Source organism: Lentzea fradiae (genome assembly GCF_900100955.1).
GTDB classification, from domain to species: Bacteria; Actinomycetota; Actinomycetes; order Mycobacteriales; family Pseudonocardiaceae; genus Lentzea; species Lentzea fradiae.
In genome coordinates this window covers 56,000-112,970 of sequence record NZ_FNCC01000003.1, presented here as the reverse complement: position 1 = coordinate 112,970, position 56,971 = coordinate 56,000, and the positions used below count along the sequence as shown (strand labels likewise).

The 56,971-nt window shown below is 71.8% G+C and carries 52 protein-coding genes (2 of these 52 cut by a window edge); 33 read left to right on the top strand and 19 right to left on the bottom strand.

What is annotated here, in order from left to right; all coding sequences use genetic code 11:
- Positions 1-483 carry the 5' portion of an SDR family oxidoreductase gene (locus BLT23_RS07805; protein ID WP_090047098.1) on the bottom strand. 396 nt of this gene lie to the left of the window's left edge, so only the first 483 of its 879 coding nucleotides appear in the window; the start codon lies at positions 481-483; its stop codon lies beyond the left edge, outside the window.
- A 90-nt stretch (positions 484-573) separates the two neighbouring features.
- Here BLT23_RS07805 and BLT23_RS07800 point away from each other — a divergent pair, with 90 nt between their 5' ends.
- From BLT23_RS07800 to BLT23_RS07790, 3 genes are read left to right on the top strand one after another with little or no spacing between them, the layout of a single operon-like run.
- Positions 574-1,362, top strand: a complete 789-nt coding sequence (locus BLT23_RS07800) for a PaaX family transcriptional regulator (protein WP_245743816.1) — start codon at positions 574-576, stop codon at positions 1,360-1,362.
- Positions 1,363-1,366: 4 nt separating this feature from the next.
- Positions 1,367-2,521 (top strand): glycosyltransferase, encoded by a 1,155-nt coding sequence (locus BLT23_RS07795; RefSeq protein ID WP_090047096.1) that lies wholly within the window; start codon positions 1,367-1,369, stop codon positions 2,519-2,521.
- A 24-nt stretch (positions 2,522-2,545) separates the two neighbouring features.
- Entirely contained in the window at positions 2,546-5,551 is a 3,006-nt protein-coding gene (locus BLT23_RS07790) for an MGH1-like glycoside hydrolase domain-containing protein (protein ID WP_090047095.1), read from the top strand.
- 22 nt (positions 5,552-5,573) lie between these two features.
- Here the strand turns inward: BLT23_RS07790 and BLT23_RS07785 are convergent, their stop codons facing one another.
- Positions 5,574-6,392, bottom strand: a complete 819-nt coding sequence (locus BLT23_RS07785; protein ID WP_090047094.1) for an endo alpha-1,4 polygalactosaminidase — start codon at positions 6,390-6,392, stop codon at positions 5,574-5,576.
- Positions 6,393-6,569: 177 nt separating this feature from the next.
- Here BLT23_RS07785 and BLT23_RS07780 point away from each other — a divergent pair, with 177 nt between their 5' ends.
- The 6 genes from BLT23_RS07780 to BLT23_RS07755 all read left to right on the top strand — a co-directional run bounded on the left by BLT23_RS07780 (position 6,570) and on the right by BLT23_RS07755 (position 12,586).
- Positions 6,570-7,832: an ABC transporter substrate-binding protein gene (locus BLT23_RS07780; RefSeq protein WP_090047092.1), complete on the top strand. Its 1,263-nt coding sequence runs from the start codon at positions 6,570-6,572 to the stop codon at positions 7,830-7,832.
- The gene (locus tag BLT23_RS07775; protein WP_090047091.1) at positions 7,829-8,728 is read left to right on the top strand and encodes a carbohydrate ABC transporter permease; all 900 of its coding nucleotides are present in this window, start codon (positions 7,829-7,831) and stop codon (positions 8,726-8,728) included. Before BLT23_RS07780 ends, BLT23_RS07775 begins: the two co-directional genes overlap by 4 nt.
- Positions 8,725-9,531: a carbohydrate ABC transporter permease gene (locus BLT23_RS07770; protein ID WP_090047089.1), complete on the top strand. Its 807-nt coding sequence runs from the start codon at positions 8,725-8,727 to the stop codon at positions 9,529-9,531. The genes BLT23_RS07775 and BLT23_RS07770 overlap by 4 nt, the downstream gene beginning before the upstream one ends.
- 17 nt (positions 9,532-9,548) lie before the next feature.
- A complete protein-coding gene (locus BLT23_RS07765) occupies positions 9,549-10,445 on the top strand; it encodes an SIS domain-containing protein (RefSeq protein ID WP_090047088.1) in 897 nt (298 codons plus the stop codon).
- Positions 10,446-10,470: 25 nt separating this feature from the next.
- The gene (gene melA, locus BLT23_RS07760; RefSeq protein ID WP_090047086.1) at positions 10,471-11,754 is read left to right on the top strand and encodes an alpha-glucosidase/alpha-galactosidase; all 1,284 of its coding nucleotides are present in this window, start codon (positions 10,471-10,473) and stop codon (positions 11,752-11,754) included.
- A gap of 73 nt (positions 11,755-11,827) precedes the next feature.
- Complete coding sequence (locus BLT23_RS07755; protein ID WP_090047085.1) at positions 11,828-12,586, top strand: DeoR/GlpR family DNA-binding transcription regulator; 759 nt, start codon at positions 11,828-11,830, stop codon at positions 12,584-12,586.
- 4 nt (positions 12,587-12,590) lie between these two features.
- Here BLT23_RS07755 and BLT23_RS07750 read toward each other — a convergent pair whose 3' ends face one another.
- The gene (locus BLT23_RS07750; RefSeq protein ID WP_090047083.1) at positions 12,591-13,427 is read right to left on the bottom strand and encodes a PhzF family phenazine biosynthesis protein; all 837 of its coding nucleotides are present in this window, start codon (positions 13,425-13,427) and stop codon (positions 12,591-12,593) included.
- A 154-nt stretch (positions 13,428-13,581) separates the two neighbouring features.
- On the opposite strand from BLT23_RS07750, the gene BLT23_RS07745 reads away from it, so the two are divergent.
- The 3 genes from BLT23_RS07745 (at position 13,582) to BLT23_RS07735 (ending at position 16,882) form a co-directional block, all read left to right on the top strand.
- A complete protein-coding gene (locus BLT23_RS07745) occupies positions 13,582-14,364 on the top strand; it encodes a three-helix bundle dimerization domain-containing protein (RefSeq protein ID WP_245743815.1) in 783 nt (260 codons plus the stop codon).
- Positions 14,365-14,416: 52 nt separating this feature from the next.
- Positions 14,417-15,685, top strand: a complete 1,269-nt coding sequence (locus BLT23_RS07740; protein WP_143035860.1) for a cytochrome d ubiquinol oxidase subunit II — start codon at positions 14,417-14,419, stop codon at positions 15,683-15,685.
- A gap of 105 nt (positions 15,686-15,790) precedes the next feature.
- A complete protein-coding gene (locus BLT23_RS07735; RefSeq protein ID WP_090047080.1) occupies positions 15,791-16,882 on the top strand; it encodes a lysyl oxidase family protein in 1,092 nt (363 codons plus the stop codon).
- 4 nt (positions 16,883-16,886) lie between these two features.
- On the opposite strand, the gene BLT23_RS07730 is transcribed toward BLT23_RS07735, so the two are convergent.
- The 3 genes from BLT23_RS07730 to BLT23_RS07720 form a co-directional block, all read right to left on the bottom strand.
- Positions 16,887-18,014: a BMP family lipoprotein gene (locus BLT23_RS07730; protein WP_176946669.1), complete on the bottom strand. Its 1,128-nt coding sequence runs from the start codon at positions 18,012-18,014 to the stop codon at positions 16,887-16,889.
- Between the two features lie 73 nt (positions 18,015-18,087).
- A complete protein-coding gene (locus BLT23_RS07725; protein ID WP_090047771.1) occupies positions 18,088-18,618 on the bottom strand; it encodes a GNAT family N-acetyltransferase in 531 nt (176 codons plus the stop codon).
- Positions 18,618-19,832, bottom strand: coding sequence for a hypothetical protein (locus BLT23_RS07720; RefSeq protein ID WP_090047077.1), 1,215 nt, complete (start codon positions 19,830-19,832; stop codon positions 18,618-18,620). Before BLT23_RS07720 ends, BLT23_RS07725 begins: the two co-directional genes overlap by 1 nt.
- A 140-nt stretch (positions 19,833-19,972) precedes the next feature.
- On the opposite strand from BLT23_RS07720, the gene BLT23_RS07715 reads away from it, so the two are divergent.
- From BLT23_RS07715 to BLT23_RS07705, 3 genes are all read left to right on the top strand, one after another.
- Positions 19,973-20,560, top strand: coding sequence for a MerR family transcriptional regulator (locus tag BLT23_RS07715; RefSeq protein ID WP_090047075.1), 588 nt, complete (start codon positions 19,973-19,975; stop codon positions 20,558-20,560).
- Positions 20,557-22,947 (top strand): VIT domain-containing protein, encoded by a 2,391-nt coding sequence (locus tag BLT23_RS07710; protein WP_090047074.1) that lies wholly within the window; start codon positions 20,557-20,559, stop codon positions 22,945-22,947. Before BLT23_RS07715 ends, BLT23_RS07710 begins: the two co-directional genes overlap by 4 nt.
- A 358-nt stretch (positions 22,948-23,305) precedes the next feature.
- Complete coding sequence (locus BLT23_RS07705) at positions 23,306-24,718, top strand: hypothetical protein (protein ID WP_143035859.1); 1,413 nt, start codon at positions 23,306-23,308, stop codon at positions 24,716-24,718.
- A 75-nt stretch (positions 24,719-24,793) separates the two neighbouring features.
- Here the strand turns inward: BLT23_RS07705 and BLT23_RS40590 are convergent, their stop codons facing one another.
- Entirely contained in the window at positions 24,794-24,952 is a 159-nt protein-coding gene (locus BLT23_RS40590; protein WP_176946646.1) for a hypothetical protein, read from the bottom strand.
- A gap of 190 nt (positions 24,953-25,142) precedes the next feature.
- Between BLT23_RS40590 and BLT23_RS07700 the strand changes: the two genes are divergently transcribed.
- Entirely contained in the window at positions 25,143-25,535 is a 393-nt protein-coding gene (locus BLT23_RS07700) for an STAS domain-containing protein (protein WP_176946645.1), read from the top strand.
- 44 nt (positions 25,536-25,579) lie between these two features.
- Here the strand turns inward: BLT23_RS07700 and BLT23_RS07695 are convergent, their stop codons facing one another.
- Complete coding sequence (locus tag BLT23_RS07695; protein WP_176946644.1) at positions 25,580-25,951, bottom strand: ATP-binding protein; 372 nt, start codon at positions 25,949-25,951, stop codon at positions 25,580-25,582.
- Between the two features lie 174 nt (positions 25,952-26,125).
- Between BLT23_RS07695 and BLT23_RS07690 the strand changes: the two genes are divergently transcribed.
- From BLT23_RS07690 to BLT23_RS07660, 7 genes are read left to right on the top strand one after another with little or no spacing between them, the layout of a single operon-like run.
- A complete protein-coding gene (locus BLT23_RS07690) occupies positions 26,126-26,977 on the top strand; it encodes an STAS domain-containing protein (protein ID WP_090047067.1) in 852 nt (283 codons plus the stop codon).
- Positions 26,977-27,381 carry an STAS domain-containing protein gene (locus tag BLT23_RS07685; RefSeq protein WP_090047066.1) on the top strand — a complete coding sequence of 135 codons (405 nt, stop codon included), beginning with the start codon at positions 26,977-26,979 and terminating at the stop codon, positions 27,379-27,381. Before BLT23_RS07690 ends, BLT23_RS07685 begins: the two co-directional genes overlap by 1 nt.
- Positions 27,381-27,794 (top strand): ATP-binding protein, encoded by a 414-nt coding sequence (locus BLT23_RS07680; protein WP_090047064.1) that lies wholly within the window; start codon positions 27,381-27,383, stop codon positions 27,792-27,794. The genes BLT23_RS07685 and BLT23_RS07680 overlap by 1 nt, the downstream gene beginning before the upstream one ends.
- Positions 27,791-28,819, top strand: coding sequence for an ATP-binding SpoIIE family protein phosphatase (locus BLT23_RS07675; RefSeq protein WP_090047063.1), 1,029 nt, complete (start codon positions 27,791-27,793; stop codon positions 28,817-28,819). Before BLT23_RS07680 ends, BLT23_RS07675 begins: the two co-directional genes overlap by 4 nt.
- Positions 28,816-30,546, top strand: a complete 1,731-nt coding sequence (locus tag BLT23_RS07670) for an ATP-binding response regulator (RefSeq protein ID WP_090047061.1) — start codon at positions 28,816-28,818, stop codon at positions 30,544-30,546. Before BLT23_RS07675 ends, BLT23_RS07670 begins: the two co-directional genes overlap by 4 nt.
- Positions 30,543-32,090 carry a SpoIIE family protein phosphatase gene (locus tag BLT23_RS07665; protein ID WP_090047060.1) on the top strand — a complete coding sequence of 516 codons (1,548 nt, stop codon included), beginning with the start codon at positions 30,543-30,545 and terminating at the stop codon, positions 32,088-32,090. Before BLT23_RS07670 ends, BLT23_RS07665 begins: the two co-directional genes overlap by 4 nt.
- On the top strand, positions 32,087-32,482 hold the full coding sequence (locus BLT23_RS07660; RefSeq protein WP_090047058.1) for an ATP-binding protein: 396 nt from the start codon (positions 32,087-32,089) through the stop codon (positions 32,480-32,482). Before BLT23_RS07665 ends, BLT23_RS07660 begins: the two co-directional genes overlap by 4 nt.
- Positions 32,483-32,628: 146 nt before the next feature.
- Here BLT23_RS07660 and BLT23_RS07655 read toward each other — a convergent pair whose 3' ends face one another.
- Positions 32,629-35,280: a SpoIIE family protein phosphatase gene (locus tag BLT23_RS07655; RefSeq protein WP_176946643.1), complete on the bottom strand. Its 2,652-nt coding sequence runs from the start codon at positions 35,278-35,280 to the stop codon at positions 32,629-32,631.
- A 159-nt stretch (positions 35,281-35,439) separates the two neighbouring features.
- Here BLT23_RS07655 and BLT23_RS07650 point away from each other — a divergent pair, with 159 nt between their 5' ends.
- The 5 genes from BLT23_RS07650 (at position 35,440) to BLT23_RS07630 (ending at position 40,337) form a co-directional block, all read left to right on the top strand.
- On the top strand, positions 35,440-36,657 hold the full coding sequence (locus BLT23_RS07650; RefSeq protein ID WP_090047055.1) for an NAD(P)/FAD-dependent oxidoreductase: 1,218 nt from the start codon (positions 35,440-35,442) through the stop codon (positions 36,655-36,657).
- Positions 36,658-36,734: 77 nt separating this feature from the next.
- A complete protein-coding gene (locus BLT23_RS07645) occupies positions 36,735-38,123 on the top strand; it encodes a fatty acid desaturase (RefSeq protein ID WP_090047054.1) in 1,389 nt (462 codons plus the stop codon).
- Between the two features lie 10 nt (positions 38,124-38,133).
- Entirely contained in the window at positions 38,134-38,748 is a 615-nt protein-coding gene (locus BLT23_RS07640; protein WP_090047052.1) for a TetR/AcrR family transcriptional regulator, read from the top strand.
- A 67-nt stretch (positions 38,749-38,815) separates the two neighbouring features.
- The gene (locus BLT23_RS07635) at positions 38,816-39,328 is read left to right on the top strand and encodes a hypothetical protein (protein WP_090047050.1); all 513 of its coding nucleotides are present in this window, start codon (positions 38,816-38,818) and stop codon (positions 39,326-39,328) included.
- Positions 39,318-40,337: a hypothetical protein gene (locus BLT23_RS07630; protein WP_090047049.1), complete on the top strand. Its 1,020-nt coding sequence runs from the start codon at positions 39,318-39,320 to the stop codon at positions 40,335-40,337. Before BLT23_RS07635 ends, BLT23_RS07630 begins: the two co-directional genes overlap by 11 nt.
- Before the next feature lie 246 nt (positions 40,338-40,583).
- Here the strand turns inward: BLT23_RS07630 and BLT23_RS07625 are convergent, their stop codons facing one another.
- Positions 40,584-41,198 carry a TetR/AcrR family transcriptional regulator gene (locus tag BLT23_RS07625; protein WP_245743814.1) on the bottom strand — a complete coding sequence of 205 codons (615 nt, stop codon included), beginning with the start codon at positions 41,196-41,198 and terminating at the stop codon, positions 40,584-40,586.
- 66 nt (positions 41,199-41,264) lie between these two features.
- Here BLT23_RS07625 and BLT23_RS07620 point away from each other — a divergent pair, with 66 nt between their 5' ends.
- From BLT23_RS07620 to BLT23_RS07610, 3 genes are all read left to right on the top strand, one after another.
- Positions 41,265-43,271 (top strand): 2Fe-2S iron-sulfur cluster-binding protein, encoded by a 2,007-nt coding sequence (locus BLT23_RS07620; protein ID WP_090047046.1) that lies wholly within the window; start codon positions 41,265-41,267, stop codon positions 43,269-43,271.
- 138 nt (positions 43,272-43,409) lie between these two features.
- Positions 43,410-44,861: a PP2C family protein-serine/threonine phosphatase gene (locus BLT23_RS07615; RefSeq protein ID WP_090047044.1), complete on the top strand. Its 1,452-nt coding sequence runs from the start codon at positions 43,410-43,412 to the stop codon at positions 44,859-44,861.
- Between the two features lie 5 nt (positions 44,862-44,866).
- Positions 44,867-45,886 (top strand): cobalamin B12-binding domain-containing protein, encoded by a 1,020-nt coding sequence (locus BLT23_RS07610; protein WP_342713648.1) that lies wholly within the window; start codon positions 44,867-44,869, stop codon positions 45,884-45,886.
- A 45-nt stretch (positions 45,887-45,931) separates the two neighbouring features.
- Here the strand turns inward: BLT23_RS07610 and BLT23_RS07605 are convergent, their stop codons facing one another.
- Positions 45,932-47,191, bottom strand: a complete 1,260-nt coding sequence (locus BLT23_RS07605) for an MFS transporter (RefSeq protein WP_090047041.1) — start codon at positions 47,189-47,191, stop codon at positions 45,932-45,934.
- Between the two features lie 94 nt (positions 47,192-47,285).
- On the opposite strand from BLT23_RS07605, the gene BLT23_RS07600 reads away from it, so the two are divergent.
- Positions 47,286-48,011 carry a GntR family transcriptional regulator gene (locus tag BLT23_RS07600; RefSeq protein WP_245743791.1) on the top strand — a complete coding sequence of 242 codons (726 nt, stop codon included), beginning with the start codon at positions 47,286-47,288 and terminating at the stop codon, positions 48,009-48,011.
- Positions 48,012-48,051: 40 nt separating this feature from the next.
- Here BLT23_RS07600 and BLT23_RS07595 read toward each other — a convergent pair whose 3' ends face one another.
- From BLT23_RS07595 to BLT23_RS07560, 8 genes are all read right to left on the bottom strand, one after another.
- Positions 48,052-48,459, bottom strand: coding sequence for an SRPBCC family protein (locus BLT23_RS07595; protein WP_090047038.1), 408 nt, complete (start codon positions 48,457-48,459; stop codon positions 48,052-48,054).
- 24 nt (positions 48,460-48,483) lie between these two features.
- On the bottom strand, positions 48,484-49,083 hold the full coding sequence (locus tag BLT23_RS07590) for a TetR/AcrR family transcriptional regulator (RefSeq protein ID WP_090047768.1): 600 nt from the start codon (positions 49,081-49,083) through the stop codon (positions 48,484-48,486).
- A gap of 57 nt (positions 49,084-49,140) precedes the next feature.
- Complete coding sequence (locus BLT23_RS07585) at positions 49,141-49,512, bottom strand: DoxX family protein (protein WP_090047037.1); 372 nt, start codon at positions 49,510-49,512, stop codon at positions 49,141-49,143.
- 520 nt (positions 49,513-50,032) lie between these two features.
- Positions 50,033-51,034, bottom strand: a complete 1,002-nt coding sequence (locus tag BLT23_RS07580; protein ID WP_090047035.1) for a LacI family DNA-binding transcriptional regulator — start codon at positions 51,032-51,034, stop codon at positions 50,033-50,035.
- Between the two features lie 28 nt (positions 51,035-51,062).
- Positions 51,063-52,385, bottom strand: coding sequence for a GH1 family beta-glucosidase (locus BLT23_RS07575; RefSeq protein WP_090047034.1), 1,323 nt, complete (start codon positions 52,383-52,385; stop codon positions 51,063-51,065).
- Positions 52,382-53,203, bottom strand: coding sequence for a carbohydrate ABC transporter permease (locus BLT23_RS07570; RefSeq protein WP_090047032.1), 822 nt, complete (start codon positions 53,201-53,203; stop codon positions 52,382-52,384). Before BLT23_RS07570 ends, BLT23_RS07575 begins: the two co-directional genes overlap by 4 nt.
- Positions 53,204-53,205: 2 nt before the next feature.
- Positions 53,206-54,180, bottom strand: a complete 975-nt coding sequence (locus tag BLT23_RS07565) for a carbohydrate ABC transporter permease (protein ID WP_245743789.1) — start codon at positions 54,178-54,180, stop codon at positions 53,206-53,208.
- Entirely contained in the window at positions 54,177-55,454 is a 1,278-nt protein-coding gene (locus BLT23_RS07560; protein WP_090047031.1) for an ABC transporter substrate-binding protein, read from the bottom strand. Before BLT23_RS07560 ends, BLT23_RS07565 begins: the two co-directional genes overlap by 4 nt.
- 301 nt (positions 55,455-55,755) lie before the next feature.
- On the opposite strand from BLT23_RS07560, the gene BLT23_RS07555 reads away from it, so the two are divergent.
- Positions 55,756-56,971, top strand: the 5' portion of a protein-coding gene (locus BLT23_RS07555) for a glycoside hydrolase family 9 protein (protein WP_090047029.1). 998 nt of this gene lie beyond the right edge of the window; 1,216 of the gene's 2,214 nt are visible here — the first part of the coding sequence; it begins with the start codon at positions 55,756-55,758; its stop codon lies off the right edge, out of view.

The window sequence follows — 56,971 nt, the reverse complement described above, 5'->3', positions numbered from 1 at the left end:
CCGCGCCATCGCGGCGATCCCCGCCTTGGCGGCGGCGTAGTTGGTCTGCCCGAAGTTGCCGCGCTGGCCCGCCGGTGACGCGATCAGCACGAGACTGCCGCCGGTGCCCTGCTCGCGCATCCGCACGGCGGCCGCGCGGGCGCACGTGAAGGTGCCGCGCAGGTGCACGTTGATCACGGCGTCGAAGTCGTCGTCGCTCATCTTCCACAGCACGCGGTCGCGCAGGATGCCCGCGTTGGTGACCAGCACGTCGAGCCGCCCGAACTTCTCGACGGCGGCGGCGACGAGCCGGTCCGCGGTCTCGGCCGGCCCGACGGGCGCGACCACCGCGGCACCGCCGATGCTCGCGGCGACCTCCTCGGCACTCTCGTCCACGTCGTTCACGACGACGTTGGCCCCGTTGCGCGCCAACGCTTCCGCGTACGCCCGGCCCAGTCCCCGGCCCGCGCCGGTGACGATCGCGACCTTGCCCGACAGCTCCATCCGGTGAGTCCTCTCGTCGGAAGTGCGGTCAAAAGTAGGGCATCTCTCTGACGCTCGTCTAGATGTTGCCCAACATGTATCATTTGGCCGGTGACGCCGCAGTCCCTGATGCTCAACTTCCTCGGCCTGTACGTGCTCGACCGGGACATCGCGGTCTACTCGGGCAGCCTGATCGACGTGTTCGGCCGGGTCGACGTCTCCGAGGAGGCCGTGCGCTCGACGCTGACCCGGATGACCTCGCGCGGGCTGCTCACCAAGCACCGCGCGGGCCGCCGCGTCTACTTCGGACTCACCCCGCGCTCGGAGGCCGTGCTGGAGGACGGCGGCCGCCGCATCTGGCAGCGCGGCGCCGTGAACAGGGACTGGGACGGCACGTGGACGCTCGTCGGCTTCTCGCTGCCGGAGGGCCGCAGGGGTGAGCGGCACGACCTGCGCTCGCGGTTGCAGTGGGCCGGGTTCGGGCCCGTGCAGAACGGCCTGTGGATCGCCCCCGGCACGCACGACGTCACCGAGGTGGTCGCCGACCTCGGCCTGACCGAGAACGTCACGGTCTTCACCGCCCAGCACGCCAAGCCCACCGAGGCGGCCGACCTCGCCACCCGCGCGTTCGACACGGCCGCCATCGCCGCCCGCTACCAGGCGTTCCTCGCGCGCTGGCGGGTGCCGGACGAGTCGCTGCCCGACGACCTGGCCCGCCAGCTGGTGCTGCACGGCGACTGGCTCGACCTCGTCCGCCAGGACCCGCACCTCCCGGCCGAGCTGCTCGCGGACGACTGGCCCGCCATCGAGGCCGAGCAGCTGTTCCAGACCCTCGCCACCCGCTACGTCGAGACGGCGGCCCCGCTCGCCCTCGCGGCCATCGAGTCGATCGAGGTCTGACGGCGTGCGCGTCGCCGTCGTCTCCGGTGGCGATCCCGGGCACGTCGTCCCGGCGATGGCGCTGTGCCTGCGGTTCGCGGCGGCGGGTGACACCCCGGTCCTGCTGACCGGCGAGCGCTGGCTGGCCGCCGCCGCAGGGGAGGGGGTCGAGGCGGCACGGGTGACCGGTCTCGCGCTGTCCGACCTCACGGGCTGCCCCGACCTCGGCCGCGCGTTGCACGACCAGGCGGCGGAGCTGGCGGTGGCGCTCGTGCCGCGCCTTCGCGCGCTGGCACCGGACCTGGTGGTGTGCGACGTGCTCGCGCTCGGCGCGGGCATGGCCGCCGAGCTGCTGGGCCTGCCGTGGGTGCAGCTCTCGCCGCACCCGCTCTACGAGCCGTCACGCCGGTTGCCCCCGATCGGCAGCGGCCTCGCGCCGGGCACCGGGGTGCGGGGACGGCTGCGGGACGCGGCACTGCGCGCGATGACCGCCCGGTCGATCCGGCGGGGTGAACGGCAGCGGGCCGAGGTGCGGCAACGGGTCGGGCTGCCCGCGCGCGGCCCGGGACCGGCCGCGCGGCTGATCGCGACGTTGCCCGCGCTGGAGGTGCCGCGACCGGACTGGCCGGCGAACGCACACGTGGTCGGGCCGCTGCTGTGGGAGGCCAGCGGGGAGACGCTGACGCCGCCGCCGGGGTCCGCGCCGCTGGTGATGATCGCTCCGTCGACCGCGTGGACGGGATCGACCGGGATGGCCGAGACGACGCTGGAGGCGGTGCGGGACCTCGGGGTGCGGGCCGTCGTGTCCACGTTCGCCCCGCTCGGCGGTCTGCCGGACTGGGCGCGGTCCGGTCCCGGCGCGCAGGACGAGCTGCTGCGCCAGTCGTCGGTGCTGGTCTGCGGCGGTGGCCACGGGATGCTGGCCAAGGCGTTGCGGGCGGCCGTGCCCGTCGTGGTCGTGCCGGGCGGCGGCGACCAGTGGGAGATGGCGAACCGGGTGGCGCGGCAGGGCAGCGGCGTGATCGTCCGGCCACCCACCGAGGCTGGTCTGCGCGCGGCCGTCACGCGCGTCCTGGACGATCCTCGGTTCGCCGATGCGGCGGCCGAGGCAGCCGCATCGGGGAATGATGTTCGTGATCCTGTGGAGGTATGTCGGACTGTGTGGAGTCTTGCGCGTTGAGAGCGCTCCCGCTTCGATGGGGTCATGCGCAGGTCAATGGCGATCCTCGTGGTGGCGGCGCTGGCGGTCTCGACCGCCTCGCCGGCGGTGGCGCACCGCGCCGCAGCGCAAGACCTCTATCCCGCGGTCGGCGCGGGAACCTCGTTCCTCGACCACACCGGCCTGCTGGGCGACGTCCCGGAACCGGCCTGGTACGAGGCGAACATCGCGTTCGTCGACCTGCCGGACCGCGAGATCCGCGACACCTACTACTACCGGTGGAAGTCTTACCGGGAAGCGCTCAAGTACACGGGCCCGAAGGACGGCTGGATCGTCTCCGAGTTCCTCGGCCCCGTCGGCTACTCGGCCCCCAACGGCGGCATCGTCGCCGCGGCGGGCCACCACGTCTACGAGGGACGGTGGCTGCGCGACCACCGCTACCTCGACGACTACGTGGACTACTGGCTGCGCGGCTCCGGCTCCGGCCCCAAGCCCGCCACCGACTTCCTGAACAAGAACACGACCGACTGGGCGCACCAGTACTCCTTCTGGGCCGCCGACGCCGTGGCCGCCCGCGCCGCCGTCGACGGGCGGTCGCGGTTCGCCACCGATCGCCTGCCGGAGCTGATCCGCCAGTGGCAGCGCTGGTCGCCGCAGTTCGACGCCGGTCTCGGGCTGTACTGGCAGACTCCGGTGTGGGACGCGATGGAGTACACCGTCAGCTCCTACCAGAGCCCCGACCCGTACCACGGCGGCGACGGCTTCCGCTCCACGCTCAACGCCTACCAGTACGGCGACGCCCGTGCGATCGCCCAGTTGCTCCGGGCGCGTGGTGACGCGGCGGGCGCCCGTCAGTACGACCAGGCCGCGGACGCACTGCGGACCGCGCAGGAACGCTGGCTGTGGGACTCGAACGCGCAGTTCTACAAGCACGTCATGCGGGACGGCAACCCCGGACGCACGAAGCTCGCCGACCGCGAGGCGATCGGGTTCGTACCCTGGTACTTCCACATGGCACCCGCCTCGAACAGCGCGGCGTGGGCTCAGCTGACCGACCCGCAGGGCTTCGCCGCCCGGTTCGGCCCGACCACCGCCGAGCGCCGCAGCCCGTGGTTCATGCGCGACGCGCTGAACGGGTGCTGCCGCTGGAACGGCCCGAGCTGGCCGTACGCCACCAGCCAGACGCTCACCGCGCTGGCGAACCTGCTGATCGACTACCCGGCCCAGCCGTACGTCTCGCGCGCCGACTACCTGTCGGTGCTGCGCGGCTATGCGCTGACGCAACGCAAGAACGGCGCGCCGTATGTCGCCGAGGCCCATCACCCCGACGAGGACCGGTGGATCTACGACGGCCGCGGCCACAGCGAGGACTACAACCACTCGACGTTCAACGACAACGTGCTCTCCGGTCTGCTCGGTATCCGTCCGCAGCTCGGCAACGAGGTTCAGATCGCACCGCTGGCTCCGTCCACTTGGGACTACTTCGCGGCGGAGAACGTGCCGTACCACGGCCACAACCTCACCGTGCTGTGGGACCGCACCGGTTCCCACTACGGCAAGGGCGCCGGTCTGCGCGTCTGGGTGGACGGCCAGCTGCGGCACGTCCAGTCCGGACTGTCCGCTGTGCGCCTGCCGATCCCGCAACGCGGCGACGGGGAGCTGCCCGAGCTCGTCGACGACTTCGCGAACGTCAGCCAGACCGGTTACCCGACGGCCCGCGCGTCCTACAGCTACAGCGCCGACCCGCCCACCAAGGCCATCGACGGCCAGGACTTCCACCTCGACGTGCCCGGCACCCGCTGGACCACGTGGACCAGCCCGAACTCCGAGGACTGGCTGGAAGTGGACCTGGGTGCGCCCGCGCCCGTCTCGGACCTCCGCGTCACGTTCTACGACGACGGCGGGGGAGTGCGCGTGCCCGCCACCTACGACCTGCGGTACCGGACTCCGGACGGCCAGTGGCGCGACCTCCCCGGCCAGCGGCGGAGTCCGGCAACTCCTGTGGCGCGTGCGGTGAACCGCATCCTCGTGGAACCCGCCGTGACGACCGACCGGGTGCGCATCCTGCCGCGCCGTGCGGACGGCGGGGCGGTCGGCATCACCGCGTTCTCGTCGTGGCGGGCGCCGGTGCGGGGACTGACGGCGTCACTGCCGGAGTCGGTTCAGGTGAGGGCGGGTGCTTCGGTCGAGACGACCACGACGGTGACCGCGTCCCGCTCTCTGGCCGGGGTGCGGGCCGGCCTGGCGGTGCCCGCCGGGTGGACGGCGGTGGCGCTGACCCCTGCCTCGACGTCCCGGCTGCTGCCGGGCCGGGCGCTGGTCACGCGCTGGCGGGTCACCGCCCCGGCGGAGCTGCCGCTCGGCGAGTCGGCGCCGGTGCGCGTGCTGGCCACGGCTTCGGGTGACAGTGGGACGAGCACGGCGGTGGCGTCGGCGCAGAGCGCGTTCGACCCGGCCGACTTCGCCGCGGTGGTCTGGGACGACACGTTCGACACGGACCGGCTCGGCTCGTACCGGGTGGACGGTCCGTTCAACGAGGCGACGCCGGGCTTCCAGGTCTCCGGCGGAGCGTTGACGGCCAGTGCGGCTTCGCGCAGCGGTGCGGTGCTGTCGGCGCCGGTGGCCGGTGACGCCCGGGGAACGGCGGTGGTCGTGGAGCCGAGGTCGTTCGCCGGGTCGGCGCCGGAGGACAGCCTGTTCCTCGGGCAGATCGCCGGGAACCGCGACTTCGCGCTGGCGTGGTTCAACAACGCGGGTAAAGCGTCCGGTGTGGACGTGACCGTCGGCGGCGTGCGGCGCGGCGACGAGGCGACCGGTGGGTGTTGCGCCGCGCTGAGCTTCTCGTCCGGTGACCGGCTCGCGGCCGTGCTCGGCGACGGGCGGCTGACCAGCTGGATCGAGCACGACGGCCGGTGGTCGCTGCTGCGGTCGGCGCCGATCGGGAACGCCGTGGACCCGGCCGTGGTGGCGGGCTGGGCGCCGGGGCTCGGGTTGCGGCTGGACGCGGGCGCGTTGGTGATCGACCGGCTGACGGTGCTCCGCCGGGCGTGAGGCCCGGCGGAGCACCACCCGGTCAGCAGTGGTCGAACGCGTAACCGCGGGTACCGGGCGCGACGAGGTAGCGGTCGCGCAACGTGGTGGTCTGCGGGGTGTCCGGGTCGTTGCAGACGTCCCGGAACGTGCCGCGCAGGTCATCGGTGTACTCGATGTCCATCACGTGGTCGCCGTACACGTCGCTGTAGGACGAGCACTCGTCCCACCGGTGGCACTCCTCCGACACCGCGAAGTCGAAGCCGACCTCGCGCTTGGCGCGAGCCGCCTCCTCGGCCGAGTTCTTCTGGCCGATGGCGAGGTTCTTGCCGTGCGCGCGGTCGGCGAGCAGCTTCGCGTAGGCGAAGTTGTTGCTCACGGTCAGCTTGTTGCGGGAGCGCAGGTAGGAGTCGAGGTTGTCGATCTCGACGGCCTTGAAGCCCTTGCTCGCGCACAGGTCGATCGTGCCGCCGATGATGCCGGCCAGCTCGGTGCGCTTGGCGGCGGTCGAGGTGTCCAGGATGAACTCGTCCGGCCAGTTCGGGTCGATGATCGGCTTGCCCGACGAGTCCTTGAGGATCAGGTGGCCCCGCTGGTTCAGCCAGACGTTCCTGTCACCCGGCTGGGTCTGGAAACCGTTGACGTAGCAGATGTTGTACACGCCGGACGCCGGTGAGGCGGTGCTGTCGCGGGTCACCATCGTGACGCCGCTGGGCGGGGTGTAGGCGGCGCCGAGCTGGTAGTCGAGCACCGCGCCGGTCGGGGGCAGCTGGACGGCGGCCTGGCTGGGCGCCGCCAGCGGGCCGGCCGCGAGGGTCAGGGCGAGGGCGGTGCCGGTGAGGGCGCGCGCAGGGAATCTCATGATGCGCCAAACTCCTTGATCGCTCAGAAGTGGTGATCGAGTGTGAGCGACTGTAGCGAGCAGGCCCGATTTCGGCTAGAAAGCAATCTCAATCGGTCAGGATGCTTGCTTGTTTGATCGATATGAGCTTATCGTCCCCGTCCACACAGAGCCGCACGCACATCCCAGGGAGTCGACATGGGCACAGGGCTGAGTCGCCGCACGGTGCTGACGATGGGCGCGGCGCTCCTCATGACGGCGGCCTGCGGAACGGGCTCCGGCGGCAACGGCAAGATCAAGGTGTGGCACGGCTACACCGACGCCGAGGCCGCCGCGTTCGGCAAGCTCGCCGAGCGGTGGAACGCGGCGCACCCCGAGCAGCAGGTCGAGCTGGTCTTCAACGGCGGCAACGACAACGTGCTGCAGAAGACGCTCGCCTCGTTCGCCTCCGGCAACCCGCCGGAGGTCGCCTACCAGTACGGCTCGTCGATCACCGGCCTCACCGGCCGCCCGCAGACGCAGGACCTGACCGACCAGGTGCGCGGCGACGCGGAGTTCAGGTGGGACGACCTGTTCGCCGCCGGGCGCGAGGCCGCCACGGTCGACGGCAAGGTCTACGGCATCCCCGCGCTCGTCGACAACCTCTCGCTGGTCTACAACGAGAAGCTCTTCGACGAGGCCGGTCTCGCCCACCCCACCGCGGAGTGGACCTGGGACGACTTCCGGTCCGCCGCGCGGAAGCTCACCGGTGACGGGCGGTTCGGCTGGGCGTACGTCAACGACGGCACCGAGGACACGGTCTGGCGCTTCCTCGCCCTGCTCTGGCAGGCGGGCGGTGACCTGCTCAGCGCGGACGGCAAGAAGGCCGCGCTGGCCTCCGACGCGGGCCGGCAGGCGATGGAGCTGTTGCGGGACATGGCGGTCACGGACAAGTCCGTCTACCTCGACGCGGGTGACCAGCAGTACCTCAACCTCTTCAACTCCGGCCGCATCGGCATGCTGTGGACCGGGCCGTGGGACCTCGGCGCGATCAACGAGGACGTCTCCTACGGCGTGCAGATCCTACCGGGCAAGGTCACCCACGCGACGATCGCGGGCCCGGACACGTTCGTCGTCTTCGGCGACAACGGCCGCGAGAACGCGCTGCCGTTCCTGAAGTGGCTGCTCTCGCCCGAGATCCACCTCGAGTTCGCGATGGAGACCGGGCACCTGCCGATCCGGCAGTCCGAGGTGGAGCTGCCCGGGTACGCCGAGTACGAGGCGAAGTACCCCGGCGCCAAGGTGTTCGTCGAGAACCTGGAGAAGAACGTCACCAAGGCCCGGCCGAACATCCCGCAGTACCCCAAGATCTCGCAGGTCCTCGGCACGGCCGTGCAGTCGGTGCTGCTCGGCCAGGCCGAACCGCGGGCCGCGCTGGACCAGGCCGCCGCCGAGATCGACCAGGCGCTGGCGGCCTCGTGACAGCCACACCCGCCGACCGGCGCAAGCTCGAGGACCACCTCGCCGGGTGGGGTTTCGCGGCGCCCGCCGTCGTCCTGATCGGCGTCTTCGGCCTCGTCCCGGTGGTGTGGTCGTTCGTGCTCTCGTTGCAGCACACCGACCTCACCTCGCCCGGCACGTTCGCGGGCGGCGACAACTACGCCAAGCTCGTCGCCGACCCGCTGTTCTGGGACGCCGCCTGGCGCACGCTCGTCTACGTCGTGCTGTTCGTGCCGGCGACGCTCGCGCTCGCGCTGCCGATCGCCGTGATGCTCAACCAGAAGATCCGCGGCGTCGTGCTGTACCGGCTCGCCGTGTCCGTGCCGCTGGTGACCTCGACGGTCGCGACCGGCATCATGTTCTCCTGGCTGGCCAACCCGCAGTTCGGCCTGGTCAACGCGGCGCTCGACGCGGTGGGCCTGCCGAAGCAGGGGTTCTTCACCGACCCCGGCCAGGCGCTGGTCTCGGTGGTGGCGATGACGGTGTGGGGCTGGCTCGGTTTCGCGGTCATCATCTACCTGGCGGCGCTGCAGAACGTGCCGAAGGACCTGATCGAGGCGTCCTCCCTGGACGGCTGCGGCCGGGCGCGCTCGTTCTGGCACGTGGAGCTGCCGCTGGTGGCACCCGCGACCGGGTTCCTGCTGGTGTGGCTCACGATCAACGGCCTGCAGCTCTTCGACGCCGTCTACGTGACGACCAAGGGCGGGCCGCTGCGGGCCACGACCGTGCTCGTCTACCACCTCTACAACGAGGCGTTCGTGAGCTTCGACGGCGGCTACGCGGCCGCCATCGGCTGCGCGGTGTTCCTGGTGATCGGCGCGTTCACCCTCGCCCAGCTGCGGCTCAACCGCCGCACGTCCCACTACGAGGTCCGATGAGACGGCCCAGTGCGCTGCACCTGATCCTGTTCCCGCTGTCGGTCGTCATGGTGACGCCGCTGGTGTGGATGCTGCTGGTGTCGATCTCCACGCAGGAGGAGTCGCGGCGCTTCCCGCCCGGCCTGCCGAGCGGCGTCGAGTGGGAGAACTACGCCGCGGCGATCCGCGACGCGCCGCTGGGGTCGTGGCTGGCCAACAGCTTCGTGGTGTCCGTCGTGTGCGTGGTGGGCAACCTGGTGCTGTGTTCGCTGGCGGGGTACGCGTTCGCGCGCATCTCGTTCATCGGCAGCAAGGTCGCGTTCGTGCTGATGCTCGCGACGCTGATGGTGCCCTTCCAGATCGTCATGCTGCCGCTGCTGATCATGACGCGGGAGCTGGGGCTGGTCGACACGCTCGGCGCGCTGATCGCGCCGAACCTGGCCACGGCGTTCGGGGTGTTCCTGATGCGGCAGTTCTTCACGACGCTGCCGCGGGAGCTGGAGGAGGCGGCGCGGATCGACGGGGCGGGCAGGCTGCGGACGTTGTTCCAGGTGCTGCTGCCGTTGATGCGGCCGACGCTCGCGACCCTCGCCGTGCTCACGTTCCTGCAGACGTGGAACGACTTCCTGTGGCCGTTGATCGCGGTGCAGAGCCCGGAGGTGATGACCGTCCAACTGGGACTGCAGAGCTTCCAGGGCGCCCACACGACGAACTGGCCGAAGCTCATGGCCGGCACCGTGCTGAGCCAGCTGCCCGTCCTGCTCGTCTTCTTCTTCGCCCAGCGGTTCTTCGTGCGGTCGGTGGCCGCGGCGGGCATCAAGTGATTCCGGAGGAGTTTTCCATGAGCACCCACACCACCGCCGAGATCGCCTCCCAGCCGTCCTGCTGGCGCCGTGCGATCGAGCTGGCCGCCGAACCCGAGGTCGTGGCCGCACTGCCCGCCGCCGGGGAACGCGTGGCGGTGGTCGGCTGCGGCACGTCGTGGTTCATGGCGCAGGCTTACGCCCGCCGCCGCGAGGACAAAGGGCTGGGCGAGACCGACGCGTTCGCCGCGTCCGAGTTCCCTTACGGCCGCAAGTACGACCGCGTGGTGGCGTTGAGCCGGTCCGGCACCACCACGGAGGTCGCCGAAGTGCTGCGGAGGCTGTCCGACGTCCCGACGACGGCCGTCGTCGGCGCTCCCGGCACGCCCGTCACCGAGCTGGCGGACCAGGTGGTGGCGCTGCCGTTCGCCGACGAACGCTCCGTGGTGCAGACGCGGTTCGCGACGACGGCACTCGTGCTGCTGCGCGCGCACCTCGGCGAACGGCTGGAGCGCGCGGTGCTCGACGCGGAGCAGGCGCTCGCCGAGCCGGTGCCCGCCGGTCTGGTGGGGCGCGGCCAGTTCACGTTCCTCGGCGGCAGCCCGTGGACCACCGGCCTCGCGGCCGAGGCGGCGCTCAAGATGCGCGAGGCGTCGCTGGCCTGGACCGAGTCCTACCCGGCCACCGAGTACCGGCACGGGCCGATCGCGATCACCGACGAGCGTTCGGCGGTGTGGGCGTTCGGTCCCGCGCCGGACGGGCTCGGCGCCGAGGTCGCCGCGGCCGGTGGCCAGTGGGTCGCCCGCGACCGCGACCCGCTCGCCGAGCTCGTCGCGGTGCACCGGCTCGCCGTGGAGGTCGCGCTGTCGCGGGGGCTCGACCCGGACACGCCGCGCAACCTCACGCGCTCGGTGATCCTCGACGGCTCGCACTGACCCCCGCTTACCGGAAGGCACACCAATGTTCACCATCGCGTTCGTGGGCGCGGGTTCCGTCGAGTTCACCCGCCAGCTGCTCCGCGACGTCCTGTCGTTCCCCGAGCTGGCCGGCGCCACGATCTCGTTGCACGACATCGATCCCGAACGGCTGGAGGTCGCGGCGGCCCTGGCCCGCCACACCGCTCCCGGTGTCGACGTCCGCACCTCGCTGACCCGCCGCGCGGCACTGGAGGGTGCCGACGTCGTGGTCAACATGGTCGCGATCGGCGGCCACGCGGCGACGCTGCGGGACTTCGACGTGCCGGAGTCGTTCGGGCTGCGCCAGACCATCGGTGACACGCTCGGCATCGGCGGGATCTTCCGCGGGCTGCGCACGTTCCCGTTCCTCGACGGGCTCGCGGCCGACATGCTGGCCGTGTGCCCGGACGCGTGGCTGCTGAACTACACCAACCCGATGGCGATGAACATCCAGTACCTGGCGACCGTCGCCCCGCGCCTGAAGGCGGTCGGGCTGTGCCACTCGGTGCACTGGACCGTCCACGACCTGAGCGAGCTGGTCGGGGTGCCGTTCGAGGAGGTCGACTTCCTCTCCGCCGGCGTGAACCACCAGGCGTGGATCCTGAAGTGGCAGCACCGGGGCCGCGACCTGTACCCGGCGCTGGACGAGGCGATCGCCGCCGACCCGGAGCTGGCGCGGCGGGTGCGCGTGGACCTCTACCGCCGGTTCGGCTTCTACCCGACCGAGACGAGCGAGCACTCGTCCGAGTACGTGCCCTGGTACCTGCGGCACCAGTCCGAAGTGGACCGTCTGCGCATCCCGGTGCGCGACTACGCCACGATCAGCGCGGAGAACGTCGCCACGTACGAGAAGACGCGCGACGCCCTGGCGGCGGGGGAGGAGCCGCCGCCGCTCGTGGACGAGGCCGTCGAGTACGCGCCGCAGGTGATCCACAGCCTGGTGACCGGGCAGCGGCGCACGATCCAGGTGAACGTCGCGAACGACGGCCTGATCTCGAACCTCCCGCACGGCGCCGCCGTGGAGGTGCCCGCGACGCTGGACCGGCTCGGCGTGCACCCGCACCGCGTCGGCGCCCTGCCGCGCCAGCTCGCCGCGCTGAACCGGAGCTTCCTGAACGTGGTCGACCTGACCGTGGCCGCGGCGGTGGAGGGCAACCCGGACCACGTCCGGCACGCGGCCCTGTGCGACCCGGCCACGGCCGCCGCGCTGACCCCGGACCAGATCACCGGCCTGGTGGCGGCGATGACGGCCGCCCACGGCGACCTGCTGCCCGCCGCCCTCCGGTAACGATCACTCACTTTGCGTGTTTCTTGCGCAAACCGTACTAAACCGAGCAGTATTCCTGAGATATAGTGATCGAATGCGTCAAGAGCAGCGGCTCGCTGCCATCCTCGGCAAGCTCGCGGACGCGGGCTCGGTGACCGTGACCGGGCTCGCGGAGGACCTGGGCACGTCCGTCGCGTCCATCCGCCGCGACCTCCAGTCCCTGGAGGAGCAGAAACTGCTCAAACGCACCCACGGCGGCGCGGTGGCTGTGGAGGTCATCTACGAGCTGCCGCTGCGCTACCGGCTGGGCCGCCGCGAGGAGAAGCGCCAGATCGCCGAGGCGGCGGCGCAGCTCGTCACCGAGTCCGTGCACTCCGTCGGCCTCAACGGCGGCACGACCACCACCGAGCTGGCCCGCCTGCTCGCCTCGACCAGGTCGCTCAAGGTCGTGACCAACGCCCTCAACATCGCTTCCGACCTGTGCCCGCGCCCCACGATCGACCTGGTCGTGACCGGCGGCGGCGTGCGCCCGGAGAGCTACGAGCTGGTCGGCCCGATCGCCGACCGCGCACTCGCCGGCATCAGCCTGGACCTCGTGTTCCTGGGCGTGGACGGCATCGACGCGCGCGGCGGCATCACCACGCATGACGAGGTCGAGGCCCACACCGACTACTGCCTGCTGTGCACGGCCGACCGGGTGGTGGTGCTCGCGGACGGGTCGAAGGTGGGAAAGCGGGCTTTCTCGCGGATCGCCGACATCGGGGCGGTGCACGTGGTGATCACGGACGCGTCGGCTCCTGAGGAGGAGCTGGAGAAGCTGCGCGGGGCGGGCGTGGAGGTCGTGGTGGCGTAGGCGCTCACAGCGCCAGCTGCCCGCCGATCCCCAGCACGGTGTCGCCGCCCACCCAGATCTCCCCGCCGTCGCGCGCCAGGTGCACCCGCCCCCGCCGCCCCAGCACGGTGCCCTGCGCGGCCACGTACCGCTCGGCCGCGAGCCCGGCCGGGATGAGCCACTGGGCGATCGCCGCGTTGAGGCTCCCGGTCACCGGGTCCTCCTCGAACCGGCTGCCCTCGTCGCAGAACGCCCGCACCTCGAACGCCGTATCGCAGCCCTCGGGGTGCGGGCCGACCACGCCGATGCTCGTGAAGGTGCCGAACCGGGTGAAGTCCGGGTCGACGGCGAGCACCTCGTCGGCGGACGCGAGCAGGACCGCCACCCAGCCGGGACCGTTGTCGGCCCACCGCGCGTCGACGACGTCCTCCGGCCGCACCCGCAGCGCGGACGCCAGTGCCAGCAGTTCCGACAGCGTCACCGGACCGCTGCGCAGCAGGGGTGGCGCGGCGAACGCCAGGCGGTTGCCTTCCGAGCGCACGGTGACCAGGCCCGCCGCGCACTCCTGCACGACCTGGCCGGGGGTGTGCGGCACGCCGCCGCGGGCGAGCCACGCGCGGGCCGAGCCGAGGGTGGGGTGGCCCGCGAAGGGCAGCTCGCGGCCGACGGTGAAGATCCGCAGCCGGTAGTCGGCGCCGGAGGTGGTGGGCGGCAGCAGGAACGTCGTCTCGGACAGGTTGGTCCAGCGGGCGAACGCCGCCATCTCCTCGGTGGTCAGCCCTTCCGCGTCGTGCACGACGGCGACGGGGTTGCCGTAGAGGAACTGGTCGGTGAAGACGTCGACCTGGCTGAATCCGCGCACCGCGCAAGAGTAGTCACCGCGGGCCACTGCTTTCGGCCACGATGACCGCACCTGCCGGGCGTCACGACCTCGCCAGGACAGATGTCGTGGGCCCTGATGTGATCAGGTCGATAGACCCTCTCCGATCGCCGCGCCGGGCGCCTACGGTGGAGGGGTGACGATCACGTCTGAGGTCGTGAACGAGACGGACGAACGCTTCCGGCGCCTGGAGGCCCGGCTGGTCCGCGAGCACGGTGAGGTGCCACCGAGCCTGGTGCACGAGTGGACCGAACGGGCGCGGGCGCGGTTCGGCGGGGCACGCGTGCAGGAGTACGTGCCGCTGCTGGTGGCACGGGCGGTGCGGGCGTCCGCGCGGGCGTTCAGAGCCGACGTGCCGGAGGTGACCGGCACGGTGCTGACCGGCTGGGCGCGCAACACGGCCCGGCGGCTGCTCGCGGCCGAGCTGCCCCGCCGGTGGGCCCACACGGCCGGGGTCGCCCGGCGCGCGGGGCACATCGCGCGCGTGCTCCCCGCCGGGGAACGGGAGCTGCTGGTCGCCGCGGCCTGGCTGCACGACATCGGCTACGCCTCCGAGATCACCGACACCGGCCTGCACTCCCTGGACGGAGCCCGCTACCTGCGCAGGGCGGGAGTGTCCGAACGGATCTGCTCGCTCGTGGCCCACCACTCGGGCGCGGCGGCGGTCGCCGAGATCGTCGGGCTCGCGGACGGCCTCGCGGAGTTCGGCGACGACCGCAGCCGGCTGCGGGACGCGCTGTGGTACGCCGACATGTCCACCGGGCCCGACGGGGCGCCGACGACGGTGCAGGGCAGGCTGGCCGAGATCCGGCAACGGCGCGGTCCCGAGGACCCGGTGGTGCGGGCGCTCGCGGTGAACGGCGCCGACCGGCTCGCGGCGGTCCGCCGCACGCACCGGCTGCTGCGCCGTTCGTCCTGAGTGAGTAGTTCTGCCGATGCCGCACCGGCGGCAGGGCGGCGACCATGATCATGTGAGTGACACGGGGGAACGGTCGGCCACGTCCCGGCCGGCGCTGAGGATGGTCGCGGCCGGGGTCGTGGGCGCGGTGGTGCTGCCGCCGGCGGCCGCGGGGGTGCTCACCGGGATCTTCCTGGGCACCGGGTGGGTCGCGGTCCTCGCGGTGGTGGCGGTCCTGCTGCTGACGGGGCTGCTGCTCGTCGTCGCGCCGAGCGAGTCGTGGTTCGGCGGCAGCAGGGCGGGGCGGGGCGGCTGGGCGGTGGCCGTCGCCGTGACGGGCACCGTGCTGACGTGGGCGGGCTGGGTGGCCGCCGACGCCGCGGGCTGGGGCCTGAGCCGGTCGCCCGTGCTCTGGTGGCCCGCGATCGGTGTCCTGTTCGCGCTGGTGGCAGGAGTGCTGCTGCGCCGGTGGCCGCTCGCTCTCGGATCGCTCGGCACTCTCGTGGTCATCGCTCTCGTCTTGCTCGGAGCGGTCGCCGCCGTGCCGGAAGACGCGCAGGACCGCGCACGGGTCGGGGAGCTCCTGGTGGCCCCGGTGCCGGGCTACGACCTGGTGCCCCACCAGGGGTCGTGGCAGGTGGTGCCGAGCGACGCGCGACGTGGCGGCGAACCGTCGCCGTACGTGCGCCTCGACGTGGCTCAGGACGGACCGGACTGCGAGATCGACCAGTACCAGTCCCGCTACCCGAGCGGCCCGGACTGCGAGGTCGAGCGTCCCGGCCTGTTCTTCGTGGAGAGATCGGACGTCATCGCCTACTTCCACCGGTTGGAGGGACGGCGGCTCGTGCTCACCGCGCCCGCGACGTTCGACCGGACCGCGTTGCGCGAGGCCCTGCTCACCGCACGCCCGGCCGACCCGCCGGGGACGTTCACCGCGACCGTGCCCGGTTACACGCAAAGCTCGGCCACACCCGAGCTCACCGAGTTCACCCCGGACGACAAGGCCCTGCTGCCCGGTGCCCGGCACATCGAGTTCGTCACCCTCGGAGCGGTCGAACCGCAGTGCTCACCGGTTGCCTTGGAGTGCGTGACCGAGTCGCCCGGCCTCCGCTACCAGCGCTTCGAGGACAACCACGGGTACACGCGTGTGGTGGAGGACAAGGAACTCACCGTGCGCGGCGGCATGGCGGTGAGCCGGGACGTGTTGCGCACCGCCGCACTGGACGCGCGCCAGCCGACTGAGGAAGAGGTGGACGCCATGCTGGAGACCGGGCAACCGGCCCCGCGGGGCGGCTGGATGCGGCAGGCGGTGCGCGGCGCGGCGCGGTTCCTGTTCGGCTGAACGGTTCCCGGGTTCAACGCATCGCGTCACGGTTGTCACCCGGCCGTGTGCACCTGCTCGCCTGTGCGGACTCCGGGCGGGGTAACCGCACTAACGTCCGGTCGCATGGGCTTCGGCAAGGTCTTGAGCGCCGCCGGCACGGTGCTGCTGGTCGTCGCGGCGCTGGTCCCGCCCGCTCGTGCGGTCGCGCAGCCGTTGCTGCCCGACCTGCGCCAGGCGCCGGTGGGGTGTCCCGGCGGGTACGGCGGAGATCCGGCGCTGTGCCGCGACTGGGACGTCTGCATGGTGACCGACCCGAAGGACCCGAGCGGCGAGTGCGTCACGTCCGGCTCGATCAGGTCCGTGCGGCTGCGGTTCACCACGGCCGAGGACAACGTGGGAGCCGGGCCGCTGCTGCTCTACGGCCGCCGTTCGCCCGGCAGCGCGGAGATGCGGGTGCGCCAAGGGTTCCAGGACCGGCGGGGCGGGCCGATCCCGGTCTCGTTCGACGAGGCGGGACGCACCACCAAGACCACGATGTACTACGAGCCGGCCAAGTCGCACCGGCACTGGCACCTCCTGGACTTCGCGCGGATGCAGCTGCGCACGCCCGGCGGCCGGGTCGTGGTGGCCGACCGCAAGAACGGGTTCTGCCTCGGCGACCGCTACCGCACCGCCGACGCGGACTCGCTGCCCGGCGCGGCGCGCGAGCCCGGCAGCCCGGAGGCGGAGCTGGCACAGCGGCTGGAGCAGAACCGGTGCGGCTACCGCGATCCCGACGCCACCGAGATGGTCGAGGGCATCTCCGTCGGCAGCGGCGACGACTACCGCTACGACGTCGACTTCCAGTGGCTCGACCTCACCGACGTCCCGTCCGGCACCTACGACGTGGTGAACACGGTGAACTCCGGCCGCACGCTGCTGGAGTCGAGCTACGACAACAACTCGTCGTCGATCTCGATCTCCGTGCAGTGGCCGGGCGGTGCCGCGCGCAGGCCGTCGGTCATCACCGAGGCGCCCGCCGTGACGCTGCTGCGCAGCTGCCCCGGCCAAGACCGCTGCTCCGGCGAGCTCACGCTCGGCAAGCACACGTACGAACGCGCGCAGGGGCCCGTCGCCGTCACGCCGCGGTGCGGGTCGGCGGCGCCGGACCAGGGGTGTTGCTGCGGTGACGTGCCGCCGATCCCGCCCGCGGCGAGGAGGGGACCGGCGGCCTGACCGGTCAGACGGTGTCGTTGACCTTGATCTTGCCCTCGATGATCTGGGCCTTGTAGCCCTCGAGGATGCCCTGCAGCTTCGCGTCGATCTTGCCGCCGGAGGTGGCGTAGCCGACGCCGTCCGACTTCAGGTCGAAGACCTTCGGCAGCGATGACAGGTCGTTCTTCGCGGCGGCGCGGAAGAAGTCGTACACGGCCACGTCGACGCGCTTGAGGCTCGACGCGACGATGACGTCCTTGTTGTTCGCGACCGCGGGCTGGTTGTACTGGTCGGCGTCGCAGCCGATCGCCAGCACGCCCGCCTCCTTCACCGCGGCGAACACGCCGAGGCCCGACGCGCCCGCGGCCGGGTAGACGACGTCCGCGCCCTTCTCGATCAGGCCCTTCGCGGCCTCCTGGCCCTTGGGCGGGTCCTGGAATCCGGTGAAGTCACCGGCCGGGGTGATGTACTTCTTGTCGAACTTGACGTTCGGCGCGGCCGTCTTGGCGCCCTGCGCGTAGCCCGCCTCGAACTTCTGGATCAGCGGGATGTCCACGCCGCCTACGAAGCCCACGTGGCACTTCTTGCTCTGGTACGCGGCGACGACGCCCGCGAGGAACGAGCCCTCCTGCTCGGCGAAGACGAGCGGCGTCACGTTGGGCACGCCCTCCACCGCCGAGTCGACCAGGCCGAACTTCACGTCCGGGAACTCCGGCGCGACGACCCGCAGCGACTCGGTGTAGGCGAAGCCGACGCCGATGATCGGGTTGAAGCCCTCCGACGCGAGCTGGCGCAGCCGGGTCTGCTTCGCGGCCTCGTCCTCGTTGGGCGCGGCGGACAGCTCGCGGGTGTTCTCCTTCTTGACGCCCATGTCGGCGATCGCCTTGTCGAACCCGGCGGCGGCGAGGTCGTTGAACGACGCGTCACCGCGCCCGCCGATGTCGTAGGCCAGGCCGATCTTCAACGCGCTGCCGTCGACCTTCTCCCCGGCGGCGGTGGTGGTGCTCGACGCGGGCGGGGCGCTGGGGGCCTCCGCGAACTCGCACCCGCCACCGGCGGCGTTGGTCGACCCGGTGGAGTCCCCACCGGAGTCCTTGGCGCAGGCGCTCACCACCATGGTCAACGCGATCGCGGCAACGGCGGTGCCACGCAGACGACGGCGCACGGTCGTTCTCCTCTTGCTCGATGTGAGAAGCGGACCGTACCCCGAGCCGCTGGTCATCCGGTCAAGAGTTCAACCACTGGGACCGGAGGTCCTTGCGGAAGACCAGGAAGTCGCAGGGGCAGGCCAGGTGCGGAGCCAGCGCCGGGTAGTCGCGGGTGAAGTCGCCCACGTGCACGACCCGGTACCCCAGACGGGTGTACCAGGCGCGCAGGAACTCCTTGACCGGGTGCTGCCATTCCCGCGGTACCAACAGCTCCAGCTGCATGTGGGCCAGATCCCGTCGCAGGGCCCAGTTCTCGGCGAACGAGACGAGCGCCTTCCCGATGCCCGTGCCGCGTTCGCCCGGGTCGGCGACGAGCATGCCGAACTCGCCGACGCCGTCCTCGATCCGCTGGACGCGCACGGCGCCCACGACGCGTTCTCCCCGGCGTGCCAGCACGATCTCGCCGGCCCGGATGAGATCGGCGACCTCGGACTCGGTGGTCCGTGAGCCGCCCTCGGCCCACAGACCCTTCTCGGCGTCGGCGTACACGCGGTTGACGAGCGCGGCGATCTCCGGCGCCAGCGTGGCGTCGGAGACGAAGCCGAGCATCACCACGGCGCCGGCTGGCTGGTCGAGGCCAGCTTGTCCGCGTGCTGCAGCACTCCGAGCTCGCGCAGCATCTTGTCGCGCTGGACCGGGTCGTGCGCGACGTTCGAGACGTGCAAAGCCTTGCGCAGCCGCGCCTTCCGCCGGGGCGTCCACCGGCTGGCGAGCGCGAGCTTCGCGGCCCGCAGCGCCGCCCGGTCGCGGGTGCGCGCGAGGGCGTCGCGGTGGTCGTCGCCCAGGCCGAACAACGACAGCAGCCGTTCCCGGAACTCCCGGCCGACCCGCGCCCACGTCGTGGCGCGCTGCCGGGTGGCGCGGATCTCGATGCCGAGCGCGAGGTGCAGCATCACCAGGCCGAGCACGGGGCCGAGCAGCACGCGGGCGGTGCCCGCGACCGGACCGGACAGGCTGAGGGCGGCGAACGCGGCGAACGCCGTCAGCGCCCACGCCACCAACCGGGCGGGACCGGGCCTGCCGTCGCGGCGCACGCCGCCGCGCATCGCCCAGCCGCAGGCGACGAGCGCCGCCTCCATGACGGAGAACAGGGCCACCCGCTCCCACGTGTCGGTGATGCCGAGGCGCTGCTCGAAGAAGCGCCACGACGTGTCGACGCTGACGCCGATGCTCAGCAGGGCCACCAGGTAGAAGCCCTTGGCGCCGGCCGGTTCGTGCGAGCCGGGAGCCTCGCCGGAAGCGGGCTCGGGCGTGACGGCGGGCTCGGCGGTGGGAAGGGCGGCGGGCACGGCCGGGGTGGTGGGGCGCACGAGCCCGGTGGGTGGCGCAGTGGGCGGTTCCGCGGCCGGTTCGGTGAGTGGCTGGGTCGTGGCCGGAGCCTGGAAGGTCACGGCGGGCGCGACCGGCTTCGTGACGACCGTGGGCGTGTCGGCGGGCCGGACCGGCTTGGCCGTCAGCGCGTCGGCGTGGGCGGCGACTCCCTTGTTCACGCCGTCCAGCTTCGCGAGCAGCTCCGGGGTCAGCGGCAGGTTGCCCGCCGTGTCGGTCACGCTGTTGCGCGCCCGCCACTCGTTCACGATCTTGGTCGCGTACGGCCTGCTGGGAACGTCCTGGCCCTGCCTGTTCAGCCAGCGGCGGACGTCCTCCACCGTGCAGCCGCGCGGCAGGTGGTCGAGCGCGTACAGGACCTTGTCCTTCTGGTTCTTCAGCCTGCTCAACGCGGCGTCGTGCCCGATGGTGCGGGCGGCCTCGTCCGTGGTCACTCTGCTTCTCCGTCCTCGACGTGGATGTACAGGGGCACGCGGACGCGCGGAACCCTACCGCCGCTACGGGGCGTGCACGGAGGTGACATGACCTTGGTCTCACCTTGACACTGTCACTGTTGCAGTGTCACTGTGGTGGGGTGTGGACGCTCGACGAGTTGCTGGACCGGGTCTCCGCCGCGCTGGCGGCGGAGTACTCGGGCGCGCCCAACGGCCGGGTCCGCGACGTTCCCGACCGGCGGGCCGTCCGCTGGTACGCGACGACGGGCCTGGTCGACAGACCGTCGGCCATGCGCGGGCGGACCGCGTTGTACGAACGCCGCCACCTGCTCCAGCTCGTGGCGCTCAAACGGCTGCAGTCGGAGGGGAGGACGCTCGCCGAGATCCAGGCGGAGCTCGCGGGCGCCGACGACGCGACGCTCGCGGCCGTCGCCCGTGTCCCCGCCGACGTGCTCGCCGCCGGTGACGCGCCGTCACCGGCGGAGGTGCGGCCGCGGTTCTGGGCAGAGCCCGCGGCTCCGGCGGCCCGGGAGAAGGCCGCCGCGCCGACCGGAACCGCGCCGGTCGGCACCACGCTGACCGGCGTCGCGCTCGGCGGGGGAGCCGTCGTCCTCGTGCCGGGCACGCCCACCCCCGCCGACGTCGCGGACATCGCGGCCGCGGCCGCTCCGCTGCTCGACCTGCTCGCCGCCCGTGGTCTGCTCGCGAACGAAAGGGAACAGTCATGACCATCTCCGTCGCCCCGATGAAGGAAGCCGAGGGGGACCGCGTCGGCTGGACGACCGAGGACGCGGGCGTCGGCGCGTTGCGGACCGAGCGCGGCAACCTGCCCCTGGAGCGCATCGACGTGCGGGCGGCGGTCACCGGGCTGGTCGGCCGGACCGTGCTGACCACCGGGTTCGTCAACACCCACGAGACCGCGCTGGAAGCCACCTACGTGTTCCCGCTGCCCGACCGCGCCGCGGTCACGGGCATGAAGATGACCGCCGCCGACCGCACGGTCGAGGCGGAGCTGCAGGAGCGCGGGGCCGCGCGGCAGGCGTACGACGACGCCATCGCGGCCGGGCAGCGGGCGTCGATCGTCGAAGAGGACCGGCCGGACGTCTTCACCATGCGCGTCGGCAACATCCAGCCGGGCGAGCGGGTGACCGTCGAGCTGAGCCTGGTCGGGCCGCTGGTGTTCGAGGACGGCGCGGCGACGTTCCGGTTCCCGCTCGTGGTGGCGCCGCGCTACGTCCCGGGGCAGCCGCTCGACGGGCCGCCGGCCGGTGACGGGCACGCCGCGGACACCGACGCCGTGCCGGACGCCTCCCGGATCACGCCGCCCGTGCTGCTGCCCGGCTTCCCGAACCCGGTCCGCCTCACGATCGGCGTCGAGGTCGACCCGGCCGGGCTGGAGTTGGGCGAGGTCCGGTCGAGCCTGCACACCGTGGCCAGGGAGGGCAACACGCTGACGGTCGAGCCGGGGGAGCGGGCCGACCGCGACTTCGTGCTGCGGCTCGCCTACGCCGGTGCCCGCTCCGCGGCCGTGTCCGTGCCCGACGAGAGCGGTGACGGGGGCACCTACCAGGTCACCGTCCTGCCGCCCGAGTCGTCCGCCCCGGCCCGGCCCCGCGACGTCGTGCTGCTGCTCGACCGCTCCGGCAGCATGTCCGGCTGGAAGATGGTCGCGGCCAGGCGTGCCGCCGCCCGCATCGTCGACACGCTGACCTCGGCGGACACGTTCGCCGTCATCACCTTCGACGACCGCCTGGACCGGCCCGACCTCGGTGGCGGGCTCGTCACCGGCACCGACCGCCACCGGTTCCGCGCCGTCGAGCACCTCGCACGCACCGGGGCGCGCGGCGGCACCGAGATGGTGCAGCCGTTGCGCGAGGGCCTGACCCTGCTCGCCGGGGCGGAGAGCGACCGCGACCCGGTCCTGGTGCTCGTCACGGACGGGCAGGTCGGCAACGAGGACCAGATCCTGCGCGACATCGCGCCGCTGATCGGCCGGACGAGGGTGCACGCCGTCGGCATCGACACCGCTGTCAACGCGGGCTTCCTCGGCCGGCTCGCCGCCGCGGGCGCCGGGCGGTGCGAGCTCGTCGAGAGCGAGGACCGGCTCGACGAGGCGATGACGCACATCCAGCGCCGCATCGGCGCGCCGGTCGTCACCGACGTGGTGATCTCACCGGCGTCCGGCCTGCCGAAGCAGCCCACGGCCGTCTACCCCGGCGTGCCGCTGGTGGCGTTCGGCCGCTACCGCGGCACGGCACCCGAAACGGTCGTGGTCAGCGGCCGGACCAGGGACGGCGCAGACTGGCAGGAGACGGTCCCCGTGCTGCGACATGCCGAACCCGCTGTCCGCGCGCAGTGGGCCCGCGCCGCGCTGCGCGACCTGGAGGACCGCTACGCGACGGGCGACCACGCGGTGGAGAAGGACATCCTGCGGATCTCGCTGGAGCACGGCGTCCTGTGCCGCTTCACGGCGTTCGTGGCGGTGGACGACCGTGTTGTGTCCGACGGCAAGGTGCACCGCGTCGTGCAGCCGGTCGAACAACCGTCGGGCTGGGAGCTCGCCGCACCGAAGTTCGCTTCGGCCCCCCGCGCGGGAGGTCCTCTGGCCGCAGCCGCACCGATGTTCGCCGGACCCGCCGGAGGCGCCGCGGGCCCGTTCGCCGGTCCTGCCGGGGGACCGGACGGGTTCGCCCCGCCCGCGCCCCTCGCGCACCACCCGATCGCGCCCCCGCCCGCACCGCGCGGAGCCCCGGGACGCGGCCGGATGCCGGTTCCCGCCCCCGTGCCCGCTCCCGTTCCGGACGGGCTCGCCCAGCTGCGCGAGATCGCCGCGGTCGAGGCCCGGCGACTGGACGAGGCGGCGGCCAGGCCCGTGTGGGAGCGCCGCGACCTGCTCGCGGACCTGGCCAGCAGGCTCGGCATCCTCGTCGGCCAGGACCCCACGTGCGAGCCGCTGCGGCGCCTGGTCGCGGAGCTCACCGAGCTCACGGCGGACGGGGACGTCGACCGCCTGTGGGCGCGGGCGCGGCAGGTGCTGGGCGAGTTCGCCTCCTCGGCCGCGGCCGAGGAGAAGCCGGTGGCGGGGGAGCGCCGCAAGCGGCGGTTCTGGCGCTGACGGACGCCACCCCTGTACGTCCGAACGGAGATCCCTGCCCCGCCGTTCGTCCGTGCGGCCCTGGGCCGTTCGGTGGTCCGATGCCGACACTGGCGGGATGCTGGAACGACGATCGCAGGTGGAGGGACGTCCGGGCGCAGGCCGCAAGGGCGTCCCTCCGGCTGTGGACCACCGCCTCCTGGCGTTGCAGCGGACCGCGGGCAACACGGCGGTCGTGGCCCTGCTGGGCGACGGAGGACCGGTCCGGCAGCGCAACGGTGACGTCGTGTTGTCCGGCAGGCAGCCGATCAAGAGGACCAGGACCGATCGAGAACGCAAGGACGCGGCCAGGAAACGCGACGAGGTCCGGCGGCGGCGCATGCAGGCGAAGGAGGCCGAAAAGCGCAGGGAGATCGTCGCGTTCGAGGTCGAGGTCGAGGGGGCGAAGGAGCAACACCGGCTCTTCCCCGGTTACGAGGACTCGGACCCCGATCTCGAACTCCGCGGTGCCGGCGAACCGGCGGCGCCGCGGCGGCTCATGATCGCGAGCCGGCCGCTGCCGGTGACAGCTTTCATCTTCGAGATGCACACGCAGTACGAGCGGCTGCGCCACAAGGTCCACAGGTTGCTGCCGAACCAGTTCCGCAGCGTCGACCCGGACTTGACCGCGGACGACGCGATGATGCGGACGTACCAATCCGTCGCCACGAACGCCACGGCCACGGCGAACGCGGAGATCGCCAATCCTGCCGCCACCTGGTCCGCCCGGTTGCTCGCCGAACAGAACGTGGCCATCGCGCTGAAGCCGATGATCGCCCTGGTGATCAAGTTGGCGAAGGATCTGGGCACCTACCTGGCCAAGGGCAAACGCAGTGGTTACCCGAACAAACCGACGGGCAAGTACCGCAACGTCACCTCGGACCTGCACTACCGTGCGCAGATGAGCCGCCTGGTCGCGCGCTACCGGGTGGAAGGGCTTGTGGCGACCTACGCCAAGCAACCCGACTACGTCCACAGCGGGTTCGAACGCGACCACCAGCCGCACAGCGACCTCTTGAAGAAGGTGGCGAGCCAAACCGAGTTCGCCGACAGACAGATCAAGCAGGTCGTGTCGGGGAAGCAAGCGCAGGGTGGATGGACGATCATGCTGCACGACCAGCGCCACCGTGCCGGGCGCACCTACAAGCAGCGCGGAAAAACTGTGAGCTCCAACTTCCTCAAAGCGTTGAAAGACGAGCGCAAGCGACTCGCCCGTCTGCTGCGCGCCGCGATGACCGAGGTCCACGACGCACTGAGCACCTCCATCACCGGGACGTCACCCGCGCTGGCCAAGGCTGTGCTCGATGTCGGCAGAGCCAAGAACAAGGCGAACCACGCGGTGCAAGCCGTGTCGTCCAGCCCGGATGCGTGTTCTCTTGTTCTGGCGGCCGAGATGCAGCTGATCGCGGCAGACCGTGCTCTCCAGGCCACCCCCTCGGCACAGTCGGACAGGGCGGCCGTCACAGCGGCGCTTTCCCACATGAGCTCCGCCTCCGCCCTCGCCAGGAGCCGTGCCGATGACGTACGGGCGTTCTGCGTGGCGCAGATGGTCGACTCGTTGGAACAGGACGCGCAGGCGATGAAGAACGTGGTCGCCTCGCCGCCTGCCAACTTCAGCGACATCGAGCAGCTCACACACCTGAACCAAGCGGAACGGAACACGCTGATGGCCGATATCAAGGCCGAGGTCGAGGCAGGAGAGGACCGGCTGCTCCTGGGGCAGAACGCCCTCCACGACTACGCCAGGCCATGACGGTCCCTTCCGGGTCGTAAACGACAGTGCTCCGGGTGGCCACGGCCACCGGGAGCACTGTCTTTTCCGGCTCGGCTAGTCCGGCGGTTCCTGTCCTTCCGGGCCCTCGTCGTTGATCACCTGCTTGGCGGGCACCTCCTCGGCCACCTCCTCGGAGCGCTCGGGTTCCTCGAGGTCGCCGAGGTCGGGGGTGCCGGGGGCGTGCGGGGCCTCTGGGTTCAGCGGATCGGTCATGACGTGCGGTTACCCGCCGGACGGGAAGACCAACATCACCGCGCGGTTGTGTCTCACCACGAAGGGGCATAGCGTGGGCAGGAGTTTCCAAACATCCGAGTCATCCATGTGAGGTCATCTACAGGTTCTCCGGGTTGGGCAGCGGGCTCGCGTCGGCGCTTCGCACGGTTTGCCGATGGGAGGTAGGTCGATGAGCCAGCACGCCGAGGGAGCAGTCGTGGGACTGACCGCCGAGCTGACCGACCACGACGGGATCACGCTCGTGAGCGTCGCCGGTGAGGTCGACCGGATGACCCCGGAGTCACCGATGCTGAAGGCCGCGGCGGCCGTGCGCGAGAAGCCGGCCGGGGTGGTGGTGGACCTCGACGCCGTGACGTTCTTCGGGTCCGCGGGCGTCAACATGCTCGCCGCCGTGTGGCAGGAGGCCGAGGCCGCGGGGGTGCCGCTCGCCGTCGTCGCGACCAGGCGGGCCGTGCGGATGCCGCTCACGATCTCCGGTGTCGACGTGCTGCTGGAGCTGTACTCGAGCCGGTCCGACGCGGTCGCCGCCATCAAGGCCATGCCGCGGCCCAGCCGGAGCTGAACCACGCGCGTGGCGCCGCTCAGGCGGAGCTGACGGGCAGGAACTCACTCACCGCCGGTGCGAGGCACGACCGCCCAGATCGTCTTGCCGGCTCGTTGCTCCGTGACGCCCCACTCGCCGGCCAGCTGGTCGACCAGCACGAGCCCTCGTCCGCGCGCCGAGTGCGGGGACGAGGGCTTCAGCACGGGCGGGATCGACGAGGCGTCCTCGACCTCGATCCGCACGCTCCCGTCGCCGCTCGGCGCGTCCAGGCGCAGGCGCGCGGGGAACTCGCCGTGGTCGTACACGTTCGAGACCAGTTCGGTCACGATCAGCTGGACGTCGAGCAGGTCGTCCTCGTTCAGGCCCGGCAACGCCGAACCGGCCCACCGGCGGATCTCCGCGATGTCGACCACATCACGGTTGAGCTCCAGCACGTGCGGGGTATCAGGGGGCTCGCCTCCGACGGCCAAGAAGGTGCCTTTCTGTCACTGGTGTGCTGGCTGAACGTACCTCCTGCGGGAAGCCGCTAAACGCGGTAACCACCTGTCGGGCCGTTGGACGGCGCACAGCTACTGTCTGTGGGGTACTGACCGCCTGAGGAGGCTTGAGTGACTGCAGACGCAGGACACGCCCAGCGTTTGACCGAGCTGTTGCGGGAGAACGCGGAGCTCCTGATCGACAAGTGGGTGGGCGTGGTCGCGGCCGCGTTGCGCGGCCGGTCGGCGAGGACGGAGCTGGAGGCCGACTTCCGCGAGTTCTACGCGGCCCTGGTGCCTCTGGTGGGCCACGACGGGAAGAACATCAGCGGTCCGGAGTTCACCGAGATCCGGTCGCTGCTCGAGGAGTACTCGCGCTCCAGGGTGCGGGCGGGCTTCACGCCGTCGGAGACGGCGTCGAGCGTCTTCTCGCTCAAGGAGCCGGTCTTCGAGCTGGTCGAGAACGACGCCTCCCCGGAGGTCTTCCAGCAGGCGCTCGCGTTCTCCCGGCTGCTCGACGCGTTCGGGCTGCTGACCTTCGAGTCCTACTCGCGCGCCCGCGAGGACATCATCCGCGAGCAGTCCGAGCAGCTGCTGGAGCTGACCACGCCGGTGGTCAAGATCTGGGAGGGCGTGCTGGCGGTGCCGCTGGTGGGCACCCTCGACTCCGCGCGCACCCAGGTCGTCATGGAGAAGCTGCTGGAGATGCTGGTCGAGACCGGCTCCGAGCACGCGATCATCGACATCACCGGCGTCTTCGCCGTGGACACGCAGGTCGCGCAGCACCTGCTCAAGACCGTCGTCGCGGCGCGGCTGATGGGCGCCGAGTGCATCGTGTCGGGCATCCGCCCGCAGATCGCGCAGACGATCGTGGCGCTCGGCATCGAGTTCGGCGACATCGTCACCAAGGCTTCGCTCGCCGACGCGCTGCGGCACGCGCTGCGCAGGGAAGGCGTCGAAGTCGTGCGCCGCGAGGTCGTGTGATGGAGCGCGTCCCGATTCTGAAGATCGGCGGCGTGCTGCTCGTCTCGATCCAGATCGACCTGCAGGACCAGAGCGTGCTCGCCCTGCAGGAGGACCTGGCCGAGAAGATCAGCGCGACCGGCGCGCACGGCGTGGTCATCGACATCTCGGCGGTGGAGATCGTCGACTCGTTCATCGGGCGGATGTTCGCGACGATCGCGTCCATCTCCCGGCTGTTCGACGCCGACACGGTCGTCGTCGGCATGCGGCCGGCGGTGGCGATCACGCTGGTGGAGCTGGGGCTCACGCTCGGCGGTGTGCGCACGGCGCTCAACCTCGAACGCGGCATGAAGATCCTGGGTGAGCTCGGCCGCGAACGCCGGGGTGCGGTCACGCACTTCGGCGAGTTCCCGCGGGACGCCTGATGCCCACCGGGGCCGACGGGCCGGAACAGGTCGCCATCAGCGGCGACGACGACGTCGTGCGCGTGCGTCAGCTCGTGCGGACGTACGCGCAGCAGACCAAGCTCTCGCTCGTCGACCAGACGAAGCTCGTCACGGCGGCGAGCGAGCTGGCCCGCAACACGCTCATCTACGGCGGCGGGGGCTTCGCCCGCGTCGAGGAGGTCAGCGACGGCAGGCGTAGCGGCGTCCGCGCGTCGTTCCACGACGAGGGTCCGGGCATCCCGGACCTCACGCTGGCCCTCGCCGACGGCTGGAGCAGCGGCAGCGGGCTCGGTCTCGGGCTCAGCGGCGCGAAGCGGCTCGTCGACCAGTTCGACCTGGACACCGAAGTCGGCCGCGGCACGGTCGTGACGGTGGTCAAGTGGAAGAGATGACGACGGCGACGTGCCTGCCCCTGGTGCGCGACGAGGTGTGGCTGCCGGTCGAGGAGACCGCGCAGGTCGGACGGATCCGCCGCACCGTCACGACGCTGGCCGAACGCCTCGGGTTCGGCGCGAACCGCACGGCGGAGGTCGGGCTCGCGGTCACCGAGATCGGGACGAACCTGCACAAGCACGCCCGGCAGGGCGTCGTGCTGGTGCGCACGGTGCGCGGCGAGCGGGACGCGGCCGTCGAGGTCGTCGCCCTGGACCGAGGTCCCGGCATCGCCGACGTCGAGCTGGCGTGGCAGGACGGGCAGTCGACGACGGGCACGCTCGGGGTCGGGCTGGGCGCCGTGGCGCGGCTCGCCACCTCGTGCTCCATGACGTCGCGGGCCGGTTCCGGCACGGCGCTGGTGGCGCGGTTCGCCGCGGCGCGCGACTGGGTGCCCGAGTGGGGCGCGGAGCACGCGGCCGGGGTGACCAGGCCCATCGGCGGCGAGGAGGTGTGCGGGGACGCCTACGCGATCTGCCGCAGTACCGACCGGCTCACGCTGGTGATGTGCGACGGGTCCGGGCACGGGCCGCTGGCGGCCGCCGCGTCCGACCGGGCGGTGCGAATGTTCCGCGACCTGGCCCCGATGCCGCCGGAGCAGCTCCTCGCGCGCCTGCACCACGAGCTGCGCGGCACCAGGGGCGGCGCGCTGGCGGTCGCCGAGATCGACCTGGCCGCGAGGTCCGTCCGCTTCTGCGGGCTGGGCAACATCGCCGGAGCCGTCCTGTCGGACGGCCGGAAACAGGGCATGATCTCCGTGCCGGGCGTGGCGGGCCACCAGGCGCGCACGATCAGGGCGTTCGACTACGAGCTGCCGGAGGGGGCCGTGGTGGTGCTGCACTCCGACGGCCTGACCGAGCGCTGGGGCGCCGACTTCGGCGCCGACCCGGCCACCGACGACCCGGTGCTGGTCGCGGCGACCCTGCTGCGGGAGGCAGGCGTCCGCAACGACGACGCGAGCGTCCTGGTGGCCAGGACGACATGACCCCCACCGAGCTGCTGCGCCTGCCGGTCGGCGACGAACGCGATGTGTTCCTGCTCCGCCAGCGCGGCCGGCAGGTCGCGGCGGCAGTCGGGCTCGACGGGCAGAACCAGATCCGGGTCGCGACGGCGCTGAGCGACGTCGGCAGGGAGCTGGTCCGCCAGGACGTCCGCACCGCCGCCGTCTTCCGGCTCACCCGCGGCGGCTCACCCGCGCTGCTGGTCGAGCTGGCGTGGCAGGCGCCGGTGGCCACCGGCGCCGGGCCGGGCTGGGACACCGCGCGCAGGCTGATGGACGACATGGTCATCACCTCGTCGGGCGTGACGCTGGTGAAGAACGTGCACCACGTGGTCAAGCTCGACGAGGGTCTGCTGAGGGAGCTGCGCGAGACCGCGGACACCAGCGCGCTCGACGAGCTGCGGGCGCAGAACCAGGAGCTCCTGGAGACGCTCGAGAACCTGGAGGCCAAGAGCACGGAGCTGGAACGGCTCAACGCCGAGCTGGAGGAGACCAACCGCGGCGTCGTGGCGCTCTACCAGGAGCTGTCCGAGGAGCTGGAGCGCACGAACCAGGGCGTCGTCGCCCTCTACGCCGAGCTGGAGGCGAAGTCCGCGGAGCTGCGGGAAGCGGCCGCGGCGCGCATCCGGTTCTGGTCCAACATCAGCCACGAGCTGCGCGCGCCGATCAACTCGGTGGTCGGCCTGACCCGTCTGCTCAGCGCACCAGGCGGCGACCCGATGACCGACGACCAGCGCCACCACGTCGACCTGATCAACGAGTCCGCCGCCACGCTGCTCGCGCTGGTCAACGAGCTGCTCGACACGGCCAAGGCCGAGTCGGGCAGCCTGCGGCCGCGGATGGCCCCGGTCGCGCTCGACTACGTGATCACGCAGCTGCGGTCGTCGGTGCGGCCGATGCTGCGCACCGGCGACGTCCAGCTCGTCGTGGACACGATCCCCGAGCTGCCGCCGCTCGTCACCGACGAGACGATGCTCGTGCGGATCCTGCGCAACGTGCTGTCGAACGCCGTCAAGTTCACCAAGCACGGCGAGATCCGGTTCACCGCCGAACAGGGGCCGGGGCCGGAGGAGATCCGGTTCGTCGTGAGCGACACGGGCATCGGCATCCCGCAGTCGGAGCAGGGGAAGGTCTTCGAGGAGTTCTACCAGGTGCCGAACGCGCTTCAGGTGGGCGCGAGCGGCACCGGGCTGGGCCTGTCCTACGCCCGCAAGCTCGCCGAGCTCCTCGGCGGCAGGCTCGACCTGAGCAGCACCGTCGGCGAAGGCACCGAGGTGGTGCTGACGCTGCCCACCGGCAAGGACGACCAGGCGGAACCGGTGCCCGTCGCGTGCGCGCTCGTCGCGGACGGCGACGAGGAGGTCCGCGGGCGGCTGCGGGACGCGCTCGCGGACATCGCCGCCGACGTCGTCGAGGCGGAGGACGGCCGCAGCGCGCTGAACCTGGTGAAGTCACGGCGGCCGGACCTCGTGCTGGTGGGCGCGAACGCCCCGCTCATGAGCGGCAGCGCGGTGCTGTCCGTGCTGCGGCTCGACCCGGACCTCGCGAGCGTGCCGGTGGTGGTCGTGTGCGGCGACGACCCCGGCGGTCTCGCCCGCAGCGTCCACAACCTCGGCGCCGCGTTGCTGCACGACGAAGCGATCGACCCGGCGGCGGTGAGCCGTGCGACGAGGGACGCCCAGCTGGCGGTGCGCAGAGCGGAGGCCCGATGAACCCGACAGCGATGGGTGGCGGACCCGCCAGGGTGCTCGTGGTGGACGACCTCGAGGCGAGCCGGTTCATCGCGTGCAGCTGGCTGCGCCGCAGCGGCCACACGGTCGTGGAGGCGACCACGGCGGCCGAGGCGCTGGACGCGCTGGAGCACCACTCGTTCGACCTGGTCCTGCTGGACGTGCACCTGCCCGACATGAGCGGCTACGACGTCACCGAGCGGATAAAAGCCGACCCGCGCACCAGCTCCGTGCCCGTCGTGATGCTGTCGGCGACCTACATCGAGCCCGAGGACAAGATCATCGGGCTCACCCGCGGCGCCGACGCCTACCTCACCGAGCCGGTCGACCCCGGCGAGCTGCTCGCCAACGTCGAGGCCGCGCTGCGCTACCACCGCGCCCGCGCCCTCGCCGAGCACCTCGCCGCCCGCCTCACCCGCCTGACCACCGCCACGTTCGCCATCAACGCGGCCACCACGTTCGACGGCCTGGTCGAGGCAGCCGCTATCGGCGCCGCGGACATGCTCGACACCGCCGCGACCGCGGTGCTCGGCACGTCGTCCGGCGCCGTCTGCAGCGCGTCCGCGGGCGCCGGTCCGCGCCCGGACGACGCGGACGTCGCGCGGTGGCTGTCGTCGCTGAACCCCGGCATCGGCGTGACCGTGGTCGAGGGCGACGCCTGGCGGCGGGACGCCCCCGTCGTGGCGGCACTGGCCCGCACGAAGCTGCGCCGGTCGCCCATCGGCATAGCGGTGGCACCCGAGTCGGTGACCAACGCCGAGGACCGCAACCTGCTGAGCCAGCTCGCCCAGGCCACCGCGCTCGCCGCGGAGGGCCTGCACACCTTCGCCGAGGAGCACTCGCTCGCGCTGACGCTGCAACGCAGCCTCCTGCCGCGCGAGCTGCCGCACCACCCGGGACTGCCGATGACGGCCCGGTATGTGCCCGCGCAGAGCAACGCCGAGATCGGCGGCGACTTCTACGACGTGATCGAGCTGGACGGCCGCGTGCTGATCGCCATCGGCGACGTGTGCGGCCACTCGATCGAGGCCGCGACCGTCATGGCGGAGGTCCGGCACACGCTGCGCGCCTACGCCGTGGAGGGACACCGCCCGGCCGAGATCCTGCGCCGCGTCGACATCCTCCTCGAACGCTTCCACCCGACCGGCGGCCTCACCACGATGTGCCTGCTGCTGGTCGACCTGGAGGAGGGCACGGTCGACGTGGCCAACGCGGGCCACGTGCCCCCGCTGCTGGCCGACGCCACCGGGGCCCGCTATGTCCCCGTCAAGGGACCGCTGCTCGGCATCGGTCTCGACCGCCCGGAGGCCACCACGCTCCCCCTGCCGCCCGGCACCACGGTCCTGCTCACCACAGACGGCCTGGTCGAACGCCCCGGCGTGGACCTCGACGAGGGCATGGAGAAGCTGCGCGCCGCCGTGTCGCACACCGACGACATGGACGAGCTGGCCGACCGCCTGCTGGCCGAGCTGGGCCAGGACAAGCAGGACGACATCGCCCTGGTGCTGCTGCGGAGGCTCGCGTGACGCCGCTCCTGCTGGACGTGCCGGTGGCGCCCGGCCTCTCGGTCTCGGCACTGCGCCGCTGGCTGACCGCCGCGCTGAGCGCGCTCGGCGAGGACCACCTCTACGACGTGCAGCTCGTCGTCACCGAACTCGTCACGAACGTCCTGGACCACACGCCCGGCACCGGCCGGCTGCGCCTCCTGCACCACCTCGACCCGTGCCGGGTGGTGGTGGAGGTGGACGACACGTCTCCCGCCGCCCCGGTGTACGGGCGGTCGCGGCTGGGGGAGAACCGGGGGCGCGGGATCGTGGTGGTGGACCGGATCTCGGCGGAGTGGGGGTGCCGGCCGCTCGCGGGGGGCGGTGCGGTGAGCGGGAAGACGGTGTTCGCGGTGGTGGACTGCACGGGCTGAGGCCGGGCGCCCTGCCGGTGTGGGAGGTGGGCGGGGTGAGCGCCGCGCAGGTGGAGGACCCGGACGGGTCGGGTGCCGGGCGGGTTGAGCGCCCGGTGGGGTCGATCCCGCCGTGACGTCGAGCCCGGGGTTGTGCCCCTGGCGCGTCAGGCCGAGGTCGCCGGTCGTACCGCCTCGTCGTGGAGCGTCCTCGTCGTGTGCGGCAGGCCGGACAGGTCCAGGATCCGCGCCGGGGCCGATCCACCCGCCGCCACCAGAGTCATGGTCCGGCCGCGGGCCTGTGCGCACGCCGAGGCGCGCAGCAGCAGTGCGATGCCGGAGCTGCTGAGGTAGCCGAGCCGGGTCAGGTCCAGCTCGACCGGGCGGTCGTCGGCGACGTCGATGCGGCTCAGCAGGGCCTCGCGCAGGTCCTCGACGGTCGCGATGTCGAGGTCGCCGGTCAGCAGGACGCGCTGGACGCGGTCGTCGCCGCCCTCGGTGAGGCCGGTGGCGGTGATCGGGGCGCGTTCGGGCAGGGGGGTGGCGCCGGTGCCGGGGACCAGGGGGACGTGGAAGCGGATCGTGGTGCCGTCGGGGCGCACGTCGAGGTCGGCCGAGTCGGTGAGGGCGCGGATCATCGTGAGGCCGCGGCCCCGGTCGCCCTTGTCGGCGGGGACGGGGCGCCAGCGGCCGTGGTCGGTGACCGCGACCTCGACGCCGCGGCCGGTCCAGGTCAGGGTCGTGTCGAACGTGCCGCCGCCGGTCGGGTAGGCGTGGTCCACGACGTTCGCGGCGGCCTCGCCGAGGGCGAGCTCCAGGTCGTAGACGGCGTCGTCGGACAGGCCGGTGGTGCCGGCCCAGTCCGTCGCGGTGCGGCGCAGCGGGGACAGCTCCTGGGGTTCCGCCGGGCACGTCAGGTGCAGCGGGGCCGGCAGGTGGCGGGCCACGACCAGGGCCACGTCGTCGGCCTGGCCGCCCTTGAGCACCTGCTCGACGATGCGCTGCACCAGGAACGCGGGTGCCAGCCGGGAGGCGGCGCCGACGGCCGTCACCAGCCTGTCGAGGCCCTCGTCCAGCACCTCGTCGCGTCGTTCCACGAGGCCGTCGGTGTAGAGGACCACCGAGCCGCCGGGCGGTAACGGGGCCGTGTGCTGGGGCGGGAGGGACGAACCGGCGGCGGCGAGCGCGGGGCCGATCTTGCCGGTGAGGACGCGGGCGCCGGTCTGGTCGACGACGACCGGGGCCGGGTGGCCCGCCGACGCCCAGCACAGCTCTCCGGCGTCCGGGTCGAAGACGATGCACGCGCAGGTGCTGCCGGCGGCGCCGTTCACGCGCGGCGCGAAGACGTTCAGGCGGCGCAACGACTCCGCGGGCGAGAGGCCGTCGAGGAGGTAGCCGGTCAGGGCGCTGCGCAGCTGGCCCATCACCGCGGCGGCGGCCGGTCCCTTGCCGACGACGTCGCCGACGGTCAGTCCCACCTTCGCCTTCCCGAGGGGGACGACCTCGTACCAGTCGCCGCCGATCTGGGAGTGCTCGGCGGCGGGAAGGTAGCGGGCCGCGGTCGCGAGCCTGGGCAGCACCGGCAGCTCGCGGGGGAGCAGGCTCTCCTGCAGAGCGGTGGCGATCTCGTGCTCGCGTTGCAGCAGCAGCTCGCGTTCGGCCTCGGCGCGCTGGCGCTCGGTGACGTCCCTGCCGATCGCCTGCAGGCCCGTCGGGGTGGGCTGGACGCTCAGCTCCAGCGCGACCACCGAGCCGTCGGCGTGGCGCAGCGACACGGTCTGCGTCGCCGAGAGGTCCTCCGGCAGGCCGTCCACGAGCAGGTCGGTGACCGGGGTGCCGGTCAGCTGCTCCGGCCGGTAGCCGAGCAGGTGCCCGGTGGCGGGGTTGACGGAGACGAACCGCATCTCGCCGTCCAGCATCCAGATCGCGTCCGTCGCGCGTTCCACGAGCCGGCGGTGGCGGCTTTCGCTGTCCCGCAACGCACGGTCCGCGTGCGCGCGCTGCAACGACTCCCAGCACCGGTTCACCACGACGGACACGAGCTCGATCTCGTCGCGCGTCCACGTCCGCGGGGTCGCCTGGTGGACGGCCATCGCGGCGACGAACCGGCCTCCACGCAGCAACGGCAGGCAGATCACGGCCTGGATGCCGGTGACGCGGTAGGCGCCGAGGTCGTCTGCTTCGAGCCGTGGGTCGTTCATCGCGTCGTTGACCACCCACGGCTTGCCCGCGCGCATGGCCGTCAACGCGCCTTCACCGAAGGCACGCATCGCGAACCGGCCGGGCAGCGGAGGAAGGCCCTTGGCGTAGTCGCCGCTCATGACGAAGTGGTTCTCGTCCGCCTCCGTGCGCGCGTAGGCGCACCGGTCGACGCCGAGGTGCTCGCCGAGCAGCCGAGTGGTGAGGACCATCAGCTCTTCGGCGTCGTCGAGCCGCTGCGACTCGCGTTCGAGCAGGTCGAGGAACCGCTGCCGGTTGGCCGCCGCGTGCTGGGCGGTGATGTCGACGAGCACGCCGCTGCGCTGTGCGCCGCGCACCCGCGTCGTCTCCAGCAGCCACACGAGGCCGCCGCCGGCCGCGCGGACGCGGTAGATCGTCTGGTAGTCGTCCTGGCCCCAGCGCAGCCGCTCGGTGTCGTCGCGGTCCTCGGGGTGGGTGATCTCCGCCCAGAAACCGGGGTCGGCGAGCCAGCGGGAGGGCGGGTGGCCGAGCAGGTCCTCGACGGCACCGGAGAAGAAGGTGATCACCCGGCCAGGCGACTCGCCCCGCCAGACGACCGCGGGCAGGTCGTCCACCGGGGTCGTCGTCGCTGGCTGCACCGCGGCGCTCCTTCGTCTGCGGGTGGCGTCCACGGCGCCGGTTCCTCTCGACGCGTGTCCCCGCATGGTACGGCGATCAACCACGTGCCTGCCGAACACGTCCGGTTCGTCACGTGCGCTCGTGGTGCGGAGCGTCCGGCGGGCCCATACGGTCAACGGGTGATCGTGGTGGTGGGAGCAGGGCTCGCGGGTCTGAGCGCGGCGTCGGAACTGGTGGCGGCAGGTCTGGAGGTCGCCGTCCTGGAGGCGTCGGACGAGGTGGGCGGCCGGGTCCGCACGGACGTCGACGGCGGTGTCCGGTTCGACCGCGGGTTCCAGATCCTGCTGCCCGCCTACCCGGAGCTGACGAGGCTCGACCTCGACCCGTTCCCGTTGCGGCACTTGCGGTCCGGGGTGTTCGTGCACGACCGCGGCCGGCACGACCTGCTCGCCGACCCGCGTGGCGGGACGTACTCGTGGGACGGTCTGCTGCGTCAGCACGTCCTCGGCGCCCGCGACCTCGCCGCACTGGCCGGGTTCTCGGCGCGGGACGCGTTCGGGGCCGTCCGTCCGCTGCTCGCCGCGCCGGACCGCACGACGCGCGACGAGCTGCGCCGGCTCGGCGTCACCGACCGCGGGGTGGAGTCGGTGTTCCGGCCGTTCCTCGCGGGCGTGTTCCTGGAACGCGAACTGAGGACGTCGTCGCGGTTCTTCCACCTCGTGTGGCGCAGCTTCGCCCGCGGCGGGGCGGCGGTGCCCGCGCTCGGCATGGGTGAGCTGCCGAAGGCGCTCGCCGAGAAGCTGCCCGCCGGGACGGTCCGGCTGGAGTCGGCGGTGCACGCCGTGCACGACGACGGGGTCGACCTGGAGGACGGCGGACACGTCGCGGCGGAGGCGGTCGTGGTGGCGACGGACGGCACGACCGCGGCGAGGTTGCTGCCGGGCCTGGCGGAGCCGCGCTGGAACAGCGTCACGACCTGGTACTTCCGCCCGCCGCGCGCCCCGCTGCGGGACGCCTGCCTGGTGGTCGACGCCAACGGCGGCCCGGTCGTCAACACGGCGGTGATGTCGGAGGTGTCCCGGCCCTACTCGCCGTTCGAGCCGCTGGTGCAGGCGACCGTCCTCGACGACGTGTCCGAGCAGGACGTCCGGGCGCACCTGAACCGCCTGTACAGCACCGACACCAGCCGCTGGGAGGTGCTGCGCCGCTACGAGATCGCCAGGGCGCTCCCGGCGATGGACGCGCCGCACCGGCTCAAGCAGTCGGTCCGCGCGGGCGAGCGGCGGTACGTGTGCGGCGACCACCGCGACACCAGCTCGATCCAGGGCGCGTTGCACTCGGGCCGCCGGGCCGCCCACGCCGTGCTGGCCGACCTGAAGTGCGCCGTTCGGCTCTGACTTTACAAACAACTGCCTGTTGTCAAACTGTCTTTACATCTTCTACCGTTCTGTCAACCTCCTGAACGGAGTGCGACATGGTGACGGTGCCCATCGGCTCGGCCGGGCAGTGGACGGACGGCAAGCGCCACCTGTGGCTCCTGGGCCTGGTCGTGCCGTCCCTCGCGTTCCTCGCGATCGGCCTGCACGCCGTCACCGGCTGGGGCGTGTGGTTCTGGACGGGGCCGATCGTCGTGCTGGTCGTCGTGCCCGCGATCGACCTCGTGGCGGGGCTCGACCGCGCGAACCCGCCCGACGACGTGCTCGAACGGCTGGAGAACGACCGCTACTACCGCTGGATCACCTACCTGTTCCTGCCGATCCAGTACGCCGGTTTCGCCGCCGCGTTCTGGCTGATCGCCCGCGGTGACCTGACGGTCGTGGACAAGATCGGGCTGGCCGTGTCGATCGGGTGCATCGGCGGCATCGGCATCAACACCGCGCACGAGCTGGGGCACAAGAAGGAGAGCCACGAGCGGTGGCTGTCCAAGATCGCGCTCGCCCAGAGCTTCTACGGCCACTTCTACATCGAGCACAACCGCGGCCACCACGTCCGCGTCGCGACGCCGGAGGACCCGGCGAGCAGCAGGGTGGGGGAGAGCTTCTACCGCTTCTGGCCGCGCACTGTCGCCGGTTCGCTGCGGTCGGCGTGGCGGCTCGAACGCAAGCGGTACGCCCGGCGCGGCCGGCACCCGTTCCGGATCGGCAACGACGTGCTGAACGCGTGGCTGATGTCGGTGGTGCTGTGGGCGGCGATGATTGCCTGGCTCGGCGCCGGCGTCCTGCCGTACCTGGTGGTGCAGGCCGTGGTCGGGTTCTCGCTGCTGGAGGCCGTGAACTACCTGGAGCACTACGGGATGCTCCGCCGCCGCGTCGGCCCGCCGGGACGCCGCCGCTACGAACGCGTCGACCCCAGTCACAGCTGGAACTCCAACAACATCGCCACCAACGTCCTGCTCTACCACCTGCAACGGCACAGCGACCACCACGCCAACCCGACCCGGCGCTACCAGACGCTGCGCGACTTCGAGGAGTCGCCGGTGCTGCCCACCGGATACGCCGGGCTGATCCTGCTGGCGCTGGTGCCGCCGTTGTGGCGCCGGGTGATGGACCCGCGGGTGCTGGCGCACTTCGGCGGCGACATGGGCCGCGCCAACATCCAGCCGGGCAAGCGAGCACAGGTGCTGGCCCGGTACGGCGGCACCGGCACCGGCGATGACGACCTGGCGGACACGCGCGGCGACGCGACCGCGGGAGGGACGTGCCCCGGCTGCGGGTACGTCTACGACGAGAAGACCGGGGACCCGCGTGAGGGCTTCCCGCCGGGAACACCCTGGTCGGCCGTCCCCGACTCGTGGTGCTGCCCCGACTGCGGAGTGCGGGAGAAGATCGACTTCATCGCGCAGGGACGGGTGCGGGCGAACTAACATCGCCCGCATGGGCGAGACACGAGCGGCCTCGGCGGCGGGCAGGCACCGGCTGCCGATCATCGAGGCGGCGATCGGGATGACCGCCCGCGACGGCTGGGCCGCGGTCACGATGGCCCGCCTCGCCGAGCAGGCGGGGGTGAGCCGTCAGACCGTCTACAACGAGGTCGGCTCGAAGAACGCGCTCGCCGAGGCCATGCTCGCCCACGAGCTGGGCCGGTTCCTCGCGGTGGTCGGCGACGCGTTCGACCGGCACCCCGGCGACCTCGTCGAGGCGATCCACGACGCCGTGCGGGACGTGCTCGACCTGGCGCGGGACAACGTGCTGGTGGGCGCCATCGCGTCCGCCACGCGGGGCGCGGACACCGAGCTGCTGCCGTTGCTCACCACCCGGTCCCGGACGCTGCTCGCCGACGTGAAGGCGATGGTCGCCGCCCGTGTCGCGGCCTACCGGACGGGCCTGACCGGCGAGCAGGCCGGTGTGCTCATCGACCTCGTCACCCGCGCCGTGCTCGGTCACGTCATCCAGCCGACGGGCACTCCCGCGAGCACCGCCGACGGCGTCGCCTGGATCGTCGCGCGAGTGCTGGAGGAGCCCGCCCGCACCCCGTTGCGCTACGGCTGAGCGCGGAATTCCATGCGCCGCAAAAGGAATTTGTAACGCGCGCCGCGGAAGCGGTGATCATACTGGCATGTCGAACGGTTTGATCCGCGTGACCGGGGAGCACGTGCAGTTCACCGAGTCGGTCTCGCGCATCGCGCGGTCGCTGAGCCCGCTCGGCGAGGCGGGCAGGCACGTCGCCGAGTCCTATGCGCTGAACGCGGAGATGCAGCGCCTCAAGCTCAAGGAGACGCGCGCCGCCGACGACAAGGAGATCAAGCTCAAGCTGCTGGAACAGCGTCGCCGCGAGTCCAGCGCCTCGTTGCGGCAGATGCGCAGGAACATCGGGCAGGCGGACGCGAGCGCGGGGGCGTTGCGCGAGTGCATGGTCAACATGCAGCGCGAGACGGTCAAACCCGGGCTGCCGCCTGCCGAACGCCGCGCCTACGCCGAGCTGACCCGGCACTTCACCACCGCGCTCGTGCAGCACCACGCCGACCTCACCGGCGGCGTCGCGAAGGTGATCGACAAGGTGCTGAACGGGGCCGGCGCGACGGCGCTGAACCCCGCACGCCGGCCGAGGCCGCGCCACCGTGGCCGGTAGCCGCCGCGGGTGCGCGCGCTTCCTGCTCGCACTGCTCTTCGGGCTGCCGCTGACGGTGTTCCTCGTCGCTCCGGCGATGTCGGTGCACATCATCGTGTCCGGGTCACCCGAGCTCGCCGCGCACCTCCCGGAGTGGCGCTGGGCCGCGGCCTCCTCGCTGCCGCTGGCGCTGTGGCTGGTGCGCTCCTCGTTGCGGCGCAACGGAAGGCTGCGCGGCCGGTCGACGCCCGTGCCCCTGCGCTGGCTGGGTTTCCTGACGAGAAGCCTGTTGCTGCTGGGCGTCATGAACGTGGTGGCGTTCGTGAAGCTGAAGCCGGACGAGCAGGCCACCACCGACAGCACGACACCGCTGCTGGTCACGGCGGCCAGCGGCATCGCCGTGCTCATCGCGCTCCGGTGGTGGGACCGCAGGCCGAGGCGCGTCACCGTCGAGGAGGTGCGGGCCGCCGCCGCCGAGGCCGACCGCAGCCTGCGCCGGGTCCGCGCCGAGAACGAGCGCGTGCGCCGTCAGGCCGAGGAGGTGCGGACGCGGATCACGAAGCTCCGCGCCCAGGGCGGCGCACCACCGAGGACCAAGCCGCACGGGCGCCCCGCGCACCGGCCCGACGTCGACTTCCACGCCCTGCGCGTCTTCCACCGCGAGTCGTACCAGTGCGCCGACACCGCGCACCTGGCGTACCAGTCGGCGCAGACGTCGTTGCGCGTCATGGGAAGTCTCGTGCACAGGGCCCGGCTCGCGCCGCACCGCCTGGTCATGCCGGGCAGGGCGGCGGGCAGGGCGCGCGCCGAGATGCGCGCCGCCGCCGAGCACCTCGCGCGGTCGCACGGGGAGCTGCGACTCCACGTCGAGGACGGGCTGGGCGTGGTCCAGGAGCTGAACGCCAACACCTCGGAGCTGAAGCACGAGATCCGCGACAGCTGCGGCCCGCAGGGGCAGGAGTGGTTCGAGGCGCTGGAGGAACGCATCGAGCAGGCCCGCGAGGACCGTCGCGCCAGCCGACATCACTAGGCGCTGCACTCAAGCCTCCTGACCCGCCACCGTCGGCACACACCCGCCCGTGTGTCACCCACCCAGCGGACCCCGCTACCCGTGCGTGACGTGGCTTTAGTACGCGGGGACCCCGCGTACGCGTCACGCGAACGCAGGGCCCCCGCGTGCGGGCGGGGAAACGCGAAAGAGCGTCGCGTGTGGGCGGGGCGTCACGGACAGCGATTGCCGGCAGGCCCGCGAGGAGCGCGGCGCGGGCAGGCGCGCTCAGCCGCTGAGGTAGCGCGTCACCATGTCCACCAGCTCGTTCTCCACGGTCTTCATCGACAGGCCCTGCGGGAACGCCACCAGCCGGTGGGTGTTCAGCTCCACGGTGAACACGATCAGCTCGGTGGCGGCGTCGAGGTCGCGCACGCGGACGTCGGGGTGGCGGCTGAAGACGTCGCGGACCTCGGCGAGCCGCCGGGCGCCGTGCCGGGCGAGCGTGGTGCGCAGCTCCTCGGACACCTGACCCTGCTCGATCATGATCCGCAGCAGCCGGGGGTCCTCCTGGTGGTTGTCGACCGCGTCGCGGACCAGGGCGCGGACCACCGTCTCCAGCGTTCCCGGCGCGAGGTCGAGCTCGTCCGCGCGGTGCCAGGCGCCGCGGTCGATGTGGCGCACCATCAGCTCGGCCAGGATCGCGTCCTTGTTCGGGAAGTACTGGTACAGCGAACCGATCGAGACGTGGGCCCGTTCGGCGATGCGGTTCGTGGTCCCCGCCGCGTACCCGTGCTCGGTGAAAACGTGAGCAGCGGCGGTCAGGATGCGGTCGCGGGTGAGCTCCGCGCGGACCTGGCGGGGCTTGCGACGTGGGTCGACAGACGGTTTCCGAGGGGGCACGACGTCCTCTTCCTGGCGGCGGGAAAGCGAGTACCGAAGAGCTGAGCAAATGCTCATAATAGGGTGATGACCAGGGGAAACGCGAACACGATCACGACCGGCGACGAGCTGGGGGAGATCGTCGGCAGACCGGCGGCGATGATCACGCTCAAACAGGTCGGCACGCTCGACGAGGGGTGCGAGGACGTGCTGGCCCGCAGTCCGATCGCGGGCTTCGGCTACCGCGACGCGCGGGGCGTGAGCAGGACGACGTTCGTCGGCGGACGGCCGGGCTTCGCGCGGGTGCTCGCGCCGACGCGGCTCTCCTTCCCGATGGACGAGACCGCGCAGGGGCCCGCGTCGCTGGTGTTCCTCGTGCCGGGCGTGGGGGAGACGTTGCGGGTCAACGGGGTCGTGCGGCGCGGTGTCTTCCACGTCGAGGAGGTGTTCGTGCACTGCGCGCAGGCCGTCCTGCGCTCCGGCCTGTGGCAGCCGCCGGTGTCCGCCGGGCCCGTTGCCGACCTCGCCGGTGACGGACCGCTGGCCCAGCCCGGTGTCGCGGGTTTCCTCGCCACCGCACCGTTCCTGGCTCTGTCCACATGGGACTCCGACGGTGGTGCCGACACCAGCCCCCGTGGCGAGGAACGGGCGGTCGCCCGTGTCGTGGACGACCGCACGCTGGTGATCGCGGACCGCCGTGGCAACAAACGCGCCGACTCGCTGCACAACCTGGTGCGCGACGACCGGCTCTCGTTCGCGGCGCTGGTGCCGGGTCGCACGGGCGTCCTGCACGTGCGGGGCAGGGGAACGATCACCGTGGACCCGGACGTGCTGGCACCGCTGGCGTTGCGCGGGGTCGCGCCGCACTGCGCGCTGCTCGTCGACGTCGAGGCCGCCGAGCTGACGACCAGCGAGGCGGTGACCCGCTCCCGGCTGTGGACGGCGGACGTGCCCTCCGACGCGCCGGACCTGCTGGCGCTGGCCAGCCGGCACCTCGCCGCCAACTCGGCGAAGACCGCCGTGCCCGGTTTCCTGCTCCGGCTGGCGGGCAAGATCCCGGTTCGGTGGCTGCGCGCGGCGATGACCGTCGCCTACCGCTCCGGCCTGCGCAAGGAGGGCTACGAGGTCGCCGCCCCCGCACCCCGTGCCGTGCGGACGGAACCGGTGCGGGAGGTGCGCGTCGCCGAGGTGCGCCGCGAGACGCCGAGCGCCGTCACGCTGGTGCTGGAGGACGGTGCCCCGTTCGACTTCCTGCCGGGCCAGTTCTTCACGCTGGTGAGCGACGAGACCGGCCTGCGCCGCGCCTACTCCGCCTCGTCGGCGCCGGGGCCCCGGCTGGAGGTGACCGTCAAGCGGGTGGGCCGGTTCTCCGAGCACGCGCATTCGCTCGCCGTGGGCGACAGGCTGTCGTTGCGCGGCCCGTCCGGCTCGTTCCGCCTCGTGCCGGGGGCCGATGTGGCGATGGTCGCGGCGGGCAGCGGCATCACGCCGATGATGAGCATGATCCGCACGCTGCTCGCGGAGCGCTCGGAGTTCAAGATCGCCTTGCTCTACAGCAACCGGACCACTGAGGAGACCATCTTCGCGGCCGAGCTGGATGCCTTGGCGCATCAGCATCCTGGCCGGTTGTCCGTCATGCACGTGGTCACCTCGCGCGACGGCAGGCTCGACGCGTCCGGGGTGCGGCAGTGGGCCGCCGGACTGGGATGGCCGGACGCCCGGTTCTACCTCTGCGGCCCGGAACCGCTCATGGACGCCGCCCGTCAGGCGCTCGAAGAGCTGGGCGTCCCGGATGACCGTGTCCACGCGGAGCACTACGTCAGCGCACCGGCCGCGGCGGCGTCCACAGCTCCGCAACGGATGTTGGTCGAGAGTGACGGCCAGCAGGTCGGCACGGCGGTGGTCGAGCCCGGTCAGACGCTGCTCGACGCCGGACTGGCGGCCGGGCTGCCCTTGCCGTACTCCTGCACGGTCGGCAGCTGCGGCGACTGCGTGGTGCGGCTGCGGGCGGGGAAGGTGACGGCGGAGGAACCGGGTGGCCTGGTCCGCACGTGTTCCAGCGCACCGCTGACGGACGTGACGCTCGACGTGTGACAAACCCGTCCCCGCCCGGACGGCTTGGCCGAGTTGATCGCGGCGACCTGCGCAAACGGCAGTTCGGCCAAGTCCTTACCCACCGACGCGCGAGCCGAAACATTGTTCTTGATCCAGAACGGATGGAACAATGAATGAATGGTCGCGGTGCAAAGCTGGCTGCGTTCGCCGTGTCCCGCCATCGTCGTCGACGCTTCCGGGGTCGTTCACAGCATGAACGACGCGGCGAAGGAGCTCTTGCCGGCAGATGTCGAACCGAGGTGGCAGCACGGGGAGTCCGTGCTCATCTCGGAGCGCAGCTATGCCGCCCACCGGGTCGATCACGGCAGCGGTGAGGTCACCTGGTGGCTGCTCGACGACACCGACCTGCGGCTGCAGCAGAACCGGGCCGAGCTGCTCGCGCGGATGTCGAACGCGCTGATGACCTCGCTCAACCCCGAGCGGTGCATGAGCGTCGTGGCCGAGCTCGCCGCCACCCACCTCGCCGACGAGGTGCTGGTGATCGCGCCCGGCACCACCGAGGGACACGCGGTCACCCGCTGCCGCCGCGGCGAGCAGCCGACGCACGAGCTGCTGCGCGTCGACGTCGAGGAGGTCGTCGGTCTCAGCGAGGCGCTCAAGGGCTTCCCGCCGGTGCCGTCGCGCTGGATCGACCCGGCCGCGGCGCCCGCGTGGCTCGCCCACGACGTCTCGTCCATCGTCGTCACCCCGCTGCCGGGCCACGGCGTGCCGGCGGGCGCTCTCATCCTGATGCGTCGCGACGGCCGGTTCGACGAGGACGAGGAGTCGTTCGCCCGGCTGTTCGCCTCACGTGCGGGCGTCGCGATGTCCGCGGCGTGGCTGTTCACCCAGCAGGCCGTCATCACCGAGCGCCTCACGATGGACCTGCTGCCGCCGTTGCTGCGCCGCTACGAGCACGTCGACCTGGCGGGCCGTTACCGCGCCGCCCAGGACACCGAACGGGTCGGCGGCGACTTCTACGACGTGCACGAGCGGGAGGACGGCGAGCTGTTCGTCGTGCTCGGCGACGTGTGCGGCAAGGGCCTCGACGCGGCCGTGCAGACCGGCAGGGTCCGCACCACCGTGCACGCCCTGCTGCCGGTGGTCGCCGACCACGACCAGCTGCTGCGCTCGCTCAACCAGGCGCTGCTCACATCCGACCGCACCCGGTTCATCACCGTCGTCGTCGCGACCGTGACGCCGCGCGAGGACGGCCTGCACGTGCGGCTCACCTCGGGCGGGCACCCGCCGGCGTTGATCGTGCGGGCGGACGGCGGGGTCGAGGCGGCGAAGACCCGCGGCACGCTGGTCGGCATCCTGCCGGAGATCGTCACGACGACCGACGAGGTGGTGCTCGCGCCCGGCGACTCGTGCCTGCTGCACACCGACGGCATCACCGAGGCCGTCGGCGGGCCGCTCGGCGACGAGGAGTTCGGCGAGCAACGGCTGCTGCGCGCGCTGGGCGAGTGCCGCGGCATGCCCGCGGAGGCGCTGGCCGAGCACGTGCACATGCTGGCGTCGCAGTGGATCGGCGAAGGCACCCACGACGACATGGCGGTGGTCGCGATCACGGCACCGCGCCGGAGGTGAGGTCCGTGCCGGAGACGGCCGTGCAGGTGGGCGCCGCTGACGCCCTGTGGGAGGCGGCGCTCGACGGTGACGAGCGCAGAGCCACCGACGTCGTGCTGAAGGCCGCCGAGGAGGACGGGCACGAGTTCGTGCTGCTCGACGTCATCGGCGCCGTGCAGCGCCGGGTCGGCCTGGAGTGGGCGGCGAACCGGATCAGCGTCGCCCAGGAGCACGCGATCACCGCGATCAACGACCGCGCCGTGTCGGCGTTGTCGGTCGCCCGCCCGTACGAGCCGCCGAAGCACGGCCGCGTCACGGTCGCGTGCGTCGACGGCGAGTGGCACGCGCTGCCCGCCCGGCTGCTGTCCGAGGTGCTGGTGCTGCGCGGGTTCCGCGTCGACTACCTCGGCGCCCAGGTGCCGACCCCGCACCTGATCACCCACCTGCACCGCACCGGCCCGGACGTGGTGGCGCTGTCGAGCTCCATCGCGACCCGGCTGCCCATCGCGCACGCCACGATGACGGCCTGCCAGGCGGCGGGCGTGCCGGTGATGGTCGGCGGGGCCGCGTTCGGCGAGGGCGGCAAGTACGCGCGCCGCTTCGGCGCCAACGCGTGGGCCTCCGACGCCCGCCAGGCGGCCGACATGCTGGTGGAGAAGCGGCTCCCGGCACCGGGCGCGCCGCACCAGCCGGTCGACGACCTGCCGCACCTGGTCGACCAGGAGTACACGCTGGTCACGCGCAGCACGCCCACCCTCGTGCGGTCGGTGTACCGGGCGCTGGAGGAACGCCTGCCCGCGATGAAGTCCTACGACGACGAGCAGCGCCAGCACACGGCGGAGGACCTCAAGCACATCGTGGAGTTCCTGGCGACGGCGCTCTACGTCGACGATGCCGAGCTGTTCCGGACGTTCATGGCCTGGACGACCGACGTGCTGGTGGCCCGCAGCGTGCCCGCGAGGGTGCTCGGGCCGACGCTGGAACTGCTCTCCGCCGAGCTGCGCGACTTCCCGCGCGCCCGGCGGATGATCGACTCGGTGCGGTAGCAGCGGTCACGGGCACCACCGGGAGAGGGTGGTGCGCGGCTTCTACTACAAAGCGCTCGCGTTGCGGCGGTTGATGAAGGCGACCCGCAGGACGACCGCGGTAGCCAGCGCGCACAGCAGCGCGATGTCGGCGAACATGTACCGCCAGCCGGTGATGTCGATCATGGCGCCGACCAGGCCGGGGCCGAGGAACCCGCCGGTCGCGAAGCTCACCGTGTACAGCGTCGTGTAGACGCCGATCACCCGCGCGGACGGCGCGAGGTTCCACAGCACGACGGCGGCGTTGATGATGAAGCCGGAGGCGCCGACGGCCGCGACGCAGTACGCGACGACGGTGGCCACCGGAGTCGGCACGAGGGCGGCGACGGCGAGCGAGGCGCCGAAGACCGTCATGCCGAGCATGATCGTCCGGATGCGGCCGAGGCGTTCGGCGACCAGCGCGGCCGGGTAGGCGGCGGCCAGGAACGCGATGCCGCTGGGGAACGTCAGCGAGCCGGCCTCGCCGCGGGTCAGGCCGAGCGTCTCCATGCCGTACGGGGTGAACAGGGCCCGTGAGGAGAACCAGGCGCACCCGAACAGCAGGACCGCGCAGACCACGAGCAGGCGGCTGCGGTCGTGGTCGCGGAGGATGTCCAGGAACACGTCGCGCAGGCGGGTGGTCCGCTCGCCGGTGGCGGTGTCCTCGGCGAGCGCGGCCTGGTAGGCGGGCGACTTCTCGTCCCGCACCCGCGTGACGAGCACGGCGGTGCCGATCAGCATGAGCACGGCGGGGACGGTGAACGCGAGCTTCGGGTGGTCGTCCACCAGGAACGCGCTGATGAGCGCGGAGACGAGCACGGTGAGACCCGAGGCGATCTTGACGAACGCGTTCGCCCTCCCGCGCCGTTCCGGCTCGATGAAGTCGGGCAGCAGCGCCTGCGCGATCGGCTTGAAGGTGTTGCCCGCCAGCGCGTACACGAAGATCACCGCGATCAGCGCCGGCAGCGCGGTCGTCAGCGGGATCAGCGTGAACAGCACCGCCGCGAGCGGCATGCCCACGGCGAGGTACGGGATCCGGCGGCCCCAGCGCGTGCGGGTGTTGTCCGAGCGGTTCGCGATCCAGGGCTGCACGAAGATGCCGAGCAGGTTGTCCATGCCCATGACCAGGCCGACGAGCGCGGTGCTGGCGATGTGCTCGCGCAGCAGCGGCGGTACCTGGGCGTCGTAGAAGTCCCAGGTGGCTTCCTGCGCGAAGACGGCGAGAGCGACGTAGAACGTGATGCGTCTGGCTGTTCGCCGGTCGTCCGGCTTGGCGAGTGTGGTCACGGAAGCCTCCGTTGGCTCGTGGGCGCGCTCACACTAGAATGCTATAGCAAAACCGTCAAGCAATAGCTTTTCGCTCTGCCGTAGGATCTGGCCCGTGACCGAGGAATCCCGGGAGACGCTGGCGGGCCGGGCGTACCGCGAGGTCCAGGAAGCGATCGCCACGGGCGAGCTCGCGCCGAACGAGAAGATCACCGAACGCGGCCTCGCCGAGCGGCTGGACATGAGCCCCACCCCGGTCCGCGAGGCGCTGCGCCGCCTGGAGCAGGACGGCATGATCCAGCGCTCCGGCCCGCGCACCGTCGTCGTCGCCGACATCGGGGCCGCCGCCGTCGAGGACCTGGTGGAGGTGGAGGTCGCGCTGCGCGGTCTCATCGCCCGCTTCGCCGCGCGCCGCGCGACCCCGTCCCAGCTCGACCACCTCGACGCCCTGCTGGACGAGGCGGACGACCTGCTGATCGTCAGCAGGCAGCGGCTGGCGGACGGCCGTCCCGTCGAACGGCACCTCGGCACCCTGCTCGACGTGATGCAGCGGTTCAACGACGCGGTCGCGGACTGCGCGGGCAACGCCGTCCTGGTCAGGCTGCTCGACCAGACGAGGGTGTTCACCAGGGCCGAGCGCAAGAGCAGGACGCTCGAACGCGTCCTCGCGAACCACGAGCGCAACCTCGCGCGGTACGCGGGTCACCGTGCGCTCGTGCGGGCGCTGCGAGCGGGCGACGCCGAGACGGCGGAGCGGCTCGCGATCGAGGACGTCCGGGCGGGACTCGAAGACCTGCGGCGGGAGCCGGACCGGTCGCGCACGCCGGGACCGGTCGCCTGACGGGTGCGCGCGGTCCCGCCACGCGCACCCGGCGGACAGCTCAGCCCTGCCGGCGGTCGTCCGCCGCCGCGGTCTGCGTGAGCACCGCGACGGTCTCTTCCAGCCCGCGCTGCACCTCGTCGCCCGACGCCTCGCGCACGCTGTGCAGGCTCACGGTGATCCGTGACCGGCCCGGCGTGACCTCCTCGACCTGCAGCTCGCCGTGGTAGTCGTCCGGACCCTCCGCACCCCACTCGAGCGAGCGCCTGCCCGCGTCCGGGCGCACCCACGCCTCGCTCTCGACGTGGTGGCCGTGCACCTCGGCCTCGACGTGCACCTGCTCGCCGCCCTCCGGCTCGGCGGCGGTCATCTGCGGGAAGTAGCGGGGCAGGTTGGTGGGGTCGGCCAGGAACTCGAAGAGCGTGTCGGCGGGGATGTCGGCTTCCGCCGTGTGCGTGTAGGTCGTCATGCCGGGCCGGGTACCCGCGATCGGTCAGCCGCAGACTCGCTCGACCAGGTCACACCAGCTCGCGCCCAAGTCGGCCACGACGAGGCCGGGGCCCGCCTGCTCCGCCGGGTGCAGGTAGAGCAGGATCGGCCCTTCGAGCGCCGCGACCAGCTGCAACGCCAGCGTCCCGCTCGCCGCCGCCGCGGGCGCCGCCTCGCTCAGCAGCATCTGCACGTGGAACAGCGAAGGGCTGTGCTGGAGCGGTTTCGGCTGACCGGTGTCGAGCCCGGCGCGGACCAGGGCGAGGTGCTCGACCAGGAACTCGAGCCTCGCCAGCCCGAAGGCGGCGAGCCGTGCCGCGGCGGGCGCGCCGGGACCGAGCGGCGGCGGGCCGCTCAGCACGCGTTCCTGGAACCGCTTCTCCTCCTCGTCGAACAACGCGTGGAAGATGCCCGCGCGGGTGCGGAAGCGGCGGAACACCGTGCCCTTGCCCAGTCCGGCCCGGTCGGCGAGGCCGTCCATGGTGACCTTCTCGACGCCCAGCTCGGCGACCATCCGCCGGGCGACGCAGAGCAGGTGGGCGCGGTTGCGCGCGGCGTCCGCCCGCTCCTCGCGCCGGGGCTGCGGCAACGGCAGGTGTTCCACGGTCCGCACGCTACCCGCCGGTCACGGTCCACCCGGAGTCGCGACTCGCCGCGTGGCTCACCAGCCGAGGAAACGACCGGCCGCCACGAACGCCGCCAGCAGGAGCAGGGCGACGTTGACCGGCAACGACTGCTTCTCGCCGAGCTTGAGGTGCACGCGTGCGGCGAGGACCTGCACGACGACCAGCCCGACGGCGGCGATCGGCGTCAGGACCGGGGCGATGCCGGTCAGCCAGGGCAGGACCAGCCCGATCGCGCCGAGCACCTCGACGGCGCCGATCGCCTTCACACCGCCGTCGCTCACGTCCTTCGCCCAGTCGAACCGGCCCGACGCGACCATCTTCTCGCGGGGATGCACGAGCTTCATGCCACCGGCGGCGAGGTAGACCGCCGCCAGCAGGCCCTGCACCACCCACAGTGCGATGTTCACGAAATTCTCCCGTCCTCGCGTTTCGAAGGGCTCATGATGATCGCGTCGAAGGCGTCGCGAAAGACCACGGCCCCACGAACTCGCCGGGTGTACCGCCTCAGCACGCGTCCACGAGGTGCTGTCGGTAACGCCCCGCCCCGCTCGCAACTCTCTTTCGTGTTTCCCGCACGGAACGCGGGGGCCCTACGTTTCCTCCACGGGAACGCGGGGACCCCGCGTTCCGAAGCCACGTCACGCTGGGGCGTCGGTTACCCCCTGTCGGATGTCGCGCGGGTGGGGGAGGGAACGACCGCTGTGCCCCGCCCGCTGGTGGTGGTGACGGCGGGGGCCGGCTTGCGGGCGGCGCGGGTGAGTCCGGTGGCGGCGCTGAGCACGGCGGACTGAGAGGGCCGGGCCGGTGCGAAAGCCGTCGGGGGCGTTCGCACCGGCTGTGGGGACGCGGCCGGTGCGGGAAGGTCGGGGCATCCGCACCGGCCGCGTGGTTCGGGGTGGCACCGCACGAGGACCTGCCGGTCCGCGCTCAGGCCGAGTCGCGGACCACCAGTTCGGTCGGCAGGATCAGCGACGTCGGCCGCTCGCCGTTCAGCAGCCGCAGCAGCATCCGCGTCATCTCCCGCCCGAGCGCCTCGATCGGCTGGCGGACCGTGGTCAGGGCGGGGCGGGTGTGCTGGGCCGTCACGATGTCGTTGAACCCCACCACCGCCACGTCCTCGGGCACGCGCTTGCCGCGTTCGCGCAGCACGGACAGGGCGCCCGTGGCCATCGCGTCGGAGGCGACGAACACGGCGTCGAGGTCGGGGTGGTCGTCGAGCAGCAGTTTCATGCCCGCGGCACCGCTGGTCTCGCTGAAGTCGCCGTGCGCCACCCGCGCGTCGCTCAGACCGGCGAGCACGGTGGCCTCGCGGAAGCCCATGAAGCGCGACATACCGGCGTGCGTGTCGAGCTCGCCGGTGATGGTGGCGATGTTGCGCCGCCCCGACGCGATCAGGTGCTCGACAGCCGCACGTGCGCCGCCCCGGTTGTCCGCGTCGACGTACCACTGGGGCGGGCGGTCCAGGGACCTGCCGCCGTGCACGGCGGGCAGGCCGCTGTCCTCGGCCATCTTCGACAGCGGGTCGTTCTCCTTGAGCGCCAGCAGCATCACGCCGTCCGCGCCGCGGGACTGCAGGACCTTCGCGAACCGTTCGCGGCCGCGGGCGGAGGCGGCGAGCAGCAGCATCAGCTGCAGGTCCGTCTCCTCCAGCACGGCGTTGACGCCGGTGATCACCTCGGCGAAGAAGAGGTTGGCGAACAGCGCCGGGTCGTCGCTCGAGATCACCAGGACGACAGCGCCGCGGCGGGCGGTGGCGAGGGAGCGGGCCGCGGTGTTCGGCACGTAGCCCAGTTCGGTGATGGCGCTCTGGACGGCCCGCCGCGACTTGTCGCTCACGTGACGCGCGTTGTTGATGACGCGTGAGACCGTGCCGGTGGAGACGCCTGCCCGCTGGGCCACCTCCTCCAGCGTGGGAGGCCGGGTGTTCATGGTTCCAGCCTATCAACGTTGTAAGCGCTCACAGCGCACTTCCGCGGATCTTGTCCGCATACCAGCGGGCGCTGTCCTTGAGGGTGCGGCGCTGGGTCGCGTAGTCGACGTGCACGAGCCCGAACCGCTGCGCGTACCCGTACGACCACTCGAAGTTGTCCAGCAGCGACCAGGCGAAGTAGCCCTTCAACGGCACGCCCGCCGCCATCGCGTCCGCACAGGCGCGCAGGTGCCCGTCCAGGTAGGCGATCCGGCTCGCGTCGTGCACCTCGTCGTCGAACGCGGCCCCGTTCTCCGTTACGTAGAGGGGAATTTCCGGGTAGTCGCGGTTCAGCCGGATGAGCAGGCCGCTCAGGCCGCGGGCGTCGATCTCCCAGCCGATCGACGTGCGGGGACGGCCGCCGTCGTGCTGCACGACGTGTTCCGACCCGACGTACGCGGACGGACGCGGAACCGTGCCGTGGCCCGCCAGCACCGGCGAGTAGTAGTTGACGCCGAGGAAGTCGATGGGCGCCGCGATCGTCTTCAGGTCGCCTTCCTGCACGTGCTCGAAGCCGGTGACCGGGGCGAGGTCGCGCAGCACGTCCTCCGGGTACTCGGCCAGCAGCACCGGGTCGAGGAAGATCCGGTTCTGCATCCCGTCGATCCGGCGGGCCGCGTCGAGGTCCTCCTCGGTCTGCGACACCGGCGTGACCTCGGTGAGGTTGAGCGTGACGCCGACGCGGCCACCGGGCAACGCGCGGGCGGCCAGGCCGTGCGCGAGCAGCAGGTGGTGGGCGGCGCGGACGGCGGCGGCCGGGTCCTGGCGGCCGGGTGCGTGCCTGCCGGTGGCGTAGCCGAGGAACGCCGAGCACCACGGCTCGTTCAGCGTCGTCCAGTGCGTCACGCGGTCGGACAGCGCGTCGTGCACGACCGCCGCGTACTCGGCGAACCGCAGCGCGGTGTCGCGTTCCGGCCAGCCGCCCGCGTCCTCCAGCGGCTGCGGCAGGTCCCAGTGGTAGAGCGTCGGCCACGGCTGGATCCCGTTGTCCAGCAACGTGTCCACCAGCCGCGAGTAGAAGTCGAGACCGCGCTGGTCGACGGCGCCGGAGCCGAGCGGCTGCACACGCGGCCACGCGACCGAGAACCGGTAGGCACCGAGGCCGAGCGACCGCATGATCGCGACGTCCTCCGGATAGCGGTGGTAGTGGTCGGCCGCCACCTCACCGGTGTCGCCGCCGTCCACCTTGCCCGGCGTGGCGCAGAAGGTGTCCCAGATGGACGGACCGCGGCCGTCCTCGGCCACCGCGCCCTCGATCTGGTAGCTCGACGTCGCCGCGCCCCACAGGAAACCCGGTCCGAACGTGGTCATGCCTTGACCGCCCCTTCCATGATGCCGCCGATGATCTGGCGACCGAACGCGAGGAACACGAGCAACAGCGGAACGGTGGCGACCAGCGCTCCGGTGAACATGAGCGTGTAGTCGGTGTAATAGGTGGTGGACAGCTGCGACAACGAGAACTGCACCGTCGGGTTGTCCGCCTCCAGCACGGCGAGCGGCCAGAGGAACTCGTTCCAGGCGCCCATGAACGTGAACAGGCCGAGCACCGCGGCACCGGGCCGCAGTCCCGGCAGCACGACCGTCCAGAACACCCGGAACGTGCCGCACCCGTCGATCCGCGCGGCCTCGATCAGCTCGTCGGGGATGGCCTGCGTGGCGTACTGGCGCATCAGGAACACGCCGAACGCGGACACCAGCGAAGGCACGATGATCGCTTCCATCCGGTTCTGCCAGCCCAGCTCGACCATGATCATGTACAGCGGGATGATGCCCATCTGCACCGGGATCATCATGGTGCCGAGCACGACCAGCAGCAGCGCGTTGCGGCCGCGGAAGCGCAGCTTGGCGAAGGCGAACCCGGCCAGCGACGAGAAGAACACCACGGCGACGGTGATGACCGTCGCGCTGAGCAGCGAGTTCCACAGGCCCAGCGCGAAGTTCGCGTCCTCCGCCTCGAACAGCCTGCCGGTGTTCTCCGCCAGGTTGGGGCCGGGCACGAGCGGCGGCGGCCAGTCGCCCACGACGTCGTTGGAGCGGGTCGCGACGACGAACAGCCAGTACAGCGGGAACGCCGACAGCACGATGCCCGCGAGGAGCGTGACGTAGACGAGCGGGTGGGTTCTGCGCATGGCTACCTCGACCTCCGCGAGACCAGGAAGTTGACGACGCCGAGGAGCGTGATCAGCAGGAAGATCATCCACGCGACCGCGGAGCCGTAGCCGTAGTCGAAGTCGCGGAACGCCTTCTCGAACATGTACATCGAGACCGTCTGGAACTGCCGCAGGCTGCCGCCGGAGATCGCGAAGCCGCCCTGGCCGAAGATCAGCGGCTCGGTGAAGAGCTGCATGCCCGCGATGGTGGACATGATGACGGTGAACAGGATCGCCGGCCGGATGTTCGGCACGGTGATGCTCCAGAACTGCCGGACCTTGCCCGCACCGTCCACAGTGGCCGCCTCGTACAGGTCGCGCGGCACGGCCTGCATGGCGGCGAGGTAGATCAGCGCGTTGTACCCGGTCCAGCGCCAGTTCACCATCGTCGCGATGGCCGTCCAGGACGACCACTTGTCCGCGCGCCAGTCGACGGCGTCGACGTTCACCAGGCCCAGCAACCCGTTCACCATGCCGGCGTCGCGGTCGAAGATCTGGCTGAACACGATGCCCACCGCCGCCACCGAGGTGACGATCGGCAGCAGCACGCCCATGCGCAGGAACGTCATCCCGCGCAGCTTCTGGTTGAGCAGGCTCGCGAGCACGAGCGCCATCAGCAGCTGCGGCACGGTGGCGAGCACCAGCATGCCGAGCGTGTTGAAGACCGCGTTCCAGAAATCGGGGTCGTTGAACAACGTCACGTAGTTGTCCAGGCCCACGAACGCCCCGGCGCCGCTGATGTCCCAGTCGTGCAGGGACACCCACGCCGTGTAGACGAGCGGGAACAGGCCGAACACCGCGAAGATCACGAAGAACGGCGCGATGAACAGGTACGGCGACCAGGTCACCTCGGCACGGCTGAGCCGGGCGCGCCACCCGGTGCGGGGCTGTTCGGGAGGCGCTGCCACCGGCGTGGTGACGGGTGGCAGCGGGTCCGCGTGTCGTAGCTGCGTCACTTGACCAGGCGCTTCGCGTCGTCGACCGCCTTGGCCCACGCCTCGTCCGGCTGGAGCTTGCCCTGCTCGACGGCCAGCAGCGCGTTGCCGACGCGGTCGCCGATCGGGTTGTTGTCCGGGCCGAGGTAGACGGGCTTGAGCGCCTTCACGCTCTCGCCGAAGATCTTGCCCACGGGCGCGTCGTTGAAGAACGGGTTGGTGTAGCCCTGCACGGCCGGGTCGTCGATGGCCTGCGGCGAGGACGGGAAGTTGTTCTTCGACTTGAACGCGGCGGTCTGGCCCTTGGCGCTGGTCAGGAACTTGACCAGCTCCGCGGCCTCCTTCTGGTGCTTGCTCTGCGTGGGCACCGCGAGGAACGAGCCGCCGCGCACCGCGCCCTCACCGGGAACGCGGGCGACGTCCCACTTGCCCTTGTTCTCCGGTCCGGCCTGCTTCTCGATCGTGCCGAGCATCCACGACGGGCAGGGGATCGTCGCGAACGTCCCGTTCTTGAACCCGGCGTTCCACTGCGGGCTCCACTGCTCGATGTTCGCCGAGAGACCGGCCTTCACCATCTCGATGGTCTGGTCCCACGCCTTGCGCACACCGGGGTTGCTGTCGATGACGAGCTTGTTCGACGTGTCGTAGTAGGTGTGGTCACCCTGCTGCATCAGGATGTTCTGGTAGAGGCCGCCGGACGAGTCGTACCAGCCCGCCCCCGTGCCCGCCTCCTTGAACCGCTTGCCGGTGGCGAGGTAGGCGTCCCAGGTCGGCCACAGCTTCCCGACCTCCTCGCGATCGGTCGGCAGGCCGGCCTGGGCGAAGAGGTCCGTGCGGTAGCACATGCCCTGCGCGCCGACGTCCGTGCCGAGCCCGACGACCTTGCTCCCGTCCGGTGTGGACGCCTGCTCCCACTTCCACTCCAGGAAGTTCGGCTTCAGCTCGGCGGCGCCGTGGTCGAGCAGGTTCACGAACTGGCCGGGCTTCGCGACGAACTGCGAGAGGATGCCCTCCTCGATCGCGACGACGTCGCCAGCGCCCTTCCCGGTGGCGAGCCACTGCTGCAGCTTCGGCAGGTAGTCGCCGAGCTTGCCGATGTTCTCCTCCTTGATCTTGATGCCGGGGTGGCTCGCCTCGTACTCCGCGTAGAGCTCGTCGTAGCCGAACTGGCTGAAGGTCTTGACGACCAGCGTCGTGTCACCGGAGGAGGACTCGGCGGCGCCGCCGCACGCGGAGAGCGCCACCACCGCGCCGAGCGTCGTGGCGAGCAACGCCCGCCGCTGTCGAACAACCATCGAGGACCTCCAGTGGACGATTGACTGCAAGCGGTTACACATGGATTCAGGGGGCTGAACTGTTTGGAAACACCGTTCACCTGCTGCGACGCTGCGGCTCGTGCCGGTGTTGGCGCTGGGGGATCGGGTGGGGCTGTTAGCGCTTACAGGACTGTAACCACGAGGCCATCCGGATGTGAAGAGGTCACCCGGATCACAGTTCGGTGACGCGTCGCCGTTGACAGCCGCGTCCGGCTGGGTGAGCATTCGGGGCGACGCTGCGGTCGCGCCGGGAGACCTTCGACCTCGAGAGGGCCCCGGTATGTCCGTGAAAACCCGGCTGGTGGCAGTGTGCCTCCCGCCTGTCCTCCTCGTCGGCCTCGCGCCGGGCGCGACCGCCGCCGAGAGCTACGAACGGGTGCTCAACGGCACCTTCGACAGCGTGAAGACTCCGTGGTGGAGCAGCGGGAACACGCCGTCCACAGTGTCCGGCGGGCGGCTCTGCGCCGAGATCCCCGCGGGCACCGTGAACCCGTGGAACTCGATGATCGGCCAGAACGACGTCCCGCTGGAGGCCGGTCAGCCCTACACGCTGCGGTTCACCGCCACGGCCACACGTGACGTCACGGTCCGCGCGACCGTCCAGCTCGCGACCCCGCCGAGCACCACGACGCTGAACAAGCCGGCGGCGCTCACCAGCACTCCCACCAGGTTCGAGTTCACCGGGACGTCCACAGTGGCCACCCGGCACGGCCAGGTCGCGATCCAGGCGGGCGGTGCGGCGGAGGCGTACACGCTGTGCCTCGACGACGTCTCGCTGACCGGCGGGATCGTGCCGCCCGGCGGTGGCTGGGACTACGGCTCATCGGTGCGGGCGAACCAGCACGCCTACCCGACGGCGGGCGCCAAGCGCGCCTCGGTCGTGCACGACGCCACCACGCCGCAGCCGTGGCAGCTGCGGGATGCGTCGGGCAAGGTCGTCGCCAGCGGGAAGACGCAGGTCAAGGGCGATGACGCGATGACCCGCGACCACGTGCACCTCGTCGACTTCAGCTCGTACCGCAAGGCTGGAAGCGGTTACAGGATCGCGGTGGGGGACCAGGTCAGCCACCCGTTCGACATCACCGCCAAGCCGTACGACAAGCTGCGGCGGGACGCGCTGCAGTACTTCTACCACAACAGAAGCGGCATCCCGGTCGAGGCGAAGTACGTCGGTGACGCCTACGCGCGCCCGGCCGGGCACGTCGGCGTCGCGCCCAACACGGGTGACACGGCGGTGCCGTGCCTGCCCGGCGAGTGCGACTACACGCTCGACGTCAGCGGCGGCTGGTACGACGCGGGCGACCACGGCAAGTACGTCGTGAACGGCGCCCTCGCCGCGTGGCAGCTCATGGACCTCTACGAACGCTCGCTCTACCGCCTCGACCTCGAAGGGCTGCGCGACGGCCTGCTCGCGATCCCCGAGCGGGACAACCGGGTGCCCGACGTGCTCGACGAGGCGCGCTGGGAGGTCGAGTTCCTGCTGAAGATGCAGGTCC

What these genes read in the sequence shown, in the direction of transcription:
- BLT23_RS07790 (WP_090047095.1), top strand. Translation starts at nt 2,546, where the DNA reads ATGCGCAGGTCAATGGCGATCCTCGTGGTGGCGGCGCTGGCGGTCTCG.
- BLT23_RS07785 (WP_090047094.1), bottom strand. Translation starts at nt 6,392, where the DNA reads ATGAGATTCCCTGCGCGCGCCCTCACCGGCACCGCCCTCGCCCTGACC.
- BLT23_RS07780 (WP_090047092.1), top strand. Translation starts at nt 6,570, where the DNA reads ATGGGCACAGGGCTGAGTCGCCGCACGGTGCTGACGATGGGCGCGGCG.
- BLT23_RS07770 (WP_090047089.1), top strand. Translation starts at nt 8,725, where the DNA reads ATGAGACGGCCCAGTGCGCTGCACCTGATCCTGTTCCCGCTGTCGGTC.
- BLT23_RS07765 (WP_090047088.1), top strand. Translation starts at nt 9,549, where the DNA reads ATGAGCACCCACACCACCGCCGAGATCGCCTCCCAGCCGTCCTGCTGG.
- melA (WP_090047086.1), top strand. Translation starts at nt 10,471, where the DNA reads ATGTTCACCATCGCGTTCGTGGGCGCGGGTTCCGTCGAGTTCACCCGC.
- BLT23_RS07755 (WP_090047085.1), top strand. Translation starts at nt 11,828, where the DNA reads ATGCGTCAAGAGCAGCGGCTCGCTGCCATCCTCGGCAAGCTCGCGGAC.
- BLT23_RS07735 (WP_090047080.1), top strand. Translation starts at nt 15,791, where the DNA reads ATGGGCTTCGGCAAGGTCTTGAGCGCCGCCGGCACGGTGCTGCTGGTC.
- BLT23_RS07725 (WP_090047771.1), bottom strand. Translation starts at nt 18,618, where the DNA reads ATGCTCGGCTTCGTCTCCGACGCCACGCTGGCGCCGGAGATCGCCGCG.
- BLT23_RS07710 (WP_090047074.1), top strand. Translation starts at nt 20,557, where the DNA reads ATGACCATCTCCGTCGCCCCGATGAAGGAAGCCGAGGGGGACCGCGTC.
- BLT23_RS07705 (WP_143035859.1), top strand. Translation starts at nt 23,306, where the DNA reads ATGCAGGCGAAGGAGGCCGAAAAGCGCAGGGAGATCGTCGCGTTCGAG.
- BLT23_RS40590 (WP_176946646.1), bottom strand. Translation starts at nt 24,952, where the DNA reads ATGACCGATCCGCTGAACCCAGAGGCCCCGCACGCCCCCGGCACCCCC.
- BLT23_RS07700 (WP_176946645.1), top strand. Translation starts at nt 25,143, where the DNA reads ATGAGCCAGCACGCCGAGGGAGCAGTCGTGGGACTGACCGCCGAGCTG.
- BLT23_RS07685 (WP_090047066.1), top strand. Translation starts at nt 26,977, where the DNA reads ATGGAGCGCGTCCCGATTCTGAAGATCGGCGGCGTGCTGCTCGTCTCG.
- BLT23_RS07680 (WP_090047064.1), top strand. Translation starts at nt 27,381, where the DNA reads ATGCCCACCGGGGCCGACGGGCCGGAACAGGTCGCCATCAGCGGCGAC.
- BLT23_RS07675 (WP_090047063.1), top strand. Translation starts at nt 27,791, where the DNA reads ATGACGACGGCGACGTGCCTGCCCCTGGTGCGCGACGAGGTGTGGCTG.
- BLT23_RS07670 (WP_090047061.1), top strand. Translation starts at nt 28,816, where the DNA reads ATGACCCCCACCGAGCTGCTGCGCCTGCCGGTCGGCGACGAACGCGAT.
- BLT23_RS07665 (WP_090047060.1), top strand. Translation starts at nt 30,543, where the DNA reads ATGAACCCGACAGCGATGGGTGGCGGACCCGCCAGGGTGCTCGTGGTG.
- BLT23_RS07645 (WP_090047054.1), top strand. Translation starts at nt 36,735, where the DNA reads ATGGTGACGGTGCCCATCGGCTCGGCCGGGCAGTGGACGGACGGCAAG.
- BLT23_RS07640 (WP_090047052.1), top strand. Translation starts at nt 38,134, where the DNA reads ATGGGCGAGACACGAGCGGCCTCGGCGGCGGGCAGGCACCGGCTGCCG.
- BLT23_RS07635 (WP_090047050.1), top strand. Translation starts at nt 38,816, where the DNA reads ATGTCGAACGGTTTGATCCGCGTGACCGGGGAGCACGTGCAGTTCACC.
- BLT23_RS07620 (WP_090047046.1), top strand. Translation starts at nt 41,265, where the DNA reads ATGACCAGGGGAAACGCGAACACGATCACGACCGGCGACGAGCTGGGG.
- BLT23_RS07615 (WP_090047044.1), top strand. Translation starts at nt 43,410, where the DNA reads ATGGTCGCGGTGCAAAGCTGGCTGCGTTCGCCGTGTCCCGCCATCGTC.
- BLT23_RS07595 (WP_090047038.1), bottom strand. Translation starts at nt 48,459, where the DNA reads ATGACGACCTACACGCACACGGCGGAAGCCGACATCCCCGCCGACACG.
- BLT23_RS07580 (WP_090047035.1), bottom strand. Translation starts at nt 51,034, where the DNA reads ATGAACACCCGGCCTCCCACGCTGGAGGAGGTGGCCCAGCGGGCAGGC.
- BLT23_RS07575 (WP_090047034.1), bottom strand. Translation starts at nt 52,385, where the DNA reads ATGACCACGTTCGGACCGGGTTTCCTGTGGGGCGCGGCGACGTCGAGC.
- BLT23_RS07570 (WP_090047032.1), bottom strand. Translation starts at nt 53,203, where the DNA reads ATGCGCAGAACCCACCCGCTCGTCTACGTCACGCTCCTCGCGGGCATC.
- BLT23_RS07560 (WP_090047031.1), bottom strand. Translation starts at nt 55,454, where the DNA reads ATGGTTGTTCGACAGCGGCGGGCGTTGCTCGCCACGACGCTCGGCGCG.